This is a genomic window from Flavobacterium sp. SLB02 (assembly GCF_009664855.1).
In the GTDB taxonomy this organism is placed as follows: Bacteria; Bacteroidota; Bacteroidia; order Flavobacteriales; family Flavobacteriaceae; genus Flavobacterium.
In genome coordinates this window covers 2,580,733-2,638,403 of the sequence record NZ_CP045928.1, presented here as the reverse complement: position 1 = coordinate 2,638,403, position 57,671 = coordinate 2,580,733, and the positions used below count along the sequence as shown (strand labels likewise).

The following is a 57,671-nucleotide window of genomic DNA, read 5'->3' as shown; positions in this document are numbered from 1 at the left end:
TAAATACTCAATTTTCTTTTCCGCAACGTTATACAGCATTATTTTCTTTGGCAAGTTCTTATCGATATGGTGGTTTTAAAGCTTTGGGAAGCGTTGTGGGAACTTATGTTCAGGAAGAAGTGCGCTACAATGCAAAAGCCCCAGATAAAAAAGAATTTACACCCGCTTTATTTTTAGGCTACACACCTTTTAAAGATTACGATTTTAATGTGAGAGCATTTGCAAAACGTATTTTCAGAATGCCCACGTTTAATGATTTGTATTATACAATGGTTGGTTCGAGTACTTTAAGACCTGAATATATGAATCAGTACGATATTGGTTTGACTTATAATTTACTGGTAAATAAAGGATTCTTTGATAAAATATCTTTTCAGGTCGATGGCTATTATACCAATACTAAAGATAAAATCGTAGCAGCGCCTACAGGAAATTTATTTCGCTGGATGATGACCAACATGGGGCAGGTAAAAGGTAAAGGAATAGAGTCTGTCGTGAATATGGGCATGCATATTGGCAAAGTAAATTTAAGTACCAATTTAACGTATACGTATTCTGAAAACAGGGATTTTACCAAATTTGCCGGCCTTGAATTGTCCTCTTATGGAGACCAGATCCCTTATACGCCATGGCATAGCGGATCCGGAATCTTAAATGGGGAATACGAAACATGGAACTTCAACTACAGTTTTGTATACGTAGGAAAACGTTACAATGGTAATGTCAATAATATAAAAGTCAACCAAGTCCAGCCTTGGTATACGCATGATCTGGCAGTGCAGAAATCATTTGCATTTCAGCATTATAAAATGAAAGGCGCAATAGAACTTAATAATGTTTTCGATCAGCAATACGAGGTAATTTATAATTATCCTATGCCGGGACGCACAATGAAATTTATAATAAGTATCGAGCTATGAAAAAGATCACAACAAAATTAGTCCTCGGTTTATTGATAACCCTTGCTTTTGTTTCCTGTCGGGAAGAAGAAACCATTTTTCCATCTTCGGATAAAAATGTTGCCGCGCCAAGAAGCGATGGTAAAATAGAAGGTTTTTATCTTCTTAACGAAGGTAATATGGGAATGAACCGTGCCAGTATCGACCTATTCAGTTATAGAACAGGAAATTATACCACCGATATTTATTCAGAACGAAACCCGACAGTTGTAAAAGAATTGGGTGATGTTGGAAACGATATTCAAATCTATGGCAACAAGGTTTATGCTATAATTAATGTTTCCAACAAAGTTGAGGTTATTGATAAATGGACAGCAAAACGCATCAAAAAAATAGACATTCCCAATTGTAGATATGTCGCTTTTTATAAAGACAAAGCTTATGTAAGTTCTTATGCAGGTCCGGTTGCCATTGATCCCAATGCAGAAATAGGTTTTGTGGCAGAAATCGATACGACATCATTAGAAATAAAAAGAAAAGTAAATGTGGGTTATCAGCCCGAACAAATGGTGGTACACAACGGGAAACTTTACGTTGCCAATTCCGGAGGTTACAGGGTTCCTAATTACGACAGAACCGTATCTGTAATCGATCTTGAAACTTTTACCGAAATAAAAAAGATAGATGTAGGGATCAATCTCTACAGCATGGAAATCGACAGCAGGGGAGATATTTATGTGAGTTCCAGAGGAGATTATTACAACACGCCCTCGAATCTTTTTGTGATTGATACTAAAACAGATGAGAAAAAAATGCAGCTCGATATGCCGGTTTTAGGAATGTGTCTCGTTGACGATTTACTCTACTACTACAGTGTATCATGGAGTTACCTCACCAATAGTAATAAAGTGACTTATGGAATATTAGATACAAAAACAAAGAAAGTAATAAGTGATAAGATTATTACAGACGGTACAGAGAAACAAATCATGATTCCGTACGGACTTCAGATAAATCCTGAAACCAAAGAAATTTATATTACTGATGCGCAAAATTATGTGGTAACAGGCTACATCTATTGCTTTACGCCCGAAGGTAAATTAAAATGGAAAACTACAGCAGGGAATATTCCTGCACATATTGCTTTTATAACTAAAAATTAAAATGAAAAAAATGTATCACAACTTTTTAAAACATTTTCGATTCGCAGTGCTTGTATTAGTATCACTAACACTTATCAATTGTTCTGATAGTGGATCGAATGACGATGATAACGGCGAAACTACTGTTGAAAACGAATATAGTGTACAACGGTCTAAAATAATATCAGTTACGGCACATAATGGCTTAAGTACAGAGGCTAAATTTACATGGAGCGTGACAAAAGGACCGTCAGAGAATTATGCGTTTTCTGATGTTACAGCCAAAGAAACCTTATTCGCTGCGACAGACGTTGGCGTTTACGAACTTACGTTACTGATCAATGATCAGGGAATGATGCAAACGCAAAAAGTAAAGGTAAATGTAACCAAAGAAACAAAGGAATATAAAACCTTTATTGACAAGGTATTTGAATTTAAACCGGCACCCGGACAGTTTATAAATGATTTACCGGCAGCCAATGACGGAGAAACGACCGAAAGAATTTTGGACAGAGCCAATACATACCTAGCCAAGAAAAACGGAGATCTTATTTCGCTTGGAGCATTTGGTGGTTACATTGTTTTTGGATTTGATCATACCATTGTAAACATAAAAGGGAAACGTGATTTTAGGGTTTTAGGCAATGCTTTCTGGGCAGATGCCAATCCTAATCCTGATACTTCAATGCGCGGAGGCAGTAGTGAAGCGGGAGTTATAATGGTTTCTTACGACAAGAATAAAAACGGACTTCCGGATGATGAATGGTACGAAATAGAAGGTGCCGGACACAACATGGAAAAAACGATTCATAATTACGAAATCACCTATTACAGGCCAGATCCCAACAAAGTGCCTGTTCCCGGAGGCGGAACCGGAACTGTACTTTTTACTGATATAGAATACATCTACTGGAAAGACAATCAGGGTAAAGATGGTTATCTGGCACAAAACAACGCCTACAATCACTCCTTAGATTACTGGCCAAAATGGCTTAAAGATCAGCCAAGCCTCACCTTTAAAGGAACAAGATTACCAGACAATGCTGTTGATGAAAGCGGAACCGGAAGCTATTTTGTTCAGTATGCATTTCTTTACGGATATGCTGATAATGCACCTAACAACGACGATGATTCTGCTATAGATATTGATTGGGCAATTGATAAAAACGGAAACAAAATTCACCTTCCGGGAGTAGATTTTGTAAAAGTGTATAATGGTCTCAACCAACAAGCGGGATGGTTAGGCGAAACTTCTACCGAAATAATGGGAGCAACAGATTTGCACCTTTTGGGAGAAAATATTCCGACCAGAAAATAGAATAATTAGAATGTTAAATTAAAATTATAATACCAAAAACCATGAAAAAAAAACTTACCCATTTATTATTAATTGCCTTTGCAGCCGTGTTTACAGGTTGCAGCAGCAACAATGATGATGATAAAGCTGAAGAAAAGATCGCAGTTACACTTCAGGAAAAATACGAAACATCGACATTTAGTGTTGTAAACATACCGGCTTCTGCCGAAACTACCAGCCCTGTTTACCAATGGATATTGACTAAAAACCCGGTGAACCAAAAGACGGATTCTATTGTAGGAAATACAAAAGACCTGCGTTTTGTAGCCATTTATGCTGGAGCTTATGAACTTACTTTAAATGTCACTTCAGGAGACCAAAAAGGCAGCAAAAAAACAATCGTAAACGTAACTAACGAAACTAAAAATTACAATCCGTACATCACGAGTATTTTCGATTTTGATCCGGCACCGGGAATGTTTGCCAATGATTTATACAAAGACGGATTTAAAAAAGAAGATATTTTACGTACTGCTTTGGGCAGAATCAATGAGACTAATGTAGGTTATCAACTAGACTTAGGAGGTTTTGGAGGTTCTATTATTATTGGTTTCGATCATACCGTTGTAAATGTTACAGGACAAAGTGATTTTAGAATTTATGGAGGAGATTTAACAGACAAAGCGAATCCGCCGGCACCCGGAATTGTATATGTTGCTTATGATAAAAATGGAAACGGAAAACCAGACGAAGACGAATGGTACGAAATCATAGGAAGCCAGCATACGAAAGCCACCACAACAAAGAATTTTAAAATAACCTACCATAAAAAAGCTGCCGGAGCACCTGTTGTAGTGGGCGGACCAAACGATATGTTTTCTGATCGTGAGCACATCTTTTGCGAAAATAATTCACCTGAATCATATTACTTACCAAGATCTAAAAGCAAAAAAGAATATTATCCTTTATGGGCTGCTCAAACCGCAGTTACTTATGAAGGTACAAGACTTAATGTAGATTTTGTTACAGCACGCCCTGGGCAAAGTACATTATGGAATTTTACACCTCCGCAATGGGGATATGCAAATGCAGTTAATCCAGATATTGATATCAACTGGGCTGTAGATAAAAACGGAAACAAAGCCAATCTTCCGGGAATTAATTTTATAAAAGTAGTCAACTGTGTGAGCGAACCAATGGGACTTTGCCATCAGCAATCTTCCATGGCTACCAAATTTGCAGGCGCAGGAGATCTACATTTATTAAAAAAATACAACTTAAAAAAAGTAAAATAATAAGAATATGAAAAAGTATTTAAAACATAGTTTGTTTCTGGTAGCTATTGGCACTTTTTACTGCTGTAGTAATGACGATTCAAAACAAGATAACCCTGAAACGCAACCCGTTAAAGAAGCTTCTCTTTCATTAAAATTAGCCTCAGATTTTACTGTGAGCAGATACAATGCAGTAACCGTAGAACCACAAGTATTGATTGAAAATGCGGATGCCGAACTTGCTAAATACAAATGGACATTAAAAGTAACCGGAACGGGCGGAGCTGTAAAAGATTCTGTTATTGGAGACACCAAAAACTTACAGTTTATAACAGCAAAAGCAGATAATTATGTGGTAGATCTAACGGTAACATTGGGTAAATTGGTAAAACAAGCTTCTACAAAAGTTACAGTTTCAGAAACGGGAAAAAACTACACTTCAAAAGCATTATCGCTAATCGATTATATACCTGCTCCAAGTTATAATCTTGATAGTTATGGTTTTACTACCAAAGCAGAAGTTTTGGAACAAGTTAAGTTAGATCTTATCGAAGGAAATGCGGTGCCGTTAGGGACTTTTGGAGGATCTATTACCACAGCATTTGATCATACTGTAGTAAATGCTTACGGAAAACGTGATTTTAAGATTCAAATGAATGAAGACAGTGGCAACTCAAAAGTTTCTCCTGTGAGTGTTTATGTTGCTTATGATGCAAACAAAAATGGTATTGCAGACGATAACGAATGGTATGAAATTGCCGGTAGCGAATACAATAAATCGACTACTGTAAAGAATTATGAAATAACATACAACAAACCAAATACTAGCAAAGCTGCTGTAACAGGTACAAAAGACTGGCAGTTTGATAAAGAATATCTTAAATGGACAGACAATAAAACTGCATCCGGTTTTATTACAAGAACAAAAAAATGGAGACGCTATAATTACTACCCACAATGGATGGGAGAATCTTACACACTAAAAGGAACAAAAATATACCTGCCCGTAAAAGATGTAAGCGATGGAGAAGGAACAACCTATAACATAGGAACTTTTGAGTGGGGTTACGGAGGTATTAAAGATCCGTCAATAGACATTAGTTGGGCTGTAGACAGCAACGGAAAAAAAGTTCATTTACCGGGAATCGATTTTGTAAAAGTGTACGTTTCGACATATGCAGAAGCGGGCGCGACAGACTTGGTAACGAACTTCTTTACACATGTAGAAGATTTGAATTTTCCAAAAGCAATCAAGTAAGAACCACCTTTTCTTGAAAGTTATTAAAGACGAATATTAACCCTAAATTTTATAAATTATGAAAAAAGTACTTTATTTTTTGACAGTTGGTCTTTTCTTAGGACTTTCATCCTGTAACAATGATGACGCCCCATTAAGCAACGAAAGCGCAAGTGCAGTAGCAAAAAACGCCAGTGGTACAACAAAAAAAACAGTTACCGATCCGGCAATTGGAACCACGTCAACTCTTAATTTAACCAGTTCATTATTAACCAGCGGAATCACTACAACTGGTGGTAAATACTGGGAAAACACGTATGTAGCTAACACGAATTTAAATGTAGATATTTTTACGTTTTCGCATACAGGAACCTCTTCAGGTTACAACTATTGGGATGGTTTTATCGTTTCTAATGTAAATGACATTACAAATTATGGTTCAGGTTCAGCTCCAGGCGGATCTGACGGATGGGTGCCTCATCAATGGGGAACTATGGCAGGAAGCGGTTTTGGTTCTTCCTCAACAATTGCAGCGGGAACTCCGGGAACAACCGGTGATCCTTACATTGTGGCCTATTGGTCAAGTTATTTAGATCCTAAAAATCCGCAAGGAACTACTTTTAGCGAAAGCGGTTTTTCTAACTGGATTAAAATTGGAAACACAGGATTATACAAAGTGGAAGGTTTAAAAATAAACATGCATCCGTGGCCATATTACGGTTGTTTATACGGAGATGGATTTGCAAGAGCATTCACTTCAGGTGATTCTTTCAAATTATTAATTTACGGAGTTGCTGAAGACGGAACAATCACAAATCCTATTGTACACACATTAGCCAACCATACAGGCTCTTCATTAGTGATGCCTACAGGATGGGTAAATGTAAATACAAGTAATCTTCAGGGTTTAGGAGAAGTAAAATACCTTGTTTTCCAAATGACTTCGACAGATTCAGATTTAGTTTACGGAATGAACACAGCAGCTTATTTTTGCTTAGACAAACTTTCTGTAAAACGTGTAGATTAAATATACTAATCTCATTACAAATAAAAGCTGCAAGGTTTCTTGCAGCTTTTTTTATGAATATTTCTTCCCCAATAAATATTCTTCTTATAAATTATAAAGCTTCCAGAAAAGCAATATACTTTTGTGTATTTTGTTCTATGTTTTCAGTTGAAGGATTATTTTCAGCATTATAAAAAGCAAATAAAGGACGATAATTGGCTTTTACATAATTGAAGGTAACCTCAAAAGGAGTTGTCAGTTGTTCCAGAGTATATTTATATCTTCCGCTTGCGCTATAATCCTCTTTACTAATACCTGCAGAAATCGCAAGTGCAATTTTTTTACTGGCTACTTTATAACCGCTTGTACTGCCATAAGCCCATCCGTAAGTAAAAACTTCATCAAGCCATTTTTTTAGCAATGGCGGACAATTGAACCAGTAAAACGGAAACTGAAATACAATGGTATCATGACTTTCTATTATTTGTTGTTCCTTTTCTACATCAATCTTTTCGTCAGGATATAAATTGTATAAATCATGCAAAGTATATTGATTGGGATATTTTTTTAATTCTTCGATCCATCTTTTATTAATTAAAGAATTTTCAAGCGTAGGATGAATTATAATGACCAGAGTTTTCATTGTATAAATATTAAAAATTACAACTGCAAAGATCAAACTCATTCAGCGATACAACAATAAGGGGCGAATTAATCATATAGTGATAAATTAATCCCCATTGCTATTTGGTACAGAAAATCTTTTTTGTCTGTACTTTTGTATTTCTAAAAGGAATGAAATATGTATCAGCGAAAAATACCAATCGATTATAATTGCGGACTTAATGTGGCCATGGAAGTAGTGGGTTCTAAATGGAAATTTTGTTTACTGGACGAAATTTCAAAAGGAATAAAGCGGCCTAAAGATCTTATCAACGCTGTAAATGGTATTACAAAACGCGTATTGCAAAATCAATTGAAAGAACTTGAATTTCACGGACTTTTAGGAAAAACAATTTATAATGAAATCCCTTTATTACGGGTAGAATATTTTCTAACCGAATCAGGAGAATCCCTAATGCCCTTGATTGTGGCAATTGATAAATGGGGATTGGCATTTGCGCCCCAATTAAAAGCGATACTTGAAAATCAAATTCTTGAAACAGAAGCTTAGATTAGGAATTAGAATCCTGAAAATTCTTATATTTAATCTTAAAAAAAATAAAGATGTTTTCTAATCTTATAAAACAATAATTTTGAGTACAACAGAATTTTTTACCCGACTTGTAATAGCATTATTCGCAGGACTAATTATAGGTTTTGAAAGGCAATGGCATCATAAAGAAACAGGACTAAAAACCAATATGCTAGTAGCAACAGGAGCTGCCGCTTTTGTATTATTGTCTATAAAAGTGGCTGCAAGCACACCCAATATCGATGTAACCCGTATTACCGCTCAGGTAGTTATGGGAGTCGGATTTCTGGGAGCAGGAGTTATTTTTAGGGAAGGGCCCAATGTACACGGACTAAATTCTGCTGCCACAATATGGTGCAGCGCCGCTATAGGTTGTATCGCCGCTTCAGGTTATTTTGCCGAAGCTTTAATTTGTACTTTTTTGGTAACTATTGTGAATACCGTTCTTGAACCTATAGAAAAGTGGATGAGGAATAGGAAGTAGGAGGAGAGAGAGAATAGAATAAAGAACAAAGAGAATAGACGGTAGATCAAAAAATAAAAATCTGCTCAATCTGTGAGAGAAAATATTTAAACATTTACAAACATAAATTTCACACCTTGTCTATGCGTTAATATTTAAATTGAAACGCCTTTTAACCGATCCTAAAAGCTATGTTCCTATGTGTTTAAATAATAGATAATGTTATTTTAAAAGCCTCTCCAATTCTAAAATAAAGTCCACAGTCGCCTTTACCCACAGCGGCATCCAATCCTACGTTGAATTTTTTTTTGACTTTACCATTTCCGAAAGGAATTAAATAGGACACTCTTTTTTTGTTTTGAAAAGCATTTCTTAATAATGCAGTATATATTTTTAATCGCTAAATACCGGAAATTTTAAATGAAACCAGAATATTTTTAAGTGCATAACAAACTGATATTTTTATTGTTATCCCTTATTTTATTGAGGTTTTTTTGTCTTTTACAACTACTTTTGTTCTAAACTAATTTAAAATATTTTGAAAAATAAATTTAAACTCTATTAATTACATAGAATTTATCTATATATTTGCAGAGTAGAAAAAATCTACATGAACTTATCCAGAAAGACTGAGGGAGTAGGCCCGGTGATGTCTTAGCAACCTGTTGCCAAATAAGGTGCTAAATCCTTCCGCCAACGCGGACAGATAAGATAGATTTCATTAGTAAATCTGCATAAGATCATTAGTATTAAATCACTTATTTTTTAGAATGAAAACTGAACAAATATTACCTGCCTGTCCCGAACAATGTAACTTATTTTCAAAAATAGAAAACCACCTCCTGGTTTTCCGAATGCACTACACGTAACTTTTTTTAGATCCCTTTTCTTTTTTATCCATACAATAATAGACCATTTTAATACTGGTTCGGGAATTTCTATGTCCAATTTTTAAAAAACAAACCCAATGAAAAAAATAGTAGTATTTCTAGCTTTATGCCTTGGCGCAACAACAGCCCAGGCACAAGACGCAAATGTGCAGCTAAAAGGAACAGTTGTCGATACCGTGGCCCAATATGTTTACCTGCAAAAGTTTCACAACAAGATGTTTACCACAATAGATTCGGTAAAAGTTACCGATGGAAAATTCAGTTTTAAAACGAAAGTTAAACTTCCTGAATTGTACGGATTAAGCTTAAATACAGCTGATTCACCACTATATATATTTCTTGAAAAATCTCCAGTTACGGTAAAATTAAGCCCTGTTAAGTATTACAGCACATCGGTTGTAGAAGGTTCTGCATCTCAGGATTTGTTTGATACTTACCGAAAAACAAAGGACATTGATATAAGTAAATTTATAACAGAACATCCTGGTTCTCTGGTTTCTTCCTATGTCTTGTACAGAAATTGGTCGTACAGATTAAGTCCGGAAGAGATCACAAAAAACATTGCGCTTTTAGATAAAAGTCAGCAAAATTCCACTTACGTGAAAGAACTTCAGGAACTTGTAAAAGTGCTTAACGGATTACAGGTGGGAAAAAAAGCACCGGATTTTGTCTCTAACGATCCCGAAGGAAAATCGGTTCGTTTTTCAGAAAACAATAAAGGATATACATTGGTAGATTTCTGGGCTTCATGGTGCGGACCTTGCCGAAGAGAAAACCCAAATATTGTAGCAGCTTACAAAGAATACCATGATAAAGGTTTTAATATCATCGGAATTTCTTTAGACAAAAGGAAAGAAAACTGGGTAAAAGGAATTCAGGACGATCACTTAGACTGGCTGCATGTTTCTGATTTATTATTCTGGAATAGTGCCATCGCAAAATTATACGGTGTAAGAGCAATTCCTGCCAATTATTTAGTCGATTCAAAAGGAATTATTGTAGCAAGAAATCTTCACGGAGACGAACTTCAGACTACGCTTAAATCACTTTTAAAATAAAGAACTACAAACCTGCACGGTTTTTAAAACTTTCGCAGGTTTTATAATTTGTAAAAACCGATTATTAAAACATCTAAATGTTAGAAAATATAGTTTTTCAAAACATTTTCTATCTGTTTTAGCATTAAACATTACCAGCAGAATAACGATTAAAACGCTATCAAAAAGCGAGGTAAACAAATTATTCTCAACAATAAAATTATGATATTAAAAAAATCAATAGAAAGATTAGTCTCAGAAAATGAGCAAAATGACGGAGCAGGATTAAAACGTTCATTAGGCCCCATAAACCTTGTCGCGCTTGGAATTGGCGCCATTGTAGGAGCAGGAATATTTTCGCTTACGGGCATTGTAGCAGCCGAAAATGCAGGACCGGCAGTTATTTTATCTTTTATTCTTGCAGCAGTTGCCTGTGCTTTTTGTGCATTATGCTACGCCGAATATGCCTCGATGATTCCGGTTGCGGGTTCAGCTTATACCTATACATACGCCACAATGGGAGAGTTTATGGCCTGGATTATTGGTTGGGATCTGGTTCTTGAATATGCGCTTGCATCGGCGACCGTGGCCGTAAGCTGGTCGAGTTATGCAACCAAATTGCTGGCACAGCTTCATATCAATTTGCCTTCGGAATTAACCAGTTCACCATTCGATCCAGTAAAACTAGCCGATGGCTCAACTTTAAGTGGCGGAATCGTAAATCTTCCTGCCATTGTAATTGTAGCCTTGCTTTCGTTGGTTTTGGCAAAAGGCACTAAAGAATCAGCAACGATGAACAATTTGTTGGTATTGTTAAAATTAAGCGTAATTGTGCTGTTTATTGTTTTAGGCTGGTCTTTTATTCAACAAGAAAACTACCATCCTTTTATACCTGAAAATACAGGAGAATTTGGCCACTTTGGCTGGTCAGGAATCATTAGGGGAGCCGCAGTGGTATTCTTTGGTTTTATTGGTTTTGATGCCGTTTCTACAGCCGCAAAGGAATCTAAAAATCCGCAAAAAGATATGCCAATTGGAATCATAGGATCGCTTTTGGTGGCGACTGTATTATACGTTGCATTTTCTTATGTTATGACAGGAATGGTTTCGTATAAAACCTTTATTGGCGATGCAAGTCCGGCGGCAACTGCTTTTGCGGTTACAGGATTTCATTTCTTAAATGGTGCTTTAATTATTGCAATTTTAGCAGGATATACCTCCGTAATTCTTGTCATGCTTATGGGGCAATCGAGAGTTTTTTACAGCATGTCTAAAGACGGACTTTTACCTTCTTTTTTCAGTGATATCCACAGCAAGTTTAAAACACCCTGGAAAAGTAACCTTTTCTTCATGGTATTTGTGAGCCTGTTGGCCGGATTGGTACCCATTTCAGATTTAGGACATATGGTCAGCATCGGAACCCTATTTGCCTTTTCATTAGTTTCATTAGGTATTATCATTCTACGAAAAACAAGTCCCGATGCAAAACGAGGATTTCGGGTTCCGCTTGTACCTTTTGTACCCATTTTAGGAATCGCAGTATGTGTTTTCCTAATGACAGGACTTCCTCTTGAAAGCTGGGAACGCTTATTTATCTGGATGGCCATTGGGATTGTTTTTTATTTTTTATACGGAAAACGACATAGCAAATTGAGAAAAGAGAAGGAACATTTAGATCAGTAATCTAAAAAGTTAAGCAAGAAATCAAAGTTTAAAAAAAGAAGTTAATTTAAAAATGAGATGGAAATGAATGTTATTGAGAAAACGAAACCAAGTCAGTTAGAGCGCTATTTTTCTAAGTTTAGAGGAAATACAATAGGAGTAAACCACACTTTCGAGTCGGCATATGGCACACAAAACTTATTGTATGCAGACTGGGTAGCCAGCGGAAGATTATACCTGCCCATTGAAGATATTATGCTCAATAAAATAGGCCCAATGATTGCCAATACACACTCTTTCTCGAGCGAAACAGGTAAAACGTCTACTTATGCCTACAATCATGCCAGACAATTAATCAAAGAGCATGTTAATGCTAACGAATCTGATGTTTTGGTGACAACCGGAACCGGAATGACAGCCGCGTTATCAAAACTACAGCGTTTTATAGGATTGCGTAATGCTCATAACAGAGTAAGTAATGAGTTGGATCAAGCTGATAAACCTGTTGTTTTTATCACCCATATGGAGCATCATTCCAATCAGGTTTCCTGGTACGAAACCAATGCCGATGTTGTGGTGGTACCTCCGGATGAAAATAATCTGACCGACCCAAAAATACTCGACGAATTGCTTCAAAAATACGCCAACAGAACTTTAAAAATTGGTTCGTTTACAGCTGCTTCAAATGTTACGGGAATCATTACGCCTTATCATGAACTGGCCAGAGTAATGCATGAAAACAACGGATTCTGCTTTGTCGATTTTGCTGCTGCGGCACCTTATGTACCAATCGATATGCACCCAAAAGATCCTAAAGAACAATTGGACGCCATCTTTTTTTCTCCTCATAAATTCTTAGGCGGGCCCGGAACCTGTGGCGTTTTGGTTTTTAATGAAAAGTTGTATAAAAGTGAGGTTCCCGACAATCCCGGAGGAGGAAATGTAAAAATCACCAACCCCTGGGGAATATATCATTACAGTGATTCAATCGAAGTCAAAGAAGATGGCGGAACTCCGGGTTTTCTGCAAGTCATGAGAGCAGCTTTGGCTTTGAAACTCAAAGACCAAATGGCCATCGAAAATATTAAAAAAAGAGAAAAAGAATTGCTAAATTTCTGTTATAGCGAGTTTCAAAAGATTCCCGGTTTGTCTATTCTGGGAGATCTAAAAACAGAAAGAATAGGTTGTGTTTCCTTTTTAATAGAAGACATTCATTACAATTTAATCGTCCGACTTTTAAACGATCGTTTTGGGGTTCAGGTTCGTGGCGGCTGGTCCTGCGCAAGTACATATGCCCATTATTTATTCAATATCAATGAGGCACAATCCAACAAGATAACTGAAGATCTTCTTCAGAGAAACCAAACCAATAAACCGGGATGGGTACGTTTGTCTTTGCATCCCATCATGACCAACAACGAGGTTTTATTTATTTCTGATGCCATAAAGCAAATCGTTTTGCATCATAAAGAATGGCAAAAAGATTATCAGCACAATAGTGCGACCAATGAATATGAAAATATTGTAAAAGAAGAAACGATAGAAAACGAGGTAAAAGAATGGTTTTGGTTGGAATAAATTTTCTATGATAAAAGGAAATCTTTTTTTAGGAGCTAATCTCGCTATACGTTACAATCTTTTGTGCCGAACACCGGCACAAAAGGATTTCCACTTCTATCGGGGCTAGGACAATCATTTTCATAACAATATTTTCCTCCAGTTTGTCATCCTGAGGAACGAAGGATCACACAAGGAACTCGACAAAGATTGGCGACGTTCTATACGTTATTTCTAGTGTGAGCTCTCCTTAGGTCGAGATGACAAACGGCGCGATAGCTCCAGCGGAGCGACATATCATATCATAGCAATGTATCTTAAAATGCGTTGGGATAAAATTATAGGCAATTAAACCAAAAACAATTTTTAAATCAGGTATTTACATCAAAAAACAATCACAATGAATAATATAATAGGATTTCATCATTTTGCGATTAAAGCACAGGATTTTGAAAGAACCGTGCAATTTTATAAAACCCTAAATTTTGAGGAAGTTCACAATTGGAGTCTACCCGAATTTAATCTGGAAAAGTGCGTAATGCTCAAAAACAAAGCATTCGATTCTTATATAGAAATATGTGACAATAACGCCGATTTTCCTACTCAGGGACGTAAAAGAAAGCAAGGAGATCCGTATGTCGAAAATTCACTTTTACATATTTGTTTTACTGTTTTGGATGCCAAAAAAGCGTATGATGAAGCAATCAAAAATGGCGCAAAACCATTATCAGCAAAAGAAACTTTAGAACTTAAAAATCATAGAAAAGCCGTAACTGTAAATAATAGTCTGGTGTATAGTCCGAATGGTGAAGTAATTGAATTTCTTGAATCTGTGGTATTTTAAAACAGTTAATTTCACGAATTAACACTAATTGGTTTGGGGATAATTTCACAAACTAAGCTGAGACATAAGTACAAAAAGTAAACACGAATTTCACGAATTAACACAGATTGCTTTGTGTAATAATTTCACAAGCATTAAAATTAGTGTCAATTAGTGAAATTCGTGTTTAAACTAAATAAAACTTATTTTTTGATAAATTTAAAGTTTTGGACTTTGTTTGCTGCGGTTGAAACTTTTATTATATAAACGCCTTTAGCAAGATGATTTACAGGTATTTCAGAACTGATCATATCTTCAGCAACAGTAGTCGTTTTCCAGATTTCTTTCCCCACTAAGTCGTACATAGAAATGGCAACAGGACCATTAATTGTATGATCAAATTTTATTTGGAAAGTATTCGTTGCCGGATTAGGAAAAACATAGTTCGTCGAAGCATTTCCCCAGTTGTAATTGGGCGTACTTAAAACCGGTCCCTGATAAATCGCATACAAAGCAGCATCGGCCTGAGGAAGCTGAACGCTTAATGTACCTTGTGTTGAACTTATTGTGCCCGAGTGTAATTCTTTTACGGTATAATTTCCGGAACCCAATCCCAGACGACTTAAATTAACATTGTTGGTAGTTGCCATATTACTGTAATTAAATACAGCCACATAAGTCACATTATTGTGGGTTGCCGAGAAAATATTAGCGGCATTATAACCCGTATTTCCGTCAGCCGGAAGAAAGTGCATATCAGCACGGGCAACATTCAGTACATCATTATTTTGTAAAAGAAGCTGCGATCTGGCTTTCCACGGACCTGTAGCAGAAAAGTCATCACCGCTTGTAATAGTCCCTGTAACAACACTGCTTAAAAGTCTAGCACGATTTTCGCCAATCGAAGCATTACCAAAAACCACATGATCAGCATCTAAAAAATCGTAGATCTTATTTTGCCACCAGCCATAAGTCGTACTATTTAAAGTATAATCAGTATCGCCGATACTCGTATACGCATCGCAGGCAATACGGCGAACATGCACAAACGGACCCGTTGCCAAATTTGGCGATATTGCCGCCTGAACAAGCATTTTTCCGTCAATTTCATCTACTAAAAATTTCATTCCTTCCTGGTATGCTTCCATACCTGTATGCAGCTGATTGTTGGCAAAACCATCTGCTTCGATACTGGCGTGAGTCAAAAAGTCGATTTTGATCATTTCAAATCCTGCTGCTTTAAAGCGGTTCATGAAATATCGAATTCTCGCTTTGGTTCCCGGACTTGTAGGATCCATGGCATAAGCGCCATCTAACTCAAGCGGACTTCCGTTCACTATTGTCCAACATTGGTTGTAGGTGTACGAACTTCCTTCTACAGGACGATTGTACTTGCCCCAGTCTACGAACGGAGCCCAGTAAATACCGGCTTTAAATCCTTTATTTTTGGCATAAGTAACAAACTGTGCGAGTTCATCATCCGACATATTATCCCAATACGAATCAAGATCGATAAATAGGGTATTGTCTTCGGTTTTGAAAGCTGGACAATCATCATGAAAAAAGTCTACCACAGCTTTTGCCTTCGTAAGATTAATATTCGATTGTATAGCGCCCCAGCTGTTCCAGCCAATAGGTTTTGGAGCCGTCCAGTCAAAAATATATTTAGACTGCAATGCTGCATTTGCTTGTGCAAATTCCTCCAGCCCCGTACGCCAGTCATCAGTAGCATTCAATAATACTTTTGGTGAAGCACAACTTGTTTGGCCCACATTTACCCAACCGTGTCCACGTTGATCTCTTGTAATATCGTTTTTTGTCCATCCTGCAATCACCGAAACATAGGCAGATGATGCACCACCGCCACTTACGGCAATACCGGTTTTCCATTTGGTATGCTCAACAGATCCAATAACCAAACCTTTACGATTTGTATTGTTATAAATATTGGTCACCTCAGAAGCAGTAAAATCGGCAGAGTTAAGTGCGTAGGCATTGTACCGAATCCATGCATCATTATCGTAAGGCACAAATAAAGCCCTGGTGTCGCCGCTGCCAAAATTAGGCGTTACCTGATAACTGGTTAATGGCGACATTTTATAAGAGTTAGAACCGTTTCCGGTAAGGACAACTTGTACGGCAACATAATTTTTATTGCTGTAAGCATAAAAAACCTGCTGCATTCCCAAAGTATAATTACCGCTTAAAGTAAAAATATGTTTGGTTCCGCTGCCAATATTATCTGTAAATGCTTCTGAAGTATAAATTGCCGTAGCATAATTACCACTCAGATACTGCTGATCGCTAAAAGCATAAGCCGATGCATTGGTAATTACGGTCGCGCCATTAAATTTTACATTATAGGTTTTCGTGCCTAAATTATAAACGATGCTATTGTTTGTACCAAAGGAAATTGTTTGTGTAGAAGAAGAACCAATTGGCGTTAACACAAACTTGTCTAAATTAGGTGCCCATGAACTGGTGTTATCCCAAAGCAGAGTAGTGGTACCGCTGTTAAGGTATACACTTACGTTTTTTGAAGCTGCTGTGCTCCATCCACCACTTGGCTCACACGGAATTGCAATAGTGGTCGCAGCACCTGCCGTTAACCTAATCGTTCTAGGATCACCTGTGCAGTAAAACAATTGCAGCTTGTACCAGCCTGTCGCGGCTACATTCACATTGACAGAAACACTGCTGTTACCACCTAAATTACCAACTATTTTTCCTGAACAGGAATCACAATTTTGTATGTCGGCATTATTGGTGCGCGTGCCATTTTCGAATTCATACGTTTGAGCTGAACTTACGATTGCTGTAAGAAATAACAGCATGGTAAGGACCTTTTTGACTGACGATTTTTGTTTTGTAATTTTTTCTTGCATAATAATATATTAAAATTTGTTAAAATGCAGTGCTATACTATACTGTGCTACAATGATAGTAAAAATATTGATATAATGTTAAAAAATAACCGATTTAATTGTTTTGTATTGTCTAATTTGAAGTTTGTGTATTGTAAGTGCTGTTATTTTGGTTAAATAAAAATTATGTTTTTCGCATTTGCTATTGGTTAATGCTTTAGAAAAACAGAGCGTTTGGAGTAAAGAGAAGGAAATTAAATTTTCGGTTGAATGGTTTTTGAGAAACGAAACCAGTTATAAAGTTTTAACTTCTGAAGTAAAAAAATATATCCTAATTAGTCGTAAATTTAAAGTTCGGTAGCTCAATAATACGTTTGGGAAGTAAATAATGCTTCTACAGTATTATTTTTAAAACCCCGAAAAGATTATTTGAGCACTTTTACCGGAATAATTGCTTAATAAATATCTTATGAATGTATCTCCAACTATTATAGCAGCAACAAATTTTTCGGCTATAGCCAATAATGCAGTTACTTATGCTGCCGGACTTGCAAAAAGTGCCAATGCCAGACTTATTCTCTTCAACTCCTTTCAGTTAGGTATTCACAGTGCCAATTCTCACATTAGTGCCGAAGCCATGCAAAAACAGTTAGATAAAGCTTCTGAAAGGCTGGAAACTTTAGGTAAAGACATTGCCAGTCTCTTTAATATCGAAGTAAGCTGCTTTTGCAGTTATTCGTTTTTAGAAGAAGAACTTTCATCTTTAATAGAGCTTAATAAAGCAGAACTTGTAGTTATGGGAATGGCGGAACGCTCTTTCGAACAGGAACTTATGGGGAATTCGACAACATCAGTAATCAAGAATTTAAATACGCCTGTGTTAGCTGTTCCTTTAAATGCCCGCTTTCAAAATATTAAAAAAATATTGTATGCCTGCGACACTTTAAGCTTTTTGTCTATCAAAAGATTCAGCTGGTTAAGAAGCATTGTTGGAAATCTGGGCGCAGAGGTAGAATTTTTTAGTGTAGATGCAAAATTAGACGATCTTAAGCAGGAACAAGACCGATTATTATTGAGTTCTACACTCGAAGAAGAGTTTCAACAGGTCAAATACCTCTATAAAACTGTTAAATCAAATGCAGTAATAAATGAGATTAAGAAGGAAATTAACATATATGATGCTGATATATTAGTAATGGTGCCACAAAAGTATGGTTTTTGGGATTCTTTAGTACATAAAAGCAAAACTAGAATTATGGCCGCAGGTTTAGACATACCGCTATTGTCTTTTCCAAATTTCTGACGTTATTTTGCAGTCTGCTTTTTCTCCCAAAAAAAACAGCAAAAAAAAAGATTCAAAATAACAAAAACAAATAAAAATGAAGGCAACAATTACAGCTATAGGAGGATTTGTACCAAACTCCATATTAAGTAATGAGATGATTTCAAGAATGGTTGACACAACTGAAGACTGGATAGTAAAAAGAACAGGGATAAAAGAGCGAAGACTGGCTACAGATGAAAATCTGGCAACATCAGATCTTGCTAGTGCCGCAATCGAGAATTTATTAGAAACTTATGAAATAGATCGTTTGGAAATTGATGGTTTAGTATTGGCAACTGCAACGCCGGATCATCTTTTGACTCCTACGGCAAGTAAAGTATGTGAACTAAGCGGATTTACAAATGCATTTGGGTTCGATTTAAACGGTGCCTGCAGCGGTTTTTTATACGCGTTAGAAATGGCGACTACCATGATCGAAAGCGGACGTTATAAAAAAGTGGTTGTAGTAGGAGCGGATACCATGAGTTCTATTGTAGATTATGAAGATCGGAATACTTGTATCCTTTTTGGAGACGGGGCAGGAGCGGTTCTTTTAGAAAAAACAGATTTAGAGTACGGAATGATGAAAAGTATCCTGCGTACAGACGGAAGTGGTACATCTGCGCTTTTAGTACCTGCAGGAGGCTCAAAAACGCCGGCAACGATGCAAAGCATTATACACAGAGAACATTTTATCAAACAAGAAGGTTCTTTTGTATTCAAAAAAGCAGTTGAGTCTATGTCAAGCGTTTCTCAGGATGCACTTGCAAGCAATGACTTAACCGTAGAAGATATTGACTGGGTTGTGCCTCATCAGGCGAATCTTAGAATCATAAAATCAGTAAGCGAACATTTGAATATTGGGATCGAGAAAGTAAAAGTAAATATCGATAAATACGGTAATACAACCTCGGCAACTATTCCGTTATGTCTTTGGGATTTTAAAGATGATTTTAAAACAGGTCAAAACATCCTGATAACGACTTTTGGAGCCGGTTTTTCATGGGGAGCGACTTGTATAAAATGGGGAGTAATGAGAGCGCTAAAAGCGGTTGAATCTTCAGCAAACGGAACAATATTAAAACACGATTTGATGTATCAATAAGATACTCAAATGTTTTTTTTATAATGCATATAGTGTCAATATAGTAGCTTATGGATTCAAATGTGCAAAATAAAACCAGAGGGAAGAATTTTTTCTATAAGTATTATAGGATTATTGTAATACCGGTTGTTTTTTTTCTCTATTTATCGTCGTATTATTTCTTGAATCCCTATCAGGATTTTGAACAAAATACATTACTGGTTTTAGACTGGACAGTTGACATCTTTATCATTCTGGTATATTGCGCCGTACTTACAGAGTTAAGTCTTTTTGTAGGCCGGAGTCTAAATTATTGGATCAGTTGGGAGCAAAAGCCTATTTTCAGGGCCTTTGCACAATTTATATGTCTTATCGCGGGGAATATTCTTTTAAATTATTCTTTTTCGCATTTATGGCAGTTTTTTTATTCCTGGACACCATTAAAAGAAAGCGAATTGGTACAAATATGGCAGTCAAATTTAATGGCTGCTATATTGTCTCTTTTTATCAGTTTCATTCATACCAGTATCTTTTTGCTGAACCGCTGGCGCGTAACTTCTGAAGAAGCAGCCGAGCTAAAAATTAAAGCTTCTGAATTGCAGGAAGCTGTTACCAGATCAGAGTTGGAATCTTTAAAACTACAGCTCGATCCTCATTTTATCTTTAATAATTTCAGTACACTTACAGAGCTAATTCACGAAGACCAGCAATCTGCCGCGTCATTTCTGGAGAATATTACGCGCGTATATCGCTATATGATTTCCAATCTCGATAAGGATACCATTTCGGTAAGGGAAGAAATCGAATTTTTAAATGCTTATTTTTATCTGTTAAAAAAACGTCTTGGAGAAAAAGTAGAGTTAAAACTGCAAATAGATATGACCTGTCTCGACCTTCATTTACCGCCTTTAACGCTGCAATTATTGGTTGAAAATGCTGTAAAACACAACAGTGCAACAATAGCAAATCCGCTGGTTATTGCTATTTATTCAGATGTTGGCGATCTAGTGGTACGCAATAATTTGCAGCCAACATCCGGTAAAAACTTTATTTCGACCGGAGTAGGAAATAAAAATATCGAGTTTAGATATAAAATTTTGTTTGACCGAATGCCCGTTTTTTCAGAATCTAATGGTTTCTATTGTGTGCGTTTGCCTTTAATTTAATACTATGAAAATTTTAATTATAGAAGATGAAAGTATCAATGCCAATCGTCTTAAAAGATTATTGGAAGAACTGGAGCCGGATTGCGAAATCCTGGATATAATAGATACTGTTCGGGGTGCGGTAACATGGCTGAATACGAATGATATGCCCGATTTAATTACCATGGATATTCGTTTGGCAGATGGTATTAGTTTTTCGATTTTCGAAGAAGTAAAAATCAATTGCCCCATCATATTTACAACTGCTTATGATGAATATGCGGTTCGCGCATTTAAGGTAAATAGTATCGATTATTTGATGAAACCAATCGAAAAAACGGAACTTGAACAGGCTTTAACCAAATTTAAATCGGTATCGAAAGTTAAAAATAATACCGATGATATTGCGGCAATCTTAAAGGGATTCATAAACAAACCTTCTTTTAGATTACGATTTTTGGTTACCTACCGCGATGGTTACAAAAGCATTGATGTAGCCGATATCGATTTTGTGTATTCAGAATTTAAAACCTCGCATCTTTTCCTTAAAAACGGCACTACAATACCCATTCCGCAAACCATGGAAGAACTCGAGGAAGAACTCGATCCCGACATTTTTTTTCGCGCCAACCGACAGTTTTTTATTCGTGCCGAAAGCATCAAATCGATTGCTAATTATTTTAATGCCAAACTCAAAATTCAGCTCAAGGCAGATCCTGAGCGTGAAGTGATCATCAGCAGGGAAAAAGCACCTTTTTTCAAGCAATGGATGGATCGTTAGAATAATTTTCAAAACTTCATTTTAGGCGGTATAACTTACTATTCGGTTCATTTAATCACCGTTTGGGTAATACTTTCCTGCATTTACCTTCATTACAGGTTTAATTTTGCTGTATATTATTTCGAATCAAAACGATCTTTTTGGTTTGAGTTGCATCAAAATTATCTTTAATGAAGTACTCCCTAAAAACCTTTTTAAAATTTAAAGAATACCTGCAGATTATTGCACTGTGGATCGCTGCTTTTTTGTTCTATGTCTTCATGACGTACAGCATGATCGATGATGCTTTTTTTATTACCCGCAAAATTGGTGTAAAGGATTTTTTGCTCTCAGAAATAACAGGAGCCTTAACGGTAGGTGTTTTTATGGGAAGCATTCTTTTTGTTTTACAGGAATTCGTCTATCCCCGGTTTTTTCATAATTACGGGATATTACTCACCACATTGCTTCGAAGTCTTTTGTTTTTAATAGTCTGTTTTTTGGGACTTTTAATCGTGCTCGAACTTAACAAAGTACATTATATCAGGATCAATAACTGGTTTGCCCTTCAGGTGAATGCAAAATGGCTGATTTGTTTTACAGTCTATTGTTTAATCGTTCATATTTTTATTACCCTTTTACAGGCTTTTAGCCGTAGGTTAGGAAGTAATTATTTTAAAAATCTTTTACGCGGCAATTATATGATTCCCGTTGTAGAATACCGGGTTTTTATGTTTTTGGATATGTGCTCTTCGGCCACAGTTGCAGAAGAAGCAGGGCATTATAATTACAGTCTTTTACTGCAGGAATGTTTTACAGATTTATCAGAAATATTAGTAGAGTATAATGCTGAAGTTTACCAATATGTAGGCGACGAGGCCGTGCTTACATGGAAAGTAAAAGAAGGTTTTAAAAGACAGCAATGTATCGAGCTTTACGAAGCTTTTGCCGTTCGTTTATTAGGAAAAAAAGAATTGTATAAGCGTAAATTTGGTTTGGTTCCAAGGTTCAAAGCTTCCATTAACGAAGGTCTTGTAACCGTTGCCGAAATTGGACAAATCAAAACCGAAATTGCCTATCACGGAGATGTCCTGAGCACCGCAGCGCGAGTTCGTGATTTATGCAATGATTACAAAACAAATCTTCTGATCACGCAGTCCTTTTTCGAACAATTAACTTCTTTTGATCAGGATAATTTTACAGCAATCGAAACTACCATTTTGCGCGGTAAAAAAAGACCTGTCACCATCTACAAATCTTTCGATTAAATCTTCTTTACAGTACTGTCAGCGCACTGTTTTTCTCGGTTGTTCTATTGTTCGTTTCAGCATCAAAAAAATACGGTTGGGTAAAGTTCCGTTCATTTAAGGGGCTTTTGGGTTGTTATTTTGTCATCAAATCCTATGTATTCATTAAAAGTGAAATAAAATGACAAAACAATTTTTTCAAAATAATAAAACACTCAGCAAAATGGTAGTTTTATTGATTATCATTAGCTTTTCTTCATGCGGTAAAAGTGGACCGGAAGGCGTAGCGCCGCCAAAACCTGAAGTAGATTTTTTTCAGGCTAAATCGATCACAGGCGAAGTAGAAAAAAAATATCCGGGTATTATTGAAGGTACTGTAAATGTTGACATAAAAGCGCAGGTTTCAGGTTATCTTGAAGCGATTTATGTTAAAGAAGGCGATTATGTTACCAAAGGCCAGTCACTGTTTAAAATCAAAGCAGATGTTTATGCAGAGCAGGTAAATAATAGCCGTGCAGCTTACAAAAATGCTTTGGCTAACCTTGCCAATGCCAAATTAGAAATCGAAAAGATCAAACCACTTGTTGAGGCAAAAGTATATTCAGACATGCAGTTAAAAACAGCGCAGGCCAATTACGATGCAGCATCAGCTCAGGCAGCGCAGGCAAAAGCAGCATTGGGATCTTCACAGCTTAACGCCGATTTTTCTTTGATAAAAGCACCGGTAAGTGGTTACATCAGCAGAATTCCTAATAGAATAGGAAATCTGGTTACTCCTTCAGATGTGGTCCCGCTTACGATTCTTTCTGAGATCAATACCGTTTTTGTTTATTTCTCTTTAAGCGAAGCAGATTATCTTGAATTTTCTAAAGATGCAAAATCAAACCAAACCGTTAGTTTAATCCTGGCGGATGACAGCCTATACGAGCATCAGGGAAAACTGGAAGTAGCCAGTGGTAATATCGACCGTACCACAGGAAGTATTGCTTTAAAAGCCGTTTTCTCGAATCCTAAAAAGCAATTGCGTTCAGGAGGTTCTGCCCGTGTAGTGCTGAATAGCAATTTAGCTTCGGTAATTACAGTTCCAATGGCGAGTGTAAAGGATATTCAGGATAAATTCTTTGTTTATGTTCTAAAAGAAGGTAACAAAGTGGCGATGGTTCCTATAGAAATTGCCGGCAGTGCAGGTACAGATTATTTTGTAAAAAGTGGCGTAAAATCAGGTGATAAGATTGCATTAAACAGTATCGATTTGCTTTATGATGGTGTCGAAGTAGTGCCAAAAACTGCGGCGAAACCGCAAACCAACAAATAAATTTTTGTTTTTAATATAAATAACATTTTCCATGTTAAAGAAAATAATAGACAGGCCTGTATTGGCTACAGTTATCTCCATTGTATTGGTGATATTAGGTATCATAGGTCTTACAAGATTATCGGTAACCAGGTTTCCTGATATTTCGCCGCCAACCGTAATGGTAAGCGGTTCATATCCCGGAGGAAATAGTGAAACCGTTATACGTTCTGTGGTAACACCGCTTGAAGAACAGATTAATGGGGTAGAGAATATGCAGTACATCAAATCTACTGCAAGTAATGACGGATCTTTTTCGATCAGTGTCATTTTTAAACAAGGTGTCGATCCTGATCAGGCTGCCGTAAACGTACAAAACAGAGTACAGCAGGCAACGCCAAAATTGCCGCAGGAAGTAATCAGAATGGGACTTACGACCTCGAAGCAGCAAAATAGTATGATTGTTATTTTCAATCTTTATACAGATGATAATGCAAAGTACGACGAATTGTTTTTGCAGAATTATGCCAACATCAATCTGGTACCGCAAATAAAACGTGTTTCCGGAGTAGGGCAAGTGCAAATTTTTGGACAGAAAGATTATTCGATGCGTGTTTGGCTTGATCCTCGAAAAATGGCCAATGCAGGTTTAGTACCTTCAGATGTTACCAGCGCGATTGCAGATCAAAGTTTAGAGTCGGCTCCGGGAAAACTGGGAGAAGAATCAAAAGCAGCATTAGAATACGTTATTCGATATAAAGGAAAGAAAAACAAACCTGAGCAATATGAAAACATTGTCGTTAAAACCGATGGTAATAATATCCTAAGGCTTAAAGATGTTGCGCGAGTAGAATTTGGTTCAATCTCCTACAGTGGTGACAACAAATCGAACTCTAAAAATGCCGTTACAATGGCGATCTTACAAACATCAGGCTCAAATGCCAATGATATCGAGATTGGAATCAATAAAGAAGTCGAAAGATTATCAAAATCTTTTCCTCCCGGTATTAAGTATGTCAATGTAATGAGTACCAAAGAAAGACTGGACGAGGCGACAGGACAGGTGAAATCGACCTTGTTAGAAGCTTTTATTCTGGTTTTTATAGTAGTTTTTATATTTCTTCAGGACATTCGTTCTACGATTATTCCGGCTATTGCAGTTCCGGTGGCGATTGTAGGAACTTTTTTCTTCCTGTTGGTATTTGGGTTCACCATCAACATCCTGACGCTTTTTGCTTTGGTTCTGGCCATTGGTATTGTCGTCGATGATGCGATCGTAGTGGTCGAAGCCGTTCACAGTAAAATGGAAGAAGATTCGAGCCTTTCGGCCAAAGAAGCGACACATAGCGCGATGGCAGAGATTACAGGAGCTGTTGTTTCGATCACGCTGGTCATGTCAGCAGTATTTATCCCGATTGGTTTCATGACTGGATCATCAGGTATTTTCTACAAGCAGTTTGCTTATACATTGGCGATTGCCATTATTATATCGGCCGTAAATGCATTAACGCTTACTCCGGCATTGTGTGCTCTTCTATTAAAAAATAGCCATAGTGGAAAACACGAAGGAGAGGAACATAAAAATGGATTTAAAGAACGTTTTTTTGTCGGATTCAATTCAGGTTTCAACAACCTAACGGGTAAATATATCAAAGGAGTTCGTTTTCTTATTGGCAGAAAATGGCTTGCTGGAGGATTGGTTTTAGGAATAAGTGCCATCGCTATTGCGATGATGATGAGTACTCCAAAAAGTTTTGTACCAATGGAAGATGACGGTTTTATGCTTTATAGTTTATCCATGCCGCCGGGTACAGCTTTAGATCGTACTACAGAAGTGGTTCAAAGAATGGAAAAAGAACTTGAAACTATTGAAGCTATTGATGTAAATACCAGTATTACAGGTTTTAATATTTTGAGTAATAGTGCGAGTACCGCTTACGGATTAGGATTTATAAAACTAAAACCTAAAAAAGACAGAGGAGCCGTTAAGGATATTGATGAAATCTTGAATATGGTCAACGGCAAATTGTCGGTCATAAAAGAAGGTCAGATCATGGTATTAAGAATGCCGCCAGTAGAAGGATTTGGTGTAACCAGTGGTGCCGAAATAGTGCTTCAGGACAGAACAGCGCGTGATCCTGCTACATTAAAAGCAATGGCTGATAAAGTAATTGGGCAGATCATGCAGCAACCGGGAGTACAATATGCGTATACTACTTTCAGGGCAGATTATCCGCAGCTTGAACTGGAGGTTGATGAAGAAAAGGCAAGCCAAATGGGCGTGAATATTCGTGAAATGTTAGGCAATATACAGACTTATTTTGCCGGAGATCAATCGGCAGATTTTTCACGATTTGGAAAGTTTTACAGAGTGAATGTCAAAGCGGATGGAGTTTTTAGAACAGATCAGGAAGCATTCAATGAAATATTTGTTCGAAATGCCAAAATGGAAATGGTGCCTGTAAAATCCCTTGTCAAACTGCGTAAAGTCTACGGTCCGGAATCGGTAAACCGTTATAACCTTTATAATTCGGTGAATATTACAGCTGTCGCATTGCCGGGATTCAGTAACGGACAAATTATGGGGAATCTTGAAACGGTTCTGGATAAATTACCATCTGATTACAGTTACGAATGGACAGGATTAAGTCTTGAAGAAAAAGCAGGAGGAAACCAAACTATTGCCATTTTTGGATTATGCCTTTTGTTTGTATTCTTTTTACTGGCAGCCCAATACGAAAGTTATTTATTGCCTCTTGCTGTATTGCTTTCGATTCCAACAGGAATTCTGGGCGCCTTTGCAGGAGTAAAAGCAGTAGGACTGGACAATAATATTTATGTTCAGGTGGGATTAATCATGCTGGTCGGACTTTTGGCCAAAAATGCCATTCTTATTGTTGAATTTGCCCTTCAGAGACGTTATGCAGGCTTGTCTATAGCCGAAGCAGCGATAGAAGGTGCAAGATCGAGATTAAGACCTATTATCATGACATCCCTGGCCTTTATTGTAGGTATGATTCCGTTGATGTTTGCCTCTGGAGGAACAGCAGTAGGAAACAGGTCTATTAGTGTAAGTGCTGCTATAGGAATGTTTAGCGGAGTGGTTTTGGGAGTTTTTGTAATCCCGTTACTTTTTATCCTCTTTCAGTATTTACAGGAAAAAGTATCCGGTAAAAAGATTGTAATTCAAACTATAAAAGAAGAATAATGAGCGTACTATATAAAATTGGAATTTCTTTATTTGCTGGTGTTTTACTGACATCCTGCGTAGTAGGGAAAAAATATTCCCGAACAGATTTAAATGCGCCTGAGAAATATCGTGAAGACATAACATTAACCGGAGATACCATTTTGCATCCCTGGAAAAGTTATTATAAAGATCCTATGCTGGTGAGCTTAATCGAAAAAGCCCTCGTTAAAAACAACGAAGTGCTGATCGCCATAAAAAGCATGGAGCAGCTTGATCTTACCTACAAACAGGCCAAATTATCCTTATTGCCTACACTTGATTTTGATGCAGGAGCAAGCAGAAGTTATCAGTCTAAAAATTCGCTTAACGGTTCTTTGAGCGCACAATTTACCAGCAAAGATTATCTGGACGATTACAGTGCTAATCTTAGATTATCATGGGAAGCTGATATTTGGGGAAAAGCCGCCATGCAAAAGAGAGATGCCAAAGCGGGTTATTTTGCCCAAAAAGAAAACCTTTCGGCGTTAAAAACGAGAATTATCGTGCAAGTTGCCCAGTCGTATTATAATCTTTTAGGACTCGACGAGCAGCTTAAAATTGCACAGAAAAACATTGATTTGAGCAATAGTACGTTAAGCATGATGCAAATGCAGTACAACTCAGGATTGATTAGTTCATTAGCACTTTATCAGACAGAAGCTCAGAAAAAAACAGCAGAATTGTTGGTTCCTTTAGCAGAGGCAAATATAGCGGTTCAGGAAAATGCATTACAGATTTTATGTGGTGAATATCCTGACAGCATCACACGTTCAGGAAATCTTGACGCAGCAGAATTGAATGTGAGTTTATCTTCAGGGGTTCCGGCGGCGCTTTTAAGCCGAAGACCGGATGTTAAAGCTGCAGAATATGCCGTTATGTCTGCCAATGCTAAAACCGGACTTGCAAAAGCAACTATGTATCCAACGCTGAGTCTGAGCCCGTCAATTGGGATTAATTCGTTTGAATTTGATACCTGGTTTAATTTTCCGGGTTCGGTAACTAAAACTATTGCAGCCAATTTGGTACAGCCCATTTTCAAGAAGCGCCAATTAAGAACAGCCTATGAAATTGTAGTTCTGGAACAGGAAAAAGCAGTTGTTCAGTTCAAACAATCGTTTATTACCGCTGTTGGAGAAGTTTCTGATGCGATGTCAAAACTAAAAAATGCTGATAAACGAATGGAACTTGCTACAGAAAAGTCGGTTTCTTTAGATAAAGCAACCCACGACGCCAACTTGTTGTACAAAAGCGGAATGGCGACTTATCTTGAGGTTATTGTAGCGCAAAACAGCGCTTTGCAAAATGATCTTGATGTTGTTGCAATAAAATTAGAAAAGCTAAATGCAGCCATCAACCTATATCGTGCCCTGGGTGGCGGAGTAGAGTAAGCCGGTATTTTTGAATAATTCATCATCTGTACAAATTATGTATAGGTGATGAATTTTCTTGTTTCTAAAATCTTAGTGCCTATTATAATTTATGGAAAAAGTTTTTTTTACCCGCCTGGAACTTTATGAATTGGTTTGGAAATTTCCAATGACCCAAATAACAAAGCATTACGGCGTTTCAAGTATGAAAATAAAAAATGCCTGCGAGAAAATGCAAATTCCTTTTCCGGGGTTAAACCAGCAAATCAAGTTTAAGAACAATAGAATTGGTAAACCCAAATTACCATTAACGTATAATGGAATTCAGCAAATAGGTATTTTGAAAAAAGCATACGAAATCCAGTTTCGTAAAATAGTGAAGTCAACACCTTTGCTTGATTTAATAAAAGACATAGAAAGGGATTTACAAGCTCCTTTGAAAGTTCCGGATCAGCTTATAAATCCGGTCAGGAGTATACAAAATACAGTTTCATATTGGGGCAATAAGGATAAGAAGAAAGATACTAACGGGATTCTTTATCTCAATGTTGCACCACAAAATATACCGCGCGCTTTACGATTGATGGATGCCCTGATTAAGTTATTAAAATACAGAGGACACAGGTTCGAACAAAATCCTGATAAAACCGGTATCGTTTTCATGAAAAATGAAATAGAAATCGATCTCAGTCTGCGGGAAGCGCTAAAAAGAATACCATTACAAATAGATCAGGATACTTCTGAGTACGTTCAGACTGGTGTTTTTATTTTGCAGATCAGAAAGGATTCGTATAAAAAAGAATGGCACGACGGCAAAATTTCTTTAGAAAATAATCTGGCAAGAATCATAGCCACATTAGAATTAATAGCTGTAGAGGAGAAGCGATGGAAAGAGGCTGGTGATAGTAGTTAATTAAAAAAAGATGAAGAAGAATCAGGAGCAGAATAAACCGTAATGCTTTTTGTAAGAAGTAGTTAAATATTTTTTTATCTTTATAAGGATATAAAATGTTTATTATTAATAACTTATAAAAATATACTATGACTACTTTTACTTCTGCTGACATTTTGAAACAACAAAAAACATTAAAAATATTAGCTTCAATATTTTTGTTTTTATCCTATCTTATTGGTTTAGGCGCTTTAATAGGAACGCTTTATTTATTGTTTACACCAAGAGGTATTGGAGGATGGATTTTACCGGCCTTTAGCTTTTTGACAGGATTAATTGTGTTTCTGTTTTTGTTTTCGATCTCGAAAATCATCACTATATTAATAGAAATCAGTTACAAATGAAAAGGGGTATTAGCTGTTTGTTGTGCATCCTGATTTTAGGATCCTGCACAGAGAAAAAAAGTAATCCCGAAGAAACCGTCGATGTCGTTATGGTGGGTGGCGGAATTATGAGTGTAACCCTCGCCAATATGCTTAACGAACTAGATCCTAATCTGTCTATTGTAACTTACGAAAGACTCGATGCTGTGGGCAAAGAAAGTTCATCTGCCTGGAACAATGCCGGAACAGGACACTCGGCACTTTGCGAACTCAACTATACTCCGGAACTCAGTAACGGAACTATTGATACTCATAAAGCGGTTGAGATTAATGAGTCTTTTGAAATTTCAAAACAATTCTGGTCGTATTTAGTATCCAAAGGAAAAATCGGACCTCCCAAAACATTTATCAATCCTACGCCTCATATGAGTTTTGTTATTGGTGATGATAACGTCAAATACCTGAAAAAAAGATATTTGGCCTTGCAAAAAGAACCGCTTTTTACCGGAATGGAATTTTCTGATGATCAAAAACAAATCAAAAGCTGGATTCCGCTTGTAATGGACGGCCGTGATCCTTCTCAAAAAGTGGCGGCAACCAAAATCGATATTGGTACCGATGTAAATTACGGATCATTAACCGCAGAACTGGCTTCGAATTTACTGAAATCAGGCAAAATGAAATTAGAACTTAATCATGAGGTGACTAATTTTAAAAGAAATAGCGACGGAACCTGGAAAGTGTATGTAAAGGATTTAAAAAGCAATACCACCAAAACCATCGATGCTAAGTTTGTTTTTATTGGTGCGGGCGGTGCGACATTACCCTTGCTTGAAAAAACACATATTCCCGAAGCAAAAGGTTACGGCGGATTTCCGGTAAGCGGGGAGTGGCTGGTTTGCAACAATCCTGAAATCATAGCACAGCATCAGGCAAAAGTATACGGAAAAGCTTCTGTAGGCTCACCGCCAATGTCTGTACCGCATCTTGATACCCGAATCATCAACGGAAAAAAAGAACTCTTATTTGGTCCTTTTGCAGGATTTTCATCCAAGTTTCTTAAAAACGGTACCTGGGGCGATTTACCCGCATCATTTAATTTTTATAATATCAGACCTATGCTGGAAGCCGGACTGGACAATGTGCCGCTTACCAAATATTTGGTCGAGCAAGTGGTATTAACACCAGAACAGCGTTTAGCAGCTTTAAGAGAGTATTTCCCAAAAGCAAAAATGGAAGACTGGGATCTAAAAGTAGCCGGACAAAGAGTTCAGGTCATAAAAATTGATGAAACCACTCAATGCGGAATATTGCAGTTTGGTACCGAGGTTGTTACTGCATCAGATGGCAGTGTCGCTGCTTTGCTGGGCGCTTCGCCGGGAGCTTCAACTTCAGTCTCGATCATGCTCAAAGTAATTGAAAAATGCTATAAAACGGAACTTGAAACCCCGCAATGGCAAGCTAAAATTAAAGAAATGATTCCGTCATACGGGCAAAAATTATCTGATAATATTGCCTTAGCCAATCAGATCAGAAAAAACAACAGTGAGAAACTGGGAATTGTCTGGAAAGAAATTCATAAGGATACAATCAAATTGCAAAAAGTCAATTGATCTTAAATCGTTAATTTACAATATCATTTAAAGCCTGAAATACATTCAATGGATATTCTGCAATTCTATTGCATAAATACAAATACCATTCTTTACCATAAACAAAATATAGTTTTGTAGGATATCCTTGTTCTTTTAAATTGATAAGCTGTTGTGTCTGAATTCCGTATAAACTTTCGAATTCATATAAATCCTTGTTCGTTTTATAATTTTCAACTAAAGCGACAACTTCTTTCTGAATGAGATCATGATGAGTAGCAATAGCGCAACGGTGATTTCTGGACAATAATTGATCGATGTAATACAAATAGCGTTCATCAAGCGCAGTTCCTCTTGGTATCGAAAGATTTTCCGGAGTTTCAAAAGCACCTTTAACGATTCTTATTCTTCCGTTTTCTTTTATTAAATCTTCAAAATCATCTTTCGATCTGTATAAATAGGCCTGAAGTGTTATTGATGTATTTGTAAAAGTTGTAGAAGCCGTTTTATAAATGTCGATAACTGAATCTGTTATTTCGATATTTTCTGCACTAATCGTTACTTCGATATTCTTTTTTTCGGCTTCCTGGCAAATAGAAGTTAAATTGTTAAGGCACAATTCGTTTGATATCTTTAAACCAATATGCGAGAGATCAAGAGAGATTGTCGAATTTAGCTGCAGCGATTTAATTTTCTGAGCGATTTTAATAAATTCGTTAGTGGCTTGAGAAGCTTCTTTCTCCGCTAATGTATTTTCGCCCATAAACTCCATAGAACATTTAAAACCTTCTTTGTTTTGTTCTTTGACTTTGGTAATGGTTTCTTCGAGTGTTTCGCCTCCAATATACCGATCTGCCGCCTTTTTTATGGTTTTAAATAAAACTTCATTCGATAGAATATAATCTTTTGCATGTTCGTTCAGGGCCGCTTTTCTTAGAGCATTGGCGCCCATTAACAGTAATTCTTTTTCCATTTTTTTATTGAATAATTATTTTGATGATCATTAAAATCGCTAAACATTAAAGTTCATTCGATAATGTAGCGATGTATTTTGCAATTTCGGTTTCGTTTCTTCGGTAATACGTCCATTTTCCGTGTCGGGTTGCAATGAGTAAGTTTACTTTTTGCAGCATCATTAAGTAATGCGAAACAGTCGATTGTGATAAACCTGTTTTGTCCTGTATATGACAAACGCATACGCCATCGCTAAAATCAGGAACATATATTTGTTGCGGAAAATAGTCTTCCGGTTTTTTGAGCCAGTGAAGTATATCAACCCGAACCTGATTTGATAGTACTTTATTTATTTCTATAAAATCCATAATGTAAATATAATTATATATCGAGATATATCGATATGAAAATAAAATTTATTTCAGGAATTAAGATATATTTTAATTGTCATACTGTTTTGAAAGTGAAATCAGAAACAATGGTTTTCATCTAAAAATAAAACATTCAAAATAATCAAATGCAATAAAACCATAAAGTACAATAATACGTAAGTGAAGCAATAATGGTTAAGATTTGAACTGATGGAAGACAAATATCAAATGATAATGGATGGGGAAAATAAGAGACTAAATGAGAGAATAGCCAAAATTGAACGTCATCACAAACGTATTAAACATAATCTTTATACGGTAGCAATTATAATTATAGGGGTTACCATCTACTGCTGTTCTATCTTAAGTTAATAGGTTTAAAAAATAAAATTCCAATGCCTTACATTACATTATAATTTAAAATTACAATTGTAAGGCATTGGAAAAATTATTTAAGAATTGTAACAGGCAAGAATTTAAAATATCCCGCTTTTATTCTTTATACAAGATAATAGTAGCTTTATATCCGGTACCCACATTCCATTGGCTTGCCTGAATAACGGTTCCTTTATCATCATAAACCTGAAATTCAGCTGTATTTGGTGAAGCTGAACCTTCGTTTAAGGCTTCAAAATCGATTTTATTGATTCCTTTTACCAGATTTATTTTAAAGCCCTGAAAATCCCCATTTAAGATTACTTCGGTTTCAATAACTTTATCATTCAAATAGACCTTGATTTTATCTCCATCTACAAAAGCCGCATCGCGATATCTAATGGTAGAAGTAGATGTATTGGTTACAAAACCTCCTAAATATTCATTTCTTCTGTAAAAAATGCCTTCGACATTCGCTTCGGGTTTGTAAAGCGCATTGTTTTTATAAAGTTCTTCCGGATCTATTTTTAAAACGGTTGATTCTTTTAAAGGAGGAGGATCGTTTGGCGGAGTCTCCGTTGGCGGCAGTGGTTCTTTTATGTCAGAATTTTTAGCCGGAATTGGTTTGTATTTGTCTTTCACTTCTTTTTGAGAATACCCGTGTAAAGAAATGCCTAATATAGTGACCAGAAACAATATTTTTTTCATAAAACTTTAATATTTAATATAAATGGCAATTAGATTTTAAAAAATAAACAAATTAATTGCTCCTTAATTAAAACATTCAATTGACGCATTTATTGCGTTTACAGCCATTTTATTTCTTAAAAAGCTTTTCTTCTTTATTTCTTTCGACCTAAAAACAGTTTCATTGGTAACTTTTACAATTGTAACCGTTACGTTATTTACTTTTCTTTAAAGCATCGATTAACTCTACCATATCTACTACAGCATAAGTAGAGGAATAATCAGATACGGCATAAGGCAATATCAGGCTATTGTTGTGTATAATAGCTCCGCAGGAATACACGACATTAGGCACATAGCCTTCTCGCTCGTCCTCAAGAGGCGAAAGCAAAGGTTCTGAAAGTCTTCCTATTTCTACTGACGGATCCTCAAGATCCAGCAATGAAGCCCCAATACAATAACGTCGCATTGTACCTACACCATGAGTAATGACAAGCCATCCATCAGGAGTCCAAAGTGGTGATCCGCAGTTTCCTATTTGTGTAAATTCCCATGTATAGCGGGGTTCCTGAAGAAGAATCGGATCATTCCATTGTGTAACCCTGTCAGAATACATAATGTAATTGTTTACGCCATCAATTCGCGAAAGCATGGCATATTTACCTTTTATTTTTCTTGGAAATAAAGCCAGATTTTTATTCTGAGCTCCCGCACCATGCAAAGGCATTACCCTAAAGGTGTAAAAATCTTCGGTAGAAATAAGTTTAGGCAATATGGCGTGACCATTATATGCCGTATAGGTAGCCATAACGCGGCTTGATCCATCCTCATCCTCAAATCGCACAAAACGCGCATCTTCGATACCACGGCTTTCAGACTCGGATATCGGGAATATAACACGTTCTGTAAGGTCAGAATCGTGTTTGAATTGTAAATCATAAAATGAATCGGCAAGCCAGAGTATTTCTTCAAGTGCTGTTCTTCTTTCCTGACGAATCGACGGGTCGCCTAAGGCGGTATTTACCATACTTTTCAATATAGCAAACTCAAACTCATCGGGTAAGTCCTGCATGATTTGTACAATGTATTTGTCCTGCGTATGCATTTCGGACAATTTCAATAAAAAGCGTTCTTTATTGAATAAGGTTTTATGCTCAATCTCGGCTTTGTCGATATTATGGCCAATTTTCATGACAAGAAGATTATTATCCTTATCAAGAATTCCTCGTCTAAAAACTATAGATGAAATATGACCTTCGCCTGTGGCACGAAAAGAAATGATCACGCGTTTTTCGCCGGTTTCAAGACCTGACTGATCAAAATCTTCTATAATCGAAGGATTAAAAATCGCGGCAGATTCTATCGCGTATTCCATCGTACAATAAGAACCTATAAGCATTTTTCGATCCAGAGATATCGCCTCATAATCGATTTGCATGGCTTCGATGATAGGTTTTATTTTTTCGCAATGTCTAAAAAAGATCGCCGAGATATTTCGGTGACGTCTTGCAAATTCGCGAAGGGTCTGTTCTAAGGTTTCTAATACCTGCTTTTCGTCCAGCATCATTATCCGTGAAACCATTTGTTTGGTCCGTTCTTCGCCATTCATAAAATATCTTGCAACAACTCTTTTAGAATCCGGGGTAAATTTTATGTTTTTACGTATGACTGATACTCGCATATAAATCTGTTTTTTTTGATGTTAGAAAAATGAATTCAGGTTTTCTATATCTATAATTTGTTAGAAAAAAAATATAGAATTTACCTGCCAGAAACAATAGTAATACCTAAAAAGTATTCTCTATTTCTAAACAAGTTAGTGATTTTGTTATCGAAAAAAAACTTTTTTTTGAAACTTTTATTGTGGCTTTATACATTAATGTTTGTATTTTATTATAAAGATAAAATAAAAACAACATTGATTGTTAAATAGATGCGATCTTATAAAGTTTTAGATGCTTTGATAAAAGTGCGAAGTACATTTATAATTAAGATTAAATTTTGTTGGGTTTACTTACATATTTATTGTCTGTAACAAAAAAACGCCAGGGCAGAAGAGCATCTTCCTGTGCGTATGCGACACCAACGCGGGACACTGCTGCAATTTGATCAGGAGTATAGCGAATATTATGATCTTCTATCCAGATTTCTTCGCCTATGAGCTCTTTTTCGTTAAAGGTACGATCGATACCTAAAGCTTTGGCCGCAGACCCGGGACCTGAAGATATTGCAGCTTTTGAAGCGGCTATTTTACGTCTGGTTTCCATTATATCCAATCCTATAAGAGGTTCAATGGCGCGTATTAATACTGCATGAGGTTCGCCTTGGACCGAGCTTACAATATTAAAAAGATTGTGAATTCCGTAGCACAAATAAACATACGAAATACCTCCATGCTGATAAAGTGTTTCGGTTCTGCTCGTACGACGTCCGCCATAAGCATGCGATGCTTTATCCTGAACACCAAAATAAGCTTCGGTTTCTACGATAACCCCTGCAGTTACCGCGCCATCAATTTGGGTAAAAAGCACTTTGCCCAAAAGATCTTTGGCCAGAAAAAGGACATCGGGATTGAGGTAATAAGAAAAGGGTAATTTCAAATGTATTGTATTAATAATTATGGTTTGTTATGACTGATTTTTTTGATTTCAATAATGGTCTTTTCATTATTTCTTGATGAAGTTGATTTTACCTCAGATTTTTTTTCTGAAGTTCTTGCACTCGAAATATTGTTTTTGTGATTTGAAGTTGTCATAATACATTATTTAAATCAATATAAACAAATGTAGAAACTTCCTAAAACAATAGTATTATAGAATTTATATTGCACAATTGTATTATTATCAGGTAATTGTCATGAAGAAATGGATGTTTTTTGATTTTGTTTTAAATGAAATTTTCAAATCAATTACGCTGATGTTTCAGCTTAAAGCCATTCTCCCGAAGCATTATAATCATTAGGCAAATACGTAAGATACTGCACCATTCTGGGACTTTTACCTTTGTTTGGCGTTGCACAATGCGGCAGTCTATTATCCCAAATAATAAAATCGCCCGTATTACCCAAAATAGGTTTTGGTTCTAATGTTGTAAGAGCTTTATCTCTTGGGTTTTCATGAGGCTCCAGGTTGTCCAGCCAATGATTTATTTGGTTATGAAATCCCGCTACACAATGAAAAGCGCCGTCATTAACCCCGCAATCAGTGAGATAGAGTAGTCCCTGAAGCCCAAATGGAATAGGCTGTTTTAAGCTGGTATCCCAATGAAGCGCACTTCCTAAAAAAGTAAACTCAGCGGTTTCAGGCGGATTAAAACTTACTTTGTCGATCGTTTTATAGATATCGTTTGTGTTGTAAAGCTGTTCGTATGCTTTTTTTATTCTGGGCGAAAATCTGTTTTTATTTAAAGTTTCATGATCAGAGAAATTAAGCATCAATCCTTTTTGATTTTCGTGTCTCTTATACCAGCTTTCTTTTTGATTGGGATCCATTTCTAAAAAATCCCAAATAGCTTTTTGGGTTGCTTCGCAATCTGCTTTCGAAACAGCATCCTTTACAACAACATAACCATTTTTATTCCAGAATTCGAGATCTTCTTTTGAAAGTACGTTATCTGTAAAATCATCAGTTTCAGTATTCTCTTTTCTCTTTTTAGAAGTAATCCAGGATTTAAAAGCTTCTAAATCAGGTTTTTCGAAATATAAAAACTGTAGTGTGTCTTCCATACCAATACCCAATTCGTATAAGGTTTTAATTTCCTCATTCCAGCTTTGTGTTTCCTCTGTAGAAGGAATTAGGGAAGGATTTACAGTACGTTTCCAAAGTTTTTCAAGAATAGTCCAGGGCATAGCTTTTGCGGGTTTTATAGTTTCTAATACGGCCAAATAACATGCAAAGGTTTATTCATCCACGGATATTTTATAATTGAAAAAGCAAAAGGAGATTTGTTTATTAGTATATCGTAAGCTCTTTTGTCGACCGTAAGTTCCCATCTTTCTTCTAAATCGGTAAGGATTCCGTCCCGAACGAGCCAATTGCCTCTAAAACCATCTACAGAGGAGTTGCCGATTACAGACCAATGAGAGATGGCAGCTTCCAGTAGTCCTTGTATAAGAAATCTGTCTGGTTCTGAAATTTCACTTGTATCAGGAACATTATCGGTAAAAGGCAAACCGCAGAGTACTTTATTTAAGGGTAAATAAATTTCTTCTGTTTGAGTCAATCCGGTAACAACAAATTGTAAATACTGTACAGCTTTCTTTTGAGCTTCTATACTTACAAAATAGCTATCCTTAATGAGATTTAACCTTTTGAACAGTATAGAGATATAGTCATTTAAAAGAACAATTCCGGCATTTCTAACGGCGATTCTCTCTTTAATTGGAGTGGCACGATTTTTTAATTCTTTTGATAGTCCGTGGTCAGAAGGTGTTCCCATTTTGATGATATTAGTTATGAATACAAAAGCAATATAAAAATAAATATATTTTACTGATTGCCGTATAGGTATTTATACCTGATCTGGTTTTTAAATAAAGTCATGATTTCGTAAAGTATACGTGACAATATTGTTTACATTTTCATGCGTATTATTATACTTTTTGTCTTCGAATTCGAAATTCAGTTTTTTTAGAATCGCTACAGAATTGACATTATCCGCTGACGGAAAAGCCGTAATTATCTTTGCTTTTATTTCTTCAAAAGTATAGGCTGTAACTGCTTTGATGGCTTCGCTCATAATTCCCCTGCCTTGAAATTCGGGCAGCATTTCATATCCAATTTCAACGATTTCATTTTCGGGATCAAAACTCCACAAACAAACAGTTCCTATTAAATCGTTGTTTTCTTTTAGTCGTATGATCCAATAAAGCCCTTCATTTTTCGAGACCAGATTTTGTATTTTTAGAATAAACTCTTTTGCTTTTTCTAATGTTGACGAATTATCTCTACCCACAAATTGATTTACAACTTCATCAGAACGTAGTTTGTGAATTAACCCGGCATCAGTATTTTCAATACTTCTCAATATTAATCGCTCTGTTATAAGCTGCGGAAAGTTTTTAAAATCTAATACCATTTCTTTTCTCTTTAAAATTGCGAATCAATGTATTAAAACAGGCTTAATTCTCCTACTGTGTGGCTAAATATTATAAATCAATTTTAAACACAAATTGCACTAATTGACACTAATTCATTTCGTGAAATTAATTTCACAAACTAAATAAACCAATTAAAATTTGTGCAAATTCCTGCAATTCGTGTTTGTTTTGTACTTGTGTCCAAACGGTAGTGTAATTCTCTATTTTTTTAGAGGATGAAAGTTAAAAAATAAATAGCATACATTTGTTACGCCTCATCATTCATAAAGTAAAATAATTTAAAATGTACGATATAATTTTCAAACATCTTGAAGAAAAAATTTCTTTGACCCCGGCCGAAAAGGAATTGATAAAGACTTTCTTTAAACCTAAAAAATTAAAGAAAAAGCAATTTGTGGTGGTTGAAGGGCATCTTTGTAATTATTTGACATTTGTTTCAAAAGGACTTTTAAAGGCGTATAATGTAGATGATAAAGGCAATGAACATATCAACCAGTTTTCGCCGAAAGGCTGGTGGACATCAGACATGAGCAGCTTTTTTAGTGGAGGAATTTCTTTTTACAGCATCGATGCTATGGAAGACTCAGAAGTATTGCTGATTACCAGAGAAGATTTCGAAAATCTAACCATACAAGTTCCGGTAATGGATCGCTATTTTCGATTGCTTTTTCAGAATAGTTTAATTGCAAAAGAACGAAGATTAATAAGTTCACACACCCACACGGCAGAAGAAAAGTATCGGCATATTATAGAAAACAATCCTGATTTGATCAAACGAATACCGCAAAATTTACTGGCTTCGTATCTTGGTCTTTCTCCTGAAACCCTTAGCAGGCTTAAAAAGAATATCATTTTTGATCCCAAATAATTGATTTAGATCAAGTGAATTTCTTGTTTCAGGTCATCTTTCTGAGCAAGGTTTGTGAAGTAATTTTGGGAAAAATAAATTACTTATGAATTCTCAACAATTACCAATACAGGAAACAGCCGGAAATATTGCCTTAGTAGTAGGAGCAACCGGTATTGCCGGAAGTAATCTGGCCATAAAACTTCTGGAAAAAGGATGGACCGTTTTTGGACTTTCCCGAAATCCGAAAAATGATATTAAAGGTTTACAATCTATTGCTGCCGATTTGCTTCATACTGAATCATTAGTTACCGCTTTAAGCGAAATTGTACCAACTCATATTTTTTTTACAACATGGATGCGAAATGATACCGAAGAAGAAAATATCAGGGTAAATAGCGCCATGGTTCGTAATTTATTAAACGTATTATCTCCTAAAAAGTCGATAAAACATGTTTCGTTAGTTACGGGATTAAAACATTATTTAGGGCCTTTTGATGCTTATGCTATAACAGGTACTTTACCGCAAACACCATTAAGAGAAGAGCAACCCCGATTAGACCTGCCCAATTTTTACTACGCACAGGAAGATGAAGTATATGAAGCGGCAGCGAGAGACCGTTTTAGCTGGAACATACACAGACCGCACACGCTAATTGGTAAAACGATTGGGAACGCCATGAATATGGGAACCACTTTGGCTGTTTACGCCAGTATTTGCAAAACCGAAGGAAGTCCGTTTATCTGGCCGGGTTCTGAGGCACAATGGAACGGGATATCTGATGTTACAGATGCTAAAGTTTTGGCCGATCAGATCATTTGGGCGGCAACAAATCCTGAAGCTCATAACGAAGCTTTTAATATCACAAACGGAGATGTTTTTAGATGGAAATGGCTGTGGCCGAAAATAGCAGAATGGTTTGATATTGAATTGGAAGGATATAATGGAACGATACAACCTCTTGAAACAGAATTAAATAAAAAAGATACGATCTGGAAAATCATTGCAAATGAACATCAATTGATAGAAGATGATTTAGGACAATTAGCATCGGCCTGGCATACAGATCTTGATTTAAGCCGTCCTCTGGAAGTAATGACCGATATGTCTAAGAGTAGAAAACTTGGTTTTGTTGCTTATAAAGATACCAAAGATTCGTTTTTTGAATTGTTTGCGCAGTTACGAAACAATAAAATCATACCTTAAATTAATTAGACAATTGGGTAATTAGATAATAAGGTAATTTTTTACTTATATCATGAATTAAAAACGGGACAGGGAAAGTTTTTCTTTGTCCCGTCAATGTATTAGGATTAGATAAGTGTTTAATAGGGTTGATGTTAACGTTTTATTATGTTTTATTATGTTTTTTCTTTCAAAAAAATGAAGTAACTTGCGCAAAATTAAAATGCAATTTAAAAACAATGACTATTTCAAATTTTTATTTAACAAATAGTGACTTGATGAGCCTTATGGGCACGTTATTGTATTTGCATGACGATACTTTCTTAAAAAGTTCGAAAGAGTTTATTAATTAAGCCCTGTCAAAACTCTAGACAGGGATTCTTTCATCCGGACCGCTCATTTTATTTAATCTTCAATTTTCATTGGGATAGGATATCATTGCAATCAAAATTACAAAGAGCTATAAACGATTCAATGAAGAGTTATGATCTTACCTGTGAAAATATGGAGCAAACAGAAAGTTATGTCACAATCGCAAAATATCATTTTAACAACAGGAATATACGATTTAATTAAAGATCACGTAAGAAGAAAAAAAGTAACAATAGAAGAAGAAGTATTATTGCTTGATGAACTTAAAAAAGCCGCACAGGTACTAAGAAGAGATTTACCGGAAGATATTGTTTCTGTAAACCGAAGAGTAACTTACAAAGATTGTACAACCAATGAGGAAAAAACGGTTGTATTTGTAGGTCCTGAAAAAAACAAAGTAAGTAAAAACAGAATTTCTATTCTTTCTGATGAAGGGATAGCGATGGTAGGATATAAAGAAGGAAATGTTGTAGAATGGCCTGCTAAAAAAGGAAATCTAAAACTGGAAATCTTAAAAGTAGAAGAAGTAGCGTAATGCACTCTTTTTAAATGTAAAACATCCCAAAAAGAAATTTTCTTGATGGGATGTTTTTTTATGATATATTTTGAAAATCAGCTTTGTAAACTTTTAGTTTTCGCAGAAAGCGCCAATTTGCTGTAAATGCTTTTCGGTCTGGTATTTATTAAAGTTATCCCATTTCGGCGGAGCACTTGTTTTTTGTCCGTACATCGCATCAAGGCAAATATTGTTGTCTTTGTACATATCGTGTAAAACCGCAAGGATTTTAAAGAAAAACTCATCTAATAATGTGATGGCTTCAAATTCTGATTTTAATGTATTGTAATTAGCTTCTGAAGGATTTAGTAATTGCAATAAATCCAAAACTTCCTGTTTTTCTTCCTCATTAATTTCTGTTGCATAACCCATTTTTAAAGTTTTAAAAACAAGATTGTTCCAGGCTTTGCTGTCATGTCCCCATTGAACATCAGGAAGATTTAAAGAATGCTCACAAATTAAGATAATCCCAAAAAGAACATCGTTTAAGTATTCTGCCGGAAATTCATCAAAACTTCTGAATTCGAAACCGCTTTGGTACATTTTTTCCTGATTAAAATCAAGACCAACCTCAGATAACATTTCGTATTCCATATCAGCTTCAATCTGATCTCTCCACCAAATGTTTTCTTCTTTTTCAAATTTTAGTAATTTTCTAAAATCATCAACATTATAAGTCAGGATTTTACCTTTTGGCATCGCTTTATTATACGTTCCCACGCCTATGTAGCGCGACATTGCATTTCGCATAGAACCCAGAGTAAATTTTTTGTCCAGGCTGTAAGTATCACTTATCACGCCCATAATATCTGGACTTCCAAGAGTAGCTATAAAGAAAGGCTCAAACCATTGCAATAAATAAATGGCATTGGCATGTGTTCTTTCGAATTCATTATAATCTACAATTCGGCTGTCTTCTGTTAATGACGGCAGCGTAATATGAAAATGATACGTTCCGTTATTAAACAAAACCAGGTTTTCCTGATTGGTCATAAACATATTAAGACCGTTGTTGTAATCCGGAAAGTTTAATTTTCCTTTCAGTACAGAAGATTCATTGATCTTGTCCAGGAATAGTTTTTTAGTAGCTCTTAGTTCTTTGCAGGACTCCGCTATTGTTCTGTTCTCGAAATATTTGGTTACAAATTCGATCGAATCGCCATCAAAATGTACAGAACCCATCGTTTTGTTTCTTTGGGTAATCATACTCTGAATATTGTACGGCTGATCTTCAAGGAAAAGTTCCATGATTGATTTACCCAGATAATCAGGGTTTTCTGTAGGCTGTGCGATCATTTCACCTGTTGCGGTATCCACTAATGGTCTAACAGGCGATAATGTTTTGTGCTGATAATTGATATCAAGTTTTTCCAGCGAATGACTGTTCATCATTCTGCTCACTTTATAGTTTTCATTCAAACCAAAAGCTTTCTTTAAAATAGGAGCTAAGCTTTCAGGTTTGTAACATTTTCTATAATCGATACTGTATTTCTCAAAACCAATTTTTTCTTGTATAAATTCACCAGAAACTATTAGGGATTCTTCAAATTGCATGTAGGTTTCGTTTTCCAATCCTATTCCCCAATAATATTTTTTTGTCTGATTGTCTTTCATTTATACTTACTTTCTTTTTTTAAGGTTATTTTAAATTTTCAAGTCATTTTTTATCAGGAAATACAAATCCAATCCGTTTCAATCAGAGACAAGAAACCTATAACGGATTAAGCATATTGTTGCCTCCATTATAAAAGTTTTTCGTTTACTTTTAAAAATATAGGAATTTATATTTTAGAATTTTTGCAATTTTATCGACTGAAATATCAATTAAGAAGTAAATTTTTATAATAAGGTTATAAAATTACTGTTGTTATTAATTGCTTTTGTATCAATAATTTAAGCAAGGGAATAGGCAAATCACAACTTTTGCTATTCTTGTTTTTTCTAAGTTGCAAAAGTAGTTTTTTATTATCGTATTTGCAAGTAGTTAACAGGCTGATAATCAATATTTTTTTTTAAATGCTGGAGCAATTCCCTTAATTGTATTTTTATTCGTGATAATAAAGCACGTACGAGGAATATAACTCATCATTCCACCAGTCTTTACGAACTTCAGCGAAGTAATTGTAATTTAGTTTTCCGGCTTGGGATTGCAGCGGATATACTACAATTCCATTTTCGCGATACGCTTTATGCAAATCAGTTTCAGGAACAACGGGAACAATATGTCCGGAAAGACCTTTTTCTCTTCTTTTGGCACAAATGATTCCAATTCCGCCATTGGCATTTACCTTATGCTGCATTTCATCAACCGTAGCTATTTTTTCCCATCCAAAACTCGCTCCCCATTTCGGGAACCAATCGTGTATGGCGCTGGAATAAATGCGATCGACCGTTTGCTCAAAGATAGCTTCTACATCTTCACCATTTAAAACTTTTTCCAGAGATTCTTCTTTCCACCAAACCGTTGGCAGATATACTTTCGAAAAATAACAATAGTCATAAGAGTATACATTGCAATAGGTATCTTCTACAGTTTTTTGATATCTAAGGCTATTTTCAACATCCAGTTTATCAATCAGCCGGGCAATACTTTCTTTTTTAGTTGCAGTATTCGTTAAATCTCTAAACTGAATACTGGCATCCATAAGAGGTTTTTCTTTCATTTCCATAGAATCCAGACGAGATTCCGGATCGGGTAACAAATCAGCTTTCTTTATTTTCGTATTCGATATTGTATTATCATCTAAGGGTAACGATGCTACTGATACAGTATGTTTTTCCATCTTGACTGCTTAAAATTAATTGGCTTAACGTTACTTGAATTGATTGTTTATGCAACGTAATTTGATTGGCCAGCGGGTAAATGTAAGGATTTTAAACTTTCTAAAGAGTTTTAGAAAAGGACAAATTGCAGAAAAAAACAGAAAGTGAAGGGAAGGTTTGTTGTTTTTAAATACAAAAAATGACATACGATAGGTATGCCATTTTGTAGTTGTAATTTTTAATAATCCGATTATTCATCGTCTTTATTAAGATCATCCTGTTTGTTATTGTTGCTGACAGAAGTATCTTTATTAAGGGTTTTATCCTGATCTTCGGTCTCTTCTGATTTGACAGAGGAATTGTTTTCAATATCAATTTCTGTATTCAAATCTTCTGTGAATTTTTCCTCATATCGGTACGGATCCTCGTCTCTGGCGTAATTGTCGTTATCAACAAGGGTTTCCTGGTCGATATAATCAGGATCGCCTTCTACAAATTCCGGAATTGGTTCCGTATTAATAGTTCGTTTATATTGATCGTCGCTTTGAATGCTGTTTCCGTCCACTAGCGTATTTTGATCAATAAAATCAGGGTCTGTCTGACCGTATTCGTTGCTGTTTTGCTTTTCCATAACGCTATTTTTTAAATTAAACTTTTTGTATTAACTGAAGCTTTTATGTCTTTTTCTATTAAAAGAAATAGTAAAGCTTACTTTTTTAAGGCGTGTATTTTACAAATTTAGCGTAGAGGTTGCTGTTATTCATTACAGGAAAATAAATTATAGTTGCATAATTTGTAGGTATTGATAAGGTTAAGATTAAATAGATTTTTTTTGAATCTAATGAATAGCAATTTTAACAGAACTTATTTAAACTTAGAATTAAAGACGTTTTTATGTTGAAGTTTTAATAGGAAAACGTTTTTACTTGTTGTTAATTTTTGCTAAAGTATCTGCATTCTGCTGTTTACAGAGAATAAAACAGCAATAACAAGCGTTCTTAAACAAAACTATATTATGGGCTTATTTGATTTTATGATAGTGGAAATAGCTATGGATTTGGGAACAGCGAATACTTTAATAATTTATGACGGAAAAATTGTAGTAGATAGTCCATCGATTGTGGCAAGAGATATAAGAAACGGAAAAATTATTGCTGTAGGCAAAGAGGCCAGTTTAATGCAGGGTAAAACACACGAAAATATTAAAACAATCCGACCGCTGAAAGATGGTGTAATTGCAGATTTTGATGCTTCGGAAAAAATGATTAACTGGTTTATCAATAATATACCGGAAATTAAAAAAAATCTTTTTAAGCCTTCTTTGCGAATGGTGGTTTGTATTCCCAGCGGTATTACCGAGGTTGAGATGCGAGCGGTAAAAGAGTCGTGCGAACGTGTAAATGGTAAAGAAGTATTCCTGATTCATGAGCCTATGGCGGCCGCTATAGGGATGGGTATAGATGTTATGCTGCCTCAGGGTAATATTATTGTGGATATTGGGGGAGGAACTACCGAAATTGCGGTTATTGCCCTTGGCGGAATAATTTGCGATAAATCGATCAAGATTGCCGGTGATGTGTTTACCAATGATATCTTATATTATATGAGAACACAGCACAATTTATATATTGGAGATGCCTCGGCAGAAATGATAAAAATTGAAGTAGGCTCTGCAATGGAAGAACTCGAACAACCTCCTAATGATATGTTGGTACGAGGAAGAGATTTGCTTACCGGAAAACCAAAAGAGATAAAGGTTACTTATAGAGAAATTGCAAAAGCACTAGATAAATCGATTCTTAGAATCGAAGATGCTATTATGGTAACCCTTTCGTTAACGCCGCCTGAATTGGCTGCCGATATTTACAACACAGGTTTGTATCTCGCAGGAGGAGGAGCAATGCTACGTGGACTTGATAAAAGAATTTCTCAAAAAACAGATTTACCGGTTTATATTGCCGAAGATCCTTTAAGAGCTGTTGTTAGAGGTACTGGAGTGGTTCTGAAAGATATTACAAAATACAAAAGTGTATTGATAAAATAGATTTGTGTTTATATCTTTTATAGATTCTTTAATTAAAGTTCTACGATAGACCAATTTTTTTAGGAGCTAATCCCCGCACCCGAGTCTGAAAGAGCGAACTGGAGAAGCAATCTGTTCCAATCTTTTGTGTCCGCCGCGACGGACGCAAAAGGATTTCCGCTTCTATCGGGACTAGGGCAGTCATTTTCATAATACTATTTTCGTATAGTTTGTCATCCCGAGGAACGAGGGATCTCTACAAGTAGCTCGACAATTTATCAAAAATACTTTGCGTTATCTACTAACGGAGATCCTTCGTTCCTCGGGATGACAAGATTGTGCGTAATCAAAACTTTATAAACAAAATCGTCAATCTTTGTCGAGTTTCATGTGTGATCCTTCCTCCGTCAGGATGACAAGATTGTGCGTAATCAAAACTTACCATTAAAAAATCCGCATCATCCGAGTGCCATTACGCAAACTTAGGTAAAGGCTTTACTCAGCATTACAAACATTCAAAACCAAACTTACCATTAAAAATCCGCGTCAATCCGTGCTTTCGCGCCAGCGAATCCGTGCCATACGTGTACCATTTCTCTACGATTACTAACGAATTAGTTAAAAAACTAACCAATTAGTTTGTCTACTAATTAATTAGTAGTATCTTGCATCAAAATATTTAACCATGATAAAACTAGCCAAACGAGAAGAACAGATCATGCAGGTCTTTTGGGATTTAAACAAAGCTTTTATAAGAGACATAATTCCGTTATTGCCAGATCCTAAACCGCATTATAACAGCGTGGCAACAATAGTAAAGATTCTGGAAGAAAAAGGTTTTCTGAATCATGAAACAGCCGGTAATATGCATTGTTTTTTTCCTGTCATCAGTAGGGAAGAATACCAGCAATTTGCATTAAAAGACATTGTGAGTGATTATTTTGATAACTCTTATCCGCGAATGCTTGCCTTTTTTGCAAAAGAACAAAAGCTTACAGAAAAGGATCTTGATGAAATAGTAAATATCATTAAAAAAGGAAAAGTATGATACCTTATATCTTATATTCTGCTTTGATTCTTTCTGCCTGTCTTGTATTTTACAAGCTGCTTTTGCAAAAAGAAACTTTCTTTCATTTAAACAGGTATGTATTGCTGTGCTGTATGCTATTGGCTTTTGTTTTGCCTTTGATTCCGGTGCCTCAGCAATTATCGTTTAGAAATGCACCAACTACAACGGCTGTTGTTTTACCGGAAATTCCGGTTCATAAAAATAGCACAACCCAAGTAAAACAAGAATCCATACAGGAAACCACTGTAGAACCAACAAAACAATTCATCAATGTTGAAGTGGCGCTGCAATGGCTAATCTACCTGTATTGGTTTGGAGTAATCGTTTTTGGAGTAAATTTTTTAATGCAGGCAGTCATATTAATTACCAGAGCTTATTCGGGTTCGGTGATTCAGGACGGAAAATTTCGTATTGTAGAAATAACAGGAGACAAAGCTCCTTGTTCTTTTGCCAACAATATTTTCATTAATCCTGAAAAATACGAATGGGAAACCTACAATCAGATTTTGCTGCATGAAAAAATACACATCGAGCAAAAACATACTATAGATCTTTTGCTTGCCGAGATCGTTCTCATTTTTCAGTGGTTCAATCCTTTTGCCTGGCAATGGCGAAAAGCACTTGAAATTAATCTTGAATTTTTAACCGATGACCAAATGCTCAAACAGGATACTATTGAAAGAGAAAGTTATCAGTTTAGCCTGCTGAAAGTAGCAGCACCACAATTTCCTTTGAGTCTTACAACCAATTATAATCAATCATTACTTAAAAAACGAATCATCATGATGAACTCAAAAAAATCAAACGTAAACACTACGTGGAAATATTTTTTCCTCTTACCGCTTATGGTATTGTTTGCCTGCCTTTTTAATCAACCGGCAGCGCAAAGTCAAACACTTAATTCTACAGAGAAGTCTGCTGAAAAAGCCGCAAAAAAGTCAAATGTTCGAAATTCAATACGAACAGAAGGCAATTGGTTGGCGACGATCAAAGGCAATGAAGTATATCTACAATTAAAAAGCGATGAGAAAGACAATTCTTCAAGCACTTTTCAGTTGAGTGAATTTAAAGACCTGCAAAGAGACAAACAAGGCACATTTACATTGACACGCGAAGCCGGAACAATGACTTTTACCGGAAAATTTGAAGGCGATAAAGGAATGGGAACGTATAAATTTACGGCCGATAAAAACTATCAGGCAGCCATGCTTAAAGAAGGAATAAAAGTGACAGAAGACGATGACTTAATGGTTTTCTTTATGATCAACATCAAGCATTCGTATGTACAAATGGTAAAACAAAGCGGTTACAAGAATCCGGACAAAGACCATCTTATTCCTCTTGTAGCATTAGATGTCAATGAAACTTATATTGCATCGATAAAACAGGCAATTCCGGATATTGATCTTGAGAATCTGGTTCCTTTTAAATCATTAGGAATTGACAAAGCCTATATCGAAGAAATACGCAAGTCGGGTTATAAAGAGGTAACTCCGGGTAATATTATAGCATTAAAATCACAAGGCATCGATGGTAAATATATTGCCGATGTACGCAGTGCTGCAAAAGCTAATAATACTGGGGAAAACACTTCAAACAGCGATGATGATGTCCTTGCTTTCAAAGCATTGAATATTGATAAAGCATTCATTAATTCCCTGAAACAAGTTGGATATGACAATGTTTCAAACAGTGATCTAATTGCTATGAAATCATTAAATGTAACTGCAGAATACATCAGGGATTTTCAAAAAGCTGGTTTTACCAATATCAAACCAGATGACCTGATTGCATTAAAATCGCAAAATATAACTCCTGCTTTGATACAACAGTACAAAGATCTTGGTTTCAATAATCTGGATATGAACGATGTTGTAGGAGCACAGGCAACAGGCGCTACGCCAACTTTCATTAAATCGATGAGAGGAAAAGGACACGATTTTAAAAATCTTGAAAAGTACATTGAACTGAAATCGGTGCTAAATAATTAAGGACAAAGATCAATCACTTTGTTAAATAGGATTTAAAAAACAAATTAGATTGTAAGACTACAAAAGCCCAAACCTTTAGGAATGGGCTTTTTTAGTGATTGTTCTTTAATGGATTAACTTGCTTGCGAAGTCAGAGATGAATTTGTACAGCTTATCGGAAGAACTCTTCTTAGAACGAGGATTTACGACTTTTTAACAGCAAAAAAATTGCGTAGTCTACATTTGCGCAGCTTTTTTAATATAAACCTTTGCAGAGGATACAGCTTTTATTTTTTAATTTCTTCGAGCGAAAAGCCTGATTTCAATATTTCTTTTTGGTTATGAATCTCTGCAGAATAAATTCCTCTAATTATTTCAGGGGAATTTGATAAATACTTTATTTTATAAAATTTACCAATGTCTTTTGGCAATACATTTTTATGCAATCCGCTCTCAAAAGATATGTATTTTTTGCTTCCAATATAATATGATAAATATAAATAATTTCTTTTGGGAGTTTCTTGGATACTGTCAATTTTCCCAATCGTAATAATTCCGTTTCTCTCTAATTCCTTTTCATATCTATAACTTTTAAGTTGTCCATAAATTATAAAAATTATAATGGACAAAACAATAATTCCTCCTACTTTTTTTGTACTCATTTTTAATAATTTATTTTATTAAATTTGGAACTGCATTTGAGCCTGTTTCAATTATACCTTTAAAATATTCTCCAATAACTTTTCCTCAGATTCCTTCTCCTCCAAAGTAATTATCTGTTGCTTTTCCAAATCGATTACTAATTATGCCACCACCAACTTGTGCAGACCAATTAGCAAATGAATCTGGCGCTTGAATTCCTTCATTTTTTATAAAATTATTAGCAGAATAACTAAATGTTTCCCCCGCTGGCGCGTGTATCTTGCTAGTGATTTACCATTATTTTTCTATAAATACATTACGCATTTTTACCACCATAAAATTTTCTTTTGTTCTTTTTGAAATTTAATTTTTAGATCTTCAATTGTTTTACTGTTTTCAATTATAATTTCCTTTTTATAGTCATAACAATCTTCAAATCTAGCTAATATTGTATAATCTTGATCTAATATCAAAGTTTCTTTACGTGGATGGGATCCTCTTTCATCATAATAAACTTTATAAACATTCTGGTGATTTTTGAAATTGATTTTTCCCTTAGCACACAAATAAAAATTATCTAATTTTCTGTCAATAAAATAACAGGTGTCTTTAATTGTTGGAGAAAAAAATAAATACTTGTTTTTATCATTTTGGATAGTGGAGAAAATATACATATCTAATCCATTCCTATAAAAATCACGCAAATACTTATTCTTCTTTTTTCCATTTAAGTTAATTGAGATGTATTTTTCGATAATGGTATCATTTCTAAATTCATATTTTCTCATAGAATATCCAAGTAAACTATCATTTTCTGAATACATTTTGTAGTACAATTCTTTTTCTGTGAGAGTAATATTCTTATCTGTTTTTTTACAATAGATAAAAAAAAATGAAATTAGAAAAATAATCGCGATACTATATTTAAAACCTGTTTTATTCATTTTCTTTTTTACTTATCATTGCTTCAAACCAGATCTAAAAAGTTTTTCTTCTTGGCGCTGAATAAATATTTCTAATTATTAATTTCAAATTTAATATAAATTCTTTTTTAGATGATTTTTAAAATGATCATAAACCGCCATGTTCTTACTTTAAATTATGTTTTCCTTTATATATAATCAACAAATAATCCATTATCTTTGATAGAGAATGGAGCATTAAAAGATGATTTTTTTAATGCATTGATTCAATAAAACTTAGAATCTAAAATTATAGAAACTGAAGTTTTAAAATGATTTTTAAAAACAAATATTATGGAGAATTTAAAGAAAGCGTATATAGCCGGAGGTTGTTTTTGGGGTATGGAAGACCTTTTTCGTGTTCGTCCCGGTGTAACTAATACCGAAGTGGGTTACATTGGCGGAGAAAATGATAATCCCACTTATCAAAATCATCCCGGACATGCAGAAGGAATAGAGATTACTTACGATGCCAACATCACTTCTTTTAAAGAATTATTGGATTACTTTTTCAGGATGCATGACCCAACAACGGTAGATAGACAGGGTAATGACAAAGGATCGAGTTACAGATCGGCTATATTTATTCAGAACGAAGAAGAGGAGGAGGCGGCAAAAGAAGTAATTCAACTTGTTGATGATTCTAAGAAATGGCAGGGAAAAGTGGTTACGACACTTGAACCTATTAGTAAATTTTGGATTGCCGAAGGTTATCATCAGGATTATCTGGTCAAAAATCCAAACGGATATACGTGTCATTTTGAACGATTTAACACTTCGTTTTTATAAATGTTATGACGATTCGTTTAAAACATTAAAAATACAAATCTCTAAAGTCTTTGATTTTGGAGGTTTTTTATGCTAAAGATTTAATAATCTTATCTAATATAGGATCGACATTAAATGTTGTTGAGAAAAAAAATTAAACTCATTAATTATTTTCATGACAGAGAACGCAAGATTTTTATTTAAGGATACTTCTAAAAACACAAAGTTCACAAAGCTAAGCCAATACAAAACTTTGTGAACTTTGTGTTTTTTTATAAAAAAGAAGATAAAAAAACTTAGCGTTCTCTGTGGTAATTTTTTTCTCTCCACAGATTTTTGAAGTTATCCCTAAAACACAAGTTCAATTGATATCAGAATGATAAAATCGTATCATTTTGATAGGAATATCATTTAATCAAAGTTGTATGTTTTGTAATTAAGTTGTTGATATATAGGTTATAATGGTTAAAGTACATAGGTTTTCGAGAATTGGTATATAAATTGAAAATTCAGTTTCGTATTTCCAAATGCATTATAGATTGTATTATTAATAAAATAGGGAATACATCAAACTACATATGAAAACCCTACAACGTACCATAGATTTTTTCGGCAAAGATTTTCCAGAGCCTGATCCATTCCCCAACAAACAAATTGTATTACAAAATAGTCAAATTGCGGAAGAAATACCGAATTTTACGGTTGAAGTTGCCAGCGCCAAACATGTTTTTTGGACAAAAGAAATTTGCGACGTCACATTGTCCTCTGCCATAGCCCGCGGAACGGGTATTTCAGGACGTTCTCCTGAATTGCTGGAATCAAAAATAAAAAAAGGCGAAGCTATCATCGCTTTTACATCAGAAGGTATATGGGCCGGATTCTCTTTTATATCTTCCTGGGAAGAGGGGCGATATGTTTCTAATTCCGGATTAATTGTTGCGCCTGAATTCAGACATACAGGTTTGGCAAAAATGATTAAAAGAAAAATATTCGAATTGAGCCGTCAAAAATATCCTGATGCCAAAATATTCAGTCTGACGACCGGTTTGGCTGTAATGAAAATGAATCATGAATTAGGTTTTGAGCCCGTCACGTATGCTGAGTTGACAACGGATGAGGTTTTCTGGGAGAATTGCAAATCCTGTGTCAATTGCCCTATATTAATGAGTAAAGAAAGAAAAAACTGTTTGTGTACAGCCATGCTTTACGATCCTAAACACAATAAACCCGTAAATATTAAATAAAAAAATCAAACCATTTTGAAAATATAGAAGTAAATAATACCCGATATTTGCGACATAAAAAACACTTCAATTTTTATGATAAAAATAAACGAAAACCATTCATATCCTTTCAAGGAGGTACTTTTTACATTTGCCTTAGCTTCTGAAGCAGCCGAAGTGTTCAAAGACCATACTGCGCTTATTACCGGAATTGGAAAAGTCAATGCTGCCTACGAATTGACTAAAGCGATACAATTAAAAAGACCGTCGGTAATTGTAAATCTGGGTTCGGCGGGAAGTACTCATTTTAAGAAAGGTGATCTAGTTTGCTGTACAAAATTTGTTCAAAGAGATATGGATGTCAGAGGACTTGGTTTTGCTCTGTATGAAACGCCTTTGTCTGGTTTGCCGCCTGTTTTAGAATACGGTTTGGAAATGGACGGTCTGCCCTTAGGTATTTGCGGTACGGGAGATAGTTTCGAAATGCAGCATTCTGAAACCATTTATGATGTGGTAGATATGGAATCTTATGCGTTGGCTATGATTGCCATGAAAGAAAATATTCCGTTTTTGTGCTTAAAATACATCTCTGATGGTGCCGATGACAATGCAGCCGAAGACTGGAGTGTTCAGGTTCATAAAGCGGCTGTTGCTTATGGCAGTATTTTAAAATTGAATATAAACGAAACTGCGGCTAATTCTTAGAGGATAACGAATATTTTTTTTTCTCTGGCAGATTTAGCAAATTCAGCAGATTTTTTGATAAAGTTTGATAAAGAATAATCCGCTTAATCTGCCAGATCTGCGAGAGCTTTTATCTGCGTATTTTTCAAATCATTTTAATCTTTATCCCGATAGCTATCGGGAGTGGCGTACTAAAACTTTGCCGCTGGGACTTTGTGATAAAAAAAAGGCTGCCTGAATAGATTTCAGACAGCCTCTTATAACTGCAGTTTTTATAAGCACTTAAAAATTTACGACCAATTAGTTACTTTAAGATTAGTTTATTCCTCCTCCTAAAGCTTTGTACAATAATACCTGTGACTCTGCATTTTTTAATTGAATGTCAACAAAGTCCAGTTCGGCCTGCAGTTTATTTTTCTGAGCATTAATAATTTCCAGGTAATTAGCATAACCGCTCAAATACAAGTCATTCGAAACGTTTACTGCAATTTCCAGATGCTCAATTTCCTTCGATTTATATTTTAAAACGCCTACAAAAGATTCCGTTCTGTGCAGTAAAGCACTTAATTCATTATACGCCGTTGTAATCGTATTTTGATATTGTAAAAACGAAATCTGCTGTCTTTTATTGGATACAAAAAATTCCTGTTTGATCTGTCCTTTATTAAAAACAGGAGCCGTTAAACCGCCAAGCAATTGCCAGGCAAACGATCCGTTATCAAAAAAGGTAGAGAAAGAAAACGAATTAAAACCAGCATAACCTCCCAAATTTAAAGTCGGGAAAAAGGCGGCACGCGCTGCTTTTGCATCAGCATTTGTAGCACGCAGTTCGTGATAGGCTTCAGCAACATCTGGTCTTTTATGAATGATAGAATCCACGCTTATTTTTTGATTCAAAACCTCCAGATGACCGGAAAAGAAATCAGCACTTCTTTCGATTTTGCCGCCGTATTCTCCTAAAAGATTCAATAAAGCTTTTTCGGTTTGATCGATGCTTAAATTAAGCTGTTCGGCTTCGGCCAAAATATTATTATTCTGCGCATTAAATTGCTGCACTGCTAATTCTGTCGCTTTTCCCACAGAACGCTGAGCCGCTACAATATCAAGCGCTTTCTGCTGTGTTTTCAGGTTTTTTTTGTAAATCTCAGCTTGCTTGTCCAGAGCAATGAGTTTATAATACAAGTCGGCCACATCACTTAGTAATCGGGTTTGCAGTAAACGCATTCCTTGCTGAGAAGCAAAGAATCGTTCGCGTGCTGCTTTTTTACGATTGCTCAGTTTTCCCCAGATATCCGCTTCCCAGGAAACTTTTCCACCCAAAAACAGGTTAGGGGAAACATTTTCGTTTATCCTTTGTTTCTCATTAATATTTTGGGAAAAATTGGTATCAAAATTCCCTACACCATCCATGGTATATTTTCCGTAATGCGTTCCCGAAGCATCTGCTACAAGATCTAAAGACGGCAGCAAAGCCAGTTTTGCCACTTTTAAATGAGAATTAGCAATTAAAATTCTTTCCTGCATAATTAAATAATCAGGATTTTGAGCAATTGCTTTCTTTAAAAGATTTTCCAGTTTGGCATCTTTAAAATACGTTTCTGTTTTTAACGGAATAAAAGTTTGCAGACTATCAGACGCTTTTTTTCTTTTCAGGTCAAAATTTTCCGGCAGCTGTTTTGCTGCCAGATTATCATTGATTTTTGGTGCCGAGCAGGCGGTAAGAAGCAAAACACCGCCAAAGATTATATATCGATTTATTTGTTGTTTCATGTTTTATTTTTTATTCATTGCTTTTTCTAATTTGGCAAACAGGATGTAAAGCCCCGGAATGATCACAAGTCCAAAAACAGTTCCTATAAACATTCCTCCCGCAGCAGCCGTACCAATCGAACGATTTCCTACCGCTCCGGCTCCGCTTGCAATACATAACGGAATCAATCCTGCAATAAAAGCAAATGAGGTCATAAGAATGGGCCTGAAACGAAGTCTTGCGCCTTCGATTGCTGCCTGGGTAATTTCGCGTCCTAATTTGTTTTGTGCCATGGCAAACTCCACAATCAGGATGGCATTTTTGGCGAGCAGACCAATTAGCATGACGAGTGCCACCTGGGCGTAAATATTGTTGTCTAAGCCCACCATTAACAGGGCAAGGTAAGAACCAAAAACACCCACTGGCAGACTTAAAAGCACCGGAAACGGAAGCAGTAAACTTTCGTATTGTGCAGCCAACAATAGATAAACAAACAAAATACATAAGGCAAAAATGTAAATGGTTTGGTTTCCGGAGAGAATTTCTTCACGCGTCATTCCGGACCATTCGAGTTCAAAACGGCTTGGGAGTTTTTCGGCAGCGATTTTTTCTACCGCCGCAATAGCATCTCCGGAACTGTAACCTTCAGCAGGTTCCCCGTTGATCATTGCCGACATGTACATATTATATCGCGTTAAAACTTCTGGTCCGTAAACGCGTTCCAGTTTTATAAAAGTCGAAAACGGAACCATTTCGCCTGCATCATTCTTCAAATACATATCCAGAATGCTTTCCGGATTTTTTCTAAACTGCGGACTTGCCTGAACCATTACTTTATACATTTGAGAGAAACGAATAAAGTTGGTCGCATAAAATGAACCCAGCATGGTCTGTAAAGTCGCCATGGCATTGTCTACAGAAATTCCTTTTTTAGCCGCCAGATCATAATCAATATGAACTAAATACTGGGGGAAAGTAGCATCAAAACTGGTAAAAGAATTTTGTATTTCCGGAGAAGCGTTAAGTTCCTTAATAAAGTTTTTGGTTACTTCATCGGTATTATTAATGGTTCCACCTGATTTGTCGAGCAAACGAAGTTCAAAACCACTGGTATTACCAAATCCCGGAACCGTTGGCGGTGCAAAAATTTCGATTTGCGCATCGTTGATACCTTTTGTTTTCTCAGTTAGTTTGGCAATAAATTCGTTTACCGAAATATCGCGTTCTTTCCAGTCTTTCAAATTGATCATTCCCATTCCGTAGGAAGCTCCCGCGATTTCGGTTACAATGCTGTATCCGGCAAGTGTTGTTACGTTGTCAACTCCGTTTATTTCTTTGGCAAGACGCGTTACTTCGTCTAATGCTTTTTCAGTACGTTCCACCGTTGCTCCTTGTGGTGTGGTTACGTTTACATAGACCATTCCCTGATCTTCAGACGGAATAAATCCAGATGGAAGAAACTTGCTCGTTCCCCAGGTAAACAAACAGAATAAAACCAATAATCCAACCGTAATCGAAGTACGATCGGCAAATTTTACCAGTACTCTAATGTATTTAGAAGTAATATTGTCAAACCATTTATTGAATCGGTGGAAGAACCTGTCAAGCAAAGATGTTTTTTGTTTATTAGGATCGTGTGCTTTTAGCATAATCGCACATAAAGCCGGAGTAAGCGTAAGAGCGTTGATTCCGGAAATTACAATACTAA

51 protein-coding genes and 1 riboswitch (2 of these 52 only partly in view) are annotated in these 57,671 nt (G+C 35.8%); of the genes, 32 read left to right on the top strand and 19 right to left on the bottom strand.

Features of this window, described 5'->3' with window-relative positions:
* The 6 genes in view from GIY83_RS10005 to GIY83_RS09980 are tightly spaced (at most 58 nt apart) and all read left to right on the top strand, a layout consistent with a single transcriptional unit that may run on beyond the window.
* Positions 1-920, top strand: partial view of a TonB-dependent receptor gene (locus tag GIY83_RS10005; RefSeq protein WP_208686722.1) — the end only. The gene continues 1,129 nt to the left of window position 1, outside the view; 920 of the gene's 2,049 nt are visible here — the last part of the coding sequence; its start codon lies beyond the left edge, outside the window; its stop codon occupies positions 918-920.
* The gene (locus GIY83_RS10000; RefSeq protein WP_208686720.1) at positions 917-2,062 is read left to right on the top strand and encodes a DUF5074 domain-containing protein; all 1,146 of its coding nucleotides are present in this window, start codon (positions 917-919) and stop codon (positions 2,060-2,062) included. The genes GIY83_RS10005 and GIY83_RS10000 overlap by 4 nt, the downstream gene beginning before the upstream one ends.
* Positions 2,063-2,072: 10 nt before the next feature.
* Positions 2,073-3,359: a cell surface protein gene (locus GIY83_RS09995; protein WP_208686718.1), complete on the top strand. Its 1,287-nt coding sequence runs from the start codon at positions 2,073-2,075 to the stop codon at positions 3,357-3,359.
* Positions 3,360-3,400: 41 nt separating this feature from the next.
* Positions 3,401-4,633, top strand: a complete 1,233-nt coding sequence (locus tag GIY83_RS09990; RefSeq protein ID WP_208686716.1) for a hypothetical protein — start codon at positions 3,401-3,403, stop codon at positions 4,631-4,633.
* A gap of 7 nt (positions 4,634-4,640) precedes the next feature.
* On the top strand, positions 4,641-5,870 hold the full coding sequence (locus GIY83_RS09985) for a hypothetical protein (RefSeq protein WP_208686714.1): 1,230 nt from the start codon (positions 4,641-4,643) through the stop codon (positions 5,868-5,870).
* 58 nt (positions 5,871-5,928) lie between these two features.
* Positions 5,929-6,876 carry a DUF4465 domain-containing protein gene (locus GIY83_RS09980; protein WP_208686712.1) on the top strand — a complete coding sequence of 316 codons (948 nt, stop codon included), beginning with the start codon at positions 5,929-5,931 and terminating at the stop codon, positions 6,874-6,876.
* Positions 6,877-6,967: 91 nt separating this feature from the next.
* On the opposite strand, the gene GIY83_RS09975 is transcribed toward GIY83_RS09980, so the two are convergent.
* Complete coding sequence (locus GIY83_RS09975; RefSeq protein WP_208686710.1) at positions 6,968-7,498, bottom strand: NAD(P)H-dependent oxidoreductase; 531 nt, start codon at positions 7,496-7,498, stop codon at positions 6,968-6,970.
* Positions 7,499-7,657: 159 nt separating this feature from the next.
* On the opposite strand from GIY83_RS09975, the gene GIY83_RS09970 reads away from it, so the two are divergent.
* Positions 7,658-8,029 (top strand): helix-turn-helix domain-containing protein, encoded by a 372-nt coding sequence (locus tag GIY83_RS09970; RefSeq protein ID WP_208686708.1) that lies wholly within the window; start codon positions 7,658-7,660, stop codon positions 8,027-8,029.
* Positions 8,030-8,111: 82 nt separating this feature from the next.
* Positions 8,112-8,534 (top strand): MgtC/SapB family protein, encoded by a 423-nt coding sequence (locus GIY83_RS09965; RefSeq protein ID WP_194614903.1) that lies wholly within the window; start codon positions 8,112-8,114, stop codon positions 8,532-8,534.
* A 184-nt stretch (positions 8,535-8,718) separates the two neighbouring features.
* On the opposite strand, the gene GIY83_RS09960 is transcribed toward GIY83_RS09965, so the two are convergent.
* Positions 8,719-8,859: a hypothetical protein gene (locus GIY83_RS09960; RefSeq protein WP_208687272.1), complete on the bottom strand. Its 141-nt coding sequence runs from the start codon at positions 8,857-8,859 to the stop codon at positions 8,719-8,721.
* 267 nt (positions 8,860-9,126) lie between these two features.
* Positions 9,127-9,226, top strand: a riboswitch (SAM riboswitch).
* Positions 9,227-9,480: 254 nt separating this feature from the next.
* On the opposite strand from GIY83_RS09960, the gene GIY83_RS09955 reads away from it, so the two are divergent.
* The 4 genes from GIY83_RS09955 (at position 9,481) to GIY83_RS09940 (ending at position 14,503) form a co-directional block, all read left to right on the top strand.
* Positions 9,481-10,461, top strand: coding sequence for a TlpA disulfide reductase family protein (locus GIY83_RS09955; RefSeq protein ID WP_208686706.1), 981 nt, complete (start codon positions 9,481-9,483; stop codon positions 10,459-10,461).
* Between the two features lie 201 nt (positions 10,462-10,662).
* Positions 10,663-12,123, top strand: coding sequence for an amino acid permease (locus GIY83_RS09950; protein ID WP_208686704.1), 1,461 nt, complete (start codon positions 10,663-10,665; stop codon positions 12,121-12,123).
* 63 nt (positions 12,124-12,186) lie between these two features.
* Entirely contained in the window at positions 12,187-13,680 is a 1,494-nt protein-coding gene (locus tag GIY83_RS09945) for an aminotransferase class V-fold PLP-dependent enzyme (protein ID WP_208686702.1), read from the top strand.
* A 379-nt stretch (positions 13,681-14,059) separates the two neighbouring features.
* The gene (locus GIY83_RS09940) at positions 14,060-14,503 is read left to right on the top strand and encodes a VOC family protein (protein WP_208686700.1); all 444 of its coding nucleotides are present in this window, start codon (positions 14,060-14,062) and stop codon (positions 14,501-14,503) included.
* Between the two features lie 182 nt (positions 14,504-14,685).
* Here the strand turns inward: GIY83_RS09940 and GIY83_RS09935 are convergent, their stop codons facing one another.
* Complete coding sequence (locus GIY83_RS09935; protein WP_229029272.1) at positions 14,686-17,316, bottom strand: T9SS type A sorting domain-containing protein; 2,631 nt, start codon at positions 17,314-17,316, stop codon at positions 14,686-14,688.
* A 499-nt stretch (positions 17,317-17,815) separates the two neighbouring features.
* Between GIY83_RS09935 and GIY83_RS09930 the strand changes: the two genes are divergently transcribed.
* The 11 genes from GIY83_RS09930 (at position 17,816) to mqo (ending at position 31,684) form a co-directional block, all read left to right on the top strand.
* On the top strand, positions 17,816-18,649 hold the full coding sequence (locus GIY83_RS09930) for a universal stress protein (RefSeq protein ID WP_208686696.1): 834 nt from the start codon (positions 17,816-17,818) through the stop codon (positions 18,647-18,649).
* A gap of 76 nt (positions 18,650-18,725) precedes the next feature.
* Positions 18,726-19,775: a beta-ketoacyl-ACP synthase III gene (locus GIY83_RS09925; RefSeq protein ID WP_194614896.1), complete on the top strand. Its 1,050-nt coding sequence runs from the start codon at positions 18,726-18,728 to the stop codon at positions 19,773-19,775.
* 50 nt (positions 19,776-19,825) lie between these two features.
* Positions 19,826-20,920 (top strand): sensor histidine kinase, encoded by a 1,095-nt coding sequence (locus GIY83_RS09920; protein WP_194614895.1) that lies wholly within the window; start codon positions 19,826-19,828, stop codon positions 20,918-20,920.
* A gap of 4 nt (positions 20,921-20,924) precedes the next feature.
* Positions 20,925-21,680: a LytTR family DNA-binding domain-containing protein gene (locus tag GIY83_RS09915; RefSeq protein ID WP_208686694.1), complete on the top strand. Its 756-nt coding sequence runs from the start codon at positions 20,925-20,927 to the stop codon at positions 21,678-21,680.
* A 170-nt stretch (positions 21,681-21,850) separates the two neighbouring features.
* Positions 21,851-22,927 carry an adenylate/guanylate cyclase domain-containing protein gene (locus GIY83_RS09910; RefSeq protein ID WP_208686692.1) on the top strand — a complete coding sequence of 359 codons (1,077 nt, stop codon included), beginning with the start codon at positions 21,851-21,853 and terminating at the stop codon, positions 22,925-22,927.
* Between the two features lie 160 nt (positions 22,928-23,087).
* Entirely contained in the window at positions 23,088-24,221 is a 1,134-nt protein-coding gene (locus GIY83_RS09905; RefSeq protein ID WP_208686690.1) for an efflux RND transporter periplasmic adaptor subunit, read from the top strand.
* Between the two features lie 31 nt (positions 24,222-24,252).
* A complete protein-coding gene (locus tag GIY83_RS09900; RefSeq protein WP_208686688.1) occupies positions 24,253-27,408 on the top strand; it encodes an efflux RND transporter permease subunit in 3,156 nt (1,051 codons plus the stop codon).
* Entirely contained in the window at positions 27,408-28,817 is a 1,410-nt protein-coding gene (locus GIY83_RS09895) for an efflux transporter outer membrane subunit (protein WP_194614890.1), read from the top strand. The genes GIY83_RS09900 and GIY83_RS09895 overlap by 1 nt, the downstream gene beginning before the upstream one ends.
* A gap of 91 nt (positions 28,818-28,908) precedes the next feature.
* On the top strand, positions 28,909-29,709 hold the full coding sequence (locus GIY83_RS09890) for a hypothetical protein (RefSeq protein WP_208686686.1): 801 nt from the start codon (positions 28,909-28,911) through the stop codon (positions 29,707-29,709).
* A 128-nt stretch (positions 29,710-29,837) separates the two neighbouring features.
* On the top strand, positions 29,838-30,092 hold the full coding sequence (locus GIY83_RS09885; protein WP_208686684.1) for a hypothetical protein: 255 nt from the start codon (positions 29,838-29,840) through the stop codon (positions 30,090-30,092).
* The gene (gene mqo / locus GIY83_RS09880) at positions 30,089-31,684 is read left to right on the top strand and encodes a malate dehydrogenase (quinone) (RefSeq protein ID WP_208686682.1); all 1,596 of its coding nucleotides are present in this window, start codon (positions 30,089-30,091) and stop codon (positions 31,682-31,684) included. Before GIY83_RS09885 ends, mqo begins: the two co-directional genes overlap by 4 nt.
* A 10-nt stretch (positions 31,685-31,694) precedes the next feature.
* On the opposite strand, the gene GIY83_RS09875 is transcribed toward mqo, so the two are convergent.
* The 9 genes from GIY83_RS09875 to GIY83_RS09835 form a co-directional block, all read right to left on the bottom strand.
* On the bottom strand, positions 31,695-32,636 hold the full coding sequence (locus tag GIY83_RS09875; RefSeq protein WP_208686680.1) for a proline dehydrogenase family protein: 942 nt from the start codon (positions 32,634-32,636) through the stop codon (positions 31,695-31,697).
* A gap of 46 nt (positions 32,637-32,682) precedes the next feature.
* Complete coding sequence (locus tag GIY83_RS09870) at positions 32,683-32,985, bottom strand: helix-turn-helix transcriptional regulator (protein ID WP_208686678.1); 303 nt, start codon at positions 32,983-32,985, stop codon at positions 32,683-32,685.
* A 495-nt stretch (positions 32,986-33,480) separates the two neighbouring features.
* Positions 33,481-34,071: a hypothetical protein gene (locus tag GIY83_RS09865; protein WP_208686676.1), complete on the bottom strand. Its 591-nt coding sequence runs from the start codon at positions 34,069-34,071 to the stop codon at positions 33,481-33,483.
* 193 nt (positions 34,072-34,264) lie between these two features.
* On the bottom strand, positions 34,265-35,731 hold the full coding sequence (locus tag GIY83_RS09860; RefSeq protein WP_194614883.1) for a glycoside hydrolase family 130 protein: 1,467 nt from the start codon (positions 35,729-35,731) through the stop codon (positions 34,265-34,267).
* 313 nt (positions 35,732-36,044) lie between these two features.
* The gene (locus tag GIY83_RS09855; protein WP_194614882.1) at positions 36,045-36,650 is read right to left on the bottom strand and encodes a DNA-3-methyladenine glycosylase; all 606 of its coding nucleotides are present in this window, start codon (positions 36,648-36,650) and stop codon (positions 36,045-36,047) included.
* A 17-nt stretch (positions 36,651-36,667) separates the two neighbouring features.
* Positions 36,668-36,805 (bottom strand): hypothetical protein, encoded by a 138-nt coding sequence (locus tag GIY83_RS09850; RefSeq protein WP_194614881.1) that lies wholly within the window; start codon positions 36,803-36,805, stop codon positions 36,668-36,670.
* Positions 36,806-36,976: 171 nt separating this feature from the next.
* Positions 36,977-37,897, bottom strand: coding sequence for a phytanoyl-CoA dioxygenase family protein (locus GIY83_RS09845; RefSeq protein WP_208686674.1), 921 nt, complete (start codon positions 37,895-37,897; stop codon positions 36,977-36,979).
* A 23-nt stretch (positions 37,898-37,920) separates the two neighbouring features.
* Entirely contained in the window at positions 37,921-38,487 is a 567-nt protein-coding gene (locus GIY83_RS09840; protein ID WP_208686672.1) for a contractile injection system tape measure protein, read from the bottom strand.
* Between the two features lie 90 nt (positions 38,488-38,577).
* On the bottom strand, positions 38,578-39,126 hold the full coding sequence (locus GIY83_RS09835) for a GNAT family N-acetyltransferase (RefSeq protein WP_208686671.1): 549 nt from the start codon (positions 39,124-39,126) through the stop codon (positions 38,578-38,580).
* 305 nt (positions 39,127-39,431) lie between these two features.
* Here GIY83_RS09835 and GIY83_RS09830 point away from each other — a divergent pair, with 305 nt between their 5' ends.
* The 3 genes from GIY83_RS09830 to GIY83_RS09820 all read left to right on the top strand — a co-directional run bounded on the left by GIY83_RS09830 (position 39,432) and on the right by GIY83_RS09820 (position 42,088).
* The gene (locus tag GIY83_RS09830) at positions 39,432-40,016 is read left to right on the top strand and encodes a Crp/Fnr family transcriptional regulator (protein ID WP_208686668.1); all 585 of its coding nucleotides are present in this window, start codon (positions 39,432-39,434) and stop codon (positions 40,014-40,016) included.
* A gap of 85 nt (positions 40,017-40,101) precedes the next feature.
* Complete coding sequence (locus GIY83_RS09825; RefSeq protein ID WP_208686666.1) at positions 40,102-41,202, top strand: SDR family oxidoreductase; 1,101 nt, start codon at positions 40,102-40,104, stop codon at positions 41,200-41,202.
* 502 nt (positions 41,203-41,704) lie between these two features.
* The gene (locus tag GIY83_RS09820; protein WP_208686664.1) at positions 41,705-42,088 is read left to right on the top strand and encodes a GreA/GreB family elongation factor; all 384 of its coding nucleotides are present in this window, start codon (positions 41,705-41,707) and stop codon (positions 42,086-42,088) included.
* 93 nt (positions 42,089-42,181) lie between these two features.
* On the opposite strand, the gene GIY83_RS09815 is transcribed toward GIY83_RS09820, so the two are convergent.
* The 3 genes from GIY83_RS09815 to GIY83_RS09805 form a co-directional block, all read right to left on the bottom strand.
* On the bottom strand, positions 42,182-43,723 hold the full coding sequence (locus GIY83_RS09815) for a hypothetical protein (protein WP_194614874.1): 1,542 nt from the start codon (positions 43,721-43,723) through the stop codon (positions 42,182-42,184).
* Positions 43,724-44,154: 431 nt separating this feature from the next.
* Entirely contained in the window at positions 44,155-44,892 is a 738-nt protein-coding gene (locus GIY83_RS09810; RefSeq protein WP_208686662.1) for a hypothetical protein, read from the bottom strand.
* Positions 44,893-45,122: 230 nt separating this feature from the next.
* Complete coding sequence (locus GIY83_RS09805) at positions 45,123-45,503, bottom strand: hypothetical protein (RefSeq protein WP_194614872.1); 381 nt, start codon at positions 45,501-45,503, stop codon at positions 45,123-45,125.
* Positions 45,504-45,887: 384 nt separating this feature from the next.
* Between GIY83_RS09805 and GIY83_RS09800 the strand changes: the two genes are divergently transcribed.
* The 3 genes from GIY83_RS09800 to GIY83_RS09790 all read left to right on the top strand — a co-directional run bounded on the left by GIY83_RS09800 (position 45,888) and on the right by GIY83_RS09790 (position 49,955).
* Positions 45,888-46,916: a rod shape-determining protein gene (locus GIY83_RS09800; protein ID WP_194614871.1), complete on the top strand. Its 1,029-nt coding sequence runs from the start codon at positions 45,888-45,890 to the stop codon at positions 46,914-46,916.
* A 664-nt stretch (positions 46,917-47,580) separates the two neighbouring features.
* Positions 47,581-47,943 (top strand): BlaI/MecI/CopY family transcriptional regulator, encoded by a 363-nt coding sequence (locus tag GIY83_RS09795; RefSeq protein WP_173971667.1) that lies wholly within the window; start codon positions 47,581-47,583, stop codon positions 47,941-47,943.
* Positions 47,940-49,955, top strand: a complete 2,016-nt coding sequence (locus tag GIY83_RS09790; protein WP_208686660.1) for a M56 family metallopeptidase — start codon at positions 47,940-47,942, stop codon at positions 49,953-49,955. Before GIY83_RS09795 ends, GIY83_RS09790 begins: the two co-directional genes overlap by 4 nt.
* Positions 49,956-50,221: 266 nt before the next feature.
* Here GIY83_RS09790 and GIY83_RS09785 read toward each other — a convergent pair whose 3' ends face one another.
* Positions 50,222-50,596 carry a hypothetical protein gene (locus tag GIY83_RS09785; protein WP_194614869.1) on the bottom strand — a complete coding sequence of 125 codons (375 nt, stop codon included), beginning with the start codon at positions 50,594-50,596 and terminating at the stop codon, positions 50,222-50,224.
* A gap of 306 nt (positions 50,597-50,902) precedes the next feature.
* On the bottom strand, positions 50,903-51,520 hold the full coding sequence (locus tag GIY83_RS09780; RefSeq protein WP_194614868.1) for a hypothetical protein: 618 nt from the start codon (positions 51,518-51,520) through the stop codon (positions 50,903-50,905).
* Between the two features lie 312 nt (positions 51,521-51,832).
* Here GIY83_RS09780 and msrA point away from each other — a divergent pair, with 312 nt between their 5' ends.
* The 3 genes from msrA (at position 51,833) to GIY83_RS09765 (ending at position 54,234) form a co-directional block, all read left to right on the top strand.
* A complete protein-coding gene (gene msrA / locus GIY83_RS09775; protein WP_194614867.1) occupies positions 51,833-52,327 on the top strand; it encodes a peptide-methionine (S)-S-oxide reductase MsrA in 495 nt (164 codons plus the stop codon).
* Between the two features lie 557 nt (positions 52,328-52,884).
* Positions 52,885-53,550, top strand: coding sequence for a GNAT family N-acetyltransferase (locus GIY83_RS09770; RefSeq protein ID WP_228520322.1), 666 nt, complete (start codon positions 52,885-52,887; stop codon positions 53,548-53,550).
* 75 nt (positions 53,551-53,625) lie between these two features.
* Positions 53,626-54,234 carry a 5'-methylthioadenosine/S-adenosylhomocysteine nucleosidase gene (locus GIY83_RS09765; RefSeq protein ID WP_194614866.1) on the top strand — a complete coding sequence of 203 codons (609 nt, stop codon included), beginning with the start codon at positions 53,626-53,628 and terminating at the stop codon, positions 54,232-54,234.
* Positions 54,235-54,528: 294 nt separating this feature from the next.
* Here the strand turns inward: GIY83_RS09765 and GIY83_RS09760 are convergent, their stop codons facing one another.
* Positions 54,529-55,983 (bottom strand): TolC family protein, encoded by a 1,455-nt coding sequence (locus tag GIY83_RS09760; protein ID WP_194614865.1) that lies wholly within the window; start codon positions 55,981-55,983, stop codon positions 54,529-54,531.
* 3 nt (positions 55,984-55,986) lie between these two features.
* On the bottom strand, positions 55,987-57,671 hold the 3' portion of the coding sequence (locus GIY83_RS09755; protein WP_208686658.1) for an efflux RND transporter permease subunit. It continues 1,432 nt past the right edge of the window; only the last 1,685 of its 3,117 coding nucleotides appear in the window; its start codon lies off the right edge, out of view; the stop codon is at positions 55,987-55,989.

Coding starts and splice junctions, on each gene's coding strand:
- GIY83_RS09870 (WP_208686678.1), bottom strand. CDS start 32,985: ATGGATTTTATAGAAATAAATAAAGTACTATCAAATCAGGTTCGGGTT.
- GIY83_RS09905 (WP_208686690.1), top strand. CDS start 23,088: ATGACAAAACAATTTTTTCAAAATAATAAAACACTCAGCAAAATGGTA.
- GIY83_RS09995 (WP_208686718.1), top strand. CDS start 2,073: ATGTATCACAACTTTTTAAAACATTTTCGATTCGCAGTGCTTGTATTA.
- GIY83_RS09900 (WP_208686688.1), top strand. CDS start 24,253: ATGTTAAAGAAAATAATAGACAGGCCTGTATTGGCTACAGTTATCTCC.
- GIY83_RS09980 (WP_208686712.1), top strand. CDS start 5,929: ATGAAAAAAGTACTTTATTTTTTGACAGTTGGTCTTTTCTTAGGACTT.
- GIY83_RS09780 (WP_194614868.1), bottom strand. CDS start 51,520: ATGAATAAAACAGGTTTTAAATATAGTATCGCGATTATTTTTCTAATT.
- GIY83_RS09910 (WP_208686692.1), top strand. CDS start 21,851: ATGAAGTACTCCCTAAAAACCTTTTTAAAATTTAAAGAATACCTGCAG.
- GIY83_RS09850 (WP_194614881.1), bottom strand. CDS start 36,805: ATGACAACTTCAAATCACAAAAACAATATTTCGAGTGCAAGAACTTCA.
- GIY83_RS09825 (WP_208686666.1), top strand. CDS start 40,102: ATGAATTCTCAACAATTACCAATACAGGAAACAGCCGGAAATATTGCC.
- GIY83_RS09940 (WP_208686700.1), top strand. CDS start 14,060: ATGAATAATATAATAGGATTTCATCATTTTGCGATTAAAGCACAGGAT.
- GIY83_RS09945 (WP_208686702.1), top strand. CDS start 12,187: ATGAATGTTATTGAGAAAACGAAACCAAGTCAGTTAGAGCGCTATTTT.
- GIY83_RS09875 (WP_208686680.1), bottom strand. CDS start 32,636: ATGGAAAAAGAATTACTGTTAATGGGCGCCAATGCTCTAAGAAAAGCG.
- GIY83_RS09830 (WP_208686668.1), top strand. CDS start 39,432: ATGTACGATATAATTTTCAAACATCTTGAAGAAAAAATTTCTTTGACC.
- GIY83_RS09810 (WP_208686662.1), bottom strand. CDS start 44,892: ATGGAAAAACATACTGTATCAGTAGCATCGTTACCCTTAGATGATAAT.
- msrA (WP_194614867.1), top strand. CDS start 51,833: ATGGAGAATTTAAAGAAAGCGTATATAGCCGGAGGTTGTTTTTGGGGT.
- GIY83_RS09790 (WP_208686660.1), top strand. CDS start 47,940: ATGATACCTTATATCTTATATTCTGCTTTGATTCTTTCTGCCTGTCTT.
- GIY83_RS09860 (WP_194614883.1), bottom strand. CDS start 35,731: ATGCGAGTATCAGTCATACGTAAAAACATAAAATTTACCCCGGATTCT.
- GIY83_RS09845 (WP_208686674.1), bottom strand. CDS start 37,897: ATGCCCTGGACTATTCTTGAAAAACTTTGGAAACGTACTGTAAATCCT.
- mqo (WP_208686682.1), top strand. CDS start 30,089: ATGAAAAGGGGTATTAGCTGTTTGTTGTGCATCCTGATTTTAGGATCC.
- GIY83_RS09955 (WP_208686706.1), top strand. CDS start 9,481: ATGAAAAAAATAGTAGTATTTCTAGCTTTATGCCTTGGCGCAACAACA.
- GIY83_RS10000 (WP_208686720.1), top strand. CDS start 917: ATGAAAAAGATCACAACAAAATTAGTCCTCGGTTTATTGATAACCCTT.
- GIY83_RS09815 (WP_194614874.1), bottom strand. CDS start 43,723: ATGAAAGACAATCAGACAAAAAAATATTATTGGGGAATAGGATTGGAA.
- GIY83_RS09930 (WP_208686696.1), top strand. CDS start 17,816: ATGAATGTATCTCCAACTATTATAGCAGCAACAAATTTTTCGGCTATA.
- GIY83_RS09785 (WP_194614869.1), bottom strand. CDS start 50,596: ATGAGTACAAAAAAAGTAGGAGGAATTATTGTTTTGTCCATTATAATT.
- GIY83_RS09765 (WP_194614866.1), top strand. CDS start 53,626: ATGATAAAAATAAACGAAAACCATTCATATCCTTTCAAGGAGGTACTT.
- GIY83_RS09800 (WP_194614871.1), top strand. CDS start 45,888: ATGGGCTTATTTGATTTTATGATAGTGGAAATAGCTATGGATTTGGGA.
- GIY83_RS09760 (WP_194614865.1), bottom strand. CDS start 55,983: ATGAAACAACAAATAAATCGATATATAATCTTTGGCGGTGTTTTGCTT.
- GIY83_RS09895 (WP_194614890.1), top strand. CDS start 27,408: ATGAGCGTACTATATAAAATTGGAATTTCTTTATTTGCTGGTGTTTTA.
- GIY83_RS09975 (WP_208686710.1), bottom strand. CDS start 7,498: ATGAAAACTCTGGTCATTATAATTCATCCTACGCTTGAAAATTCTTTA.
- GIY83_RS09820 (WP_208686664.1), top strand. CDS start 41,705: ATGTCACAATCGCAAAATATCATTTTAACAACAGGAATATACGATTTA.
- GIY83_RS09925 (WP_194614896.1), top strand. CDS start 18,726: ATGAAGGCAACAATTACAGCTATAGGAGGATTTGTACCAAACTCCATA.
- GIY83_RS09795 (WP_173971667.1), top strand. CDS start 47,581: ATGATAAAACTAGCCAAACGAGAAGAACAGATCATGCAGGTCTTTTGG.
- GIY83_RS09915 (WP_208686694.1), top strand. CDS start 20,925: ATGAAAATTTTAATTATAGAAGATGAAAGTATCAATGCCAATCGTCTT.
- GIY83_RS09970 (WP_208686708.1), top strand. CDS start 7,658: ATGTATCAGCGAAAAATACCAATCGATTATAATTGCGGACTTAATGTG.
- GIY83_RS09990 (WP_208686716.1), top strand. CDS start 3,401: ATGAAAAAAAAACTTACCCATTTATTATTAATTGCCTTTGCAGCCGTG.
- GIY83_RS09770 (WP_228520322.1), top strand. CDS start 52,885: ATGAAAACCCTACAACGTACCATAGATTTTTTCGGCAAAGATTTTCCA.
- GIY83_RS09920 (WP_194614895.1), top strand. CDS start 19,826: ATGGATTCAAATGTGCAAAATAAAACCAGAGGGAAGAATTTTTTCTAT.
- GIY83_RS09805 (WP_194614872.1), bottom strand. CDS start 45,503: ATGGAAAAGCAAAACAGCAACGAATACGGTCAGACAGACCCTGATTTT.
- GIY83_RS09865 (WP_208686676.1), bottom strand. CDS start 34,071: ATGAAAAAAATATTGTTTCTGGTCACTATATTAGGCATTTCTTTACAC.
- GIY83_RS09935 (WP_229029272.1), bottom strand. CDS start 17,316: ATGCTGTTATTTCTTACAGCAATCGTAAGTTCAGCTCAAACGTATGAA.
- GIY83_RS09950 (WP_208686704.1), top strand. CDS start 10,663: ATGATATTAAAAAAATCAATAGAAAGATTAGTCTCAGAAAATGAGCAA.
- GIY83_RS09840 (WP_208686672.1), bottom strand. CDS start 38,487: ATGGGAACACCTTCTGACCACGGACTATCAAAAGAATTAAAAAATCGT.
- GIY83_RS09985 (WP_208686714.1), top strand. CDS start 4,641: ATGAAAAAGTATTTAAAACATAGTTTGTTTCTGGTAGCTATTGGCACT.
- GIY83_RS09835 (WP_208686671.1), bottom strand. CDS start 39,126: ATGGTATTAGATTTTAAAAACTTTCCGCAGCTTATAACAGAGCGATTA.
- GIY83_RS09885 (WP_208686684.1), top strand. CDS start 29,838: ATGACTACTTTTACTTCTGCTGACATTTTGAAACAACAAAAAACATTA.
- GIY83_RS09890 (WP_208686686.1), top strand. CDS start 28,909: ATGGAAAAAGTTTTTTTTACCCGCCTGGAACTTTATGAATTGGTTTGG.